The 56,367-nt window shown below is 66.9% G+C and carries 56 protein-coding genes (2 of these 56 cut by a window edge); 30 read left to right on the top strand and 26 right to left on the bottom strand.

What is annotated here, in order from left to right:
* The 5 genes in view from mftC to mftF are tightly spaced (at most 16 nt apart) and all read left to right on the top strand, a layout consistent with a single transcriptional unit that may run on beyond the window.
* Positions 1-1,172 carry the 3' portion of a mycofactocin radical SAM maturase gene (mftC, locus tag K7711_RS32335; RefSeq protein ID WP_222974052.1) on the top strand. Its footprint begins 34 nt before the window's first position, so 1,172 of the gene's 1,206 nt are visible here — the last part of the coding sequence; the start codon falls outside the window, past its left edge; it ends in the stop codon at positions 1,170-1,172.
* A 16-nt stretch (positions 1,173-1,188) separates the two neighbouring features.
* Positions 1,189-2,361, top strand: coding sequence for a pre-mycofactocin synthase MftD (gene mftD, locus K7711_RS32330; RefSeq protein ID WP_222974050.1), 1,173 nt, complete (start codon positions 1,189-1,191; stop codon positions 2,359-2,361).
* Positions 2,362-2,363: 2 nt separating this feature from the next.
* Positions 2,364-3,017 (top strand): mycofactocin biosynthesis peptidyl-dipeptidase MftE, encoded by a 654-nt coding sequence (gene mftE / locus K7711_RS32325; protein WP_222974048.1) that lies wholly within the window; start codon positions 2,364-2,366, stop codon positions 3,015-3,017.
* Positions 3,004-3,816 carry a mycofactocin-coupled SDR family oxidoreductase gene (locus K7711_RS32320; protein ID WP_222974046.1) on the top strand — a complete coding sequence of 271 codons (813 nt, stop codon included), beginning with the start codon at positions 3,004-3,006 and terminating at the stop codon, positions 3,814-3,816. The genes mftE and K7711_RS32320 overlap by 14 nt, the downstream gene beginning before the upstream one ends.
* Entirely contained in the window at positions 3,813-5,225 is a 1,413-nt protein-coding gene (gene mftF, locus K7711_RS32315) for a mycofactocin biosynthesis glycosyltransferase MftF (RefSeq protein ID WP_222974044.1), read from the top strand. Before K7711_RS32320 ends, mftF begins: the two co-directional genes overlap by 4 nt.
* Positions 5,226-5,596: 371 nt before the next feature.
* Here mftF and K7711_RS32310 read toward each other — a convergent pair whose 3' ends face one another.
* Entirely contained in the window at positions 5,597-6,562 is a 966-nt protein-coding gene (locus K7711_RS32310) for an esterase/lipase family protein (protein WP_222974043.1), read from the bottom strand.
* Positions 6,563-7,121: 559 nt separating this feature from the next.
* Between K7711_RS32310 and K7711_RS32305 the strand changes: the two genes are divergently transcribed.
* The 8 genes from K7711_RS32305 to K7711_RS32270 all read left to right on the top strand — a co-directional run bounded on the left by K7711_RS32305 (position 7,122) and on the right by K7711_RS32270 (position 14,818).
* Positions 7,122-7,847, top strand: coding sequence for a tyrosine-protein phosphatase (locus K7711_RS32305; protein ID WP_222974041.1), 726 nt, complete (start codon positions 7,122-7,124; stop codon positions 7,845-7,847).
* Between the two features lie 15 nt (positions 7,848-7,862).
* On the top strand, positions 7,863-8,702 hold the full coding sequence (locus K7711_RS32300; protein WP_222974039.1) for a metallophosphoesterase family protein: 840 nt from the start codon (positions 7,863-7,865) through the stop codon (positions 8,700-8,702).
* The gene (locus K7711_RS32295) at positions 8,702-9,820 is read left to right on the top strand and encodes an ABC transporter ATP-binding protein (RefSeq protein ID WP_222974037.1); all 1,119 of its coding nucleotides are present in this window, start codon (positions 8,702-8,704) and stop codon (positions 9,818-9,820) included. The genes K7711_RS32300 and K7711_RS32295 overlap by 1 nt, the downstream gene beginning before the upstream one ends.
* 11 nt (positions 9,821-9,831) lie before the next feature.
* The gene (locus tag K7711_RS32290) at positions 9,832-11,208 is read left to right on the top strand and encodes an ABC transporter substrate-binding protein (protein ID WP_222974035.1); all 1,377 of its coding nucleotides are present in this window, start codon (positions 9,832-9,834) and stop codon (positions 11,206-11,208) included.
* On the top strand, positions 11,205-12,191 hold the full coding sequence (locus K7711_RS32285; protein ID WP_222974033.1) for a carbohydrate ABC transporter permease: 987 nt from the start codon (positions 11,205-11,207) through the stop codon (positions 12,189-12,191). The genes K7711_RS32290 and K7711_RS32285 overlap by 4 nt, the downstream gene beginning before the upstream one ends.
* Positions 12,181-13,029 carry a carbohydrate ABC transporter permease gene (locus K7711_RS32280; protein ID WP_222974031.1) on the top strand — a complete coding sequence of 283 codons (849 nt, stop codon included), beginning with the start codon at positions 12,181-12,183 and terminating at the stop codon, positions 13,027-13,029. The genes K7711_RS32285 and K7711_RS32280 overlap by 11 nt, the downstream gene beginning before the upstream one ends.
* Positions 13,026-13,787, top strand: coding sequence for a GntR family transcriptional regulator (locus K7711_RS32275; RefSeq protein WP_222974029.1), 762 nt, complete (start codon positions 13,026-13,028; stop codon positions 13,785-13,787). Before K7711_RS32280 ends, K7711_RS32275 begins: the two co-directional genes overlap by 4 nt.
* Positions 13,788-14,098: 311 nt before the next feature.
* Positions 14,099-14,818, top strand: coding sequence for a DUF8020 domain-containing protein (locus K7711_RS32270; RefSeq protein WP_222974027.1), 720 nt, complete (start codon positions 14,099-14,101; stop codon positions 14,816-14,818).
* Positions 14,819-15,156: 338 nt separating this feature from the next.
* On the opposite strand, the gene K7711_RS32265 is transcribed toward K7711_RS32270, so the two are convergent.
* Positions 15,157-16,149 carry a small ribosomal subunit Rsm22 family protein gene (locus K7711_RS32265; protein WP_222974025.1) on the bottom strand — a complete coding sequence of 331 codons (993 nt, stop codon included), beginning with the start codon at positions 16,147-16,149 and terminating at the stop codon, positions 15,157-15,159.
* 108 nt (positions 16,150-16,257) lie between these two features.
* Complete coding sequence (locus K7711_RS32260; RefSeq protein ID WP_222974023.1) at positions 16,258-16,869, bottom strand: TetR/AcrR family transcriptional regulator; 612 nt, start codon at positions 16,867-16,869, stop codon at positions 16,258-16,260.
* 102 nt (positions 16,870-16,971) lie between these two features.
* Here K7711_RS32260 and K7711_RS32255 point away from each other — a divergent pair, with 102 nt between their 5' ends.
* Positions 16,972-18,315 (top strand): cytochrome P450, encoded by a 1,344-nt coding sequence (locus K7711_RS32255; protein ID WP_222974021.1) that lies wholly within the window; start codon positions 16,972-16,974, stop codon positions 18,313-18,315.
* Between the two features lie 93 nt (positions 18,316-18,408).
* Here K7711_RS32255 and helR read toward each other — a convergent pair whose 3' ends face one another.
* From helR to K7711_RS32240, 3 genes are all read right to left on the bottom strand, one after another.
* The gene (gene helR, locus K7711_RS32250; protein WP_222974019.1) at positions 18,409-20,601 is read right to left on the bottom strand and encodes an RNA polymerase recycling motor ATPase HelR; all 2,193 of its coding nucleotides are present in this window, start codon (positions 20,599-20,601) and stop codon (positions 18,409-18,411) included.
* A 371-nt stretch (positions 20,602-20,972) separates the two neighbouring features.
* Positions 20,973-22,361 carry a carotenoid oxygenase family protein gene (locus tag K7711_RS32245; protein WP_222974017.1) on the bottom strand — a complete coding sequence of 463 codons (1,389 nt, stop codon included), beginning with the start codon at positions 22,359-22,361 and terminating at the stop codon, positions 20,973-20,975.
* 42 nt (positions 22,362-22,403) lie between these two features.
* Positions 22,404-23,054, bottom strand: coding sequence for a hypothetical protein (locus K7711_RS32240; RefSeq protein ID WP_222974015.1), 651 nt, complete (start codon positions 23,052-23,054; stop codon positions 22,404-22,406).
* Positions 23,055-23,081: 27 nt separating this feature from the next.
* On the opposite strand from K7711_RS32240, the gene K7711_RS32235 reads away from it, so the two are divergent.
* Positions 23,082-23,642 (top strand): PadR family transcriptional regulator, encoded by a 561-nt coding sequence (locus K7711_RS32235; protein ID WP_222974013.1) that lies wholly within the window; start codon positions 23,082-23,084, stop codon positions 23,640-23,642.
* 428 nt (positions 23,643-24,070) lie between these two features.
* Positions 24,071-24,946: a class I SAM-dependent methyltransferase gene (locus tag K7711_RS32230; protein WP_222974011.1), complete on the top strand. Its 876-nt coding sequence runs from the start codon at positions 24,071-24,073 to the stop codon at positions 24,944-24,946.
* Positions 24,947-24,957: 11 nt separating this feature from the next.
* On the opposite strand, the gene K7711_RS32225 is transcribed toward K7711_RS32230, so the two are convergent.
* The 7 genes from K7711_RS32225 to K7711_RS32195 form a co-directional block, all read right to left on the bottom strand.
* Complete coding sequence (locus tag K7711_RS32225) at positions 24,958-25,845, bottom strand: phytanoyl-CoA dioxygenase family protein (protein ID WP_222974009.1); 888 nt, start codon at positions 25,843-25,845, stop codon at positions 24,958-24,960.
* A gap of 155 nt (positions 25,846-26,000) precedes the next feature.
* The gene (locus K7711_RS32220) at positions 26,001-26,699 is read right to left on the bottom strand and encodes a DUF6069 family protein (protein ID WP_235748084.1); all 699 of its coding nucleotides are present in this window, start codon (positions 26,697-26,699) and stop codon (positions 26,001-26,003) included.
* Positions 26,700-26,981: 282 nt separating this feature from the next.
* Positions 26,982-27,983 (bottom strand): methyltransferase, encoded by a 1,002-nt coding sequence (locus K7711_RS32215; protein WP_222974007.1) that lies wholly within the window; start codon positions 27,981-27,983, stop codon positions 26,982-26,984.
* A gap of 49 nt (positions 27,984-28,032) precedes the next feature.
* Entirely contained in the window at positions 28,033-28,341 is a 309-nt protein-coding gene (locus K7711_RS32210) for a cytochrome C oxidase subunit IV family protein (RefSeq protein WP_308015046.1), read from the bottom strand.
* Positions 28,342-28,344: 3 nt separating this feature from the next.
* Entirely contained in the window at positions 28,345-28,947 is a 603-nt protein-coding gene (locus K7711_RS32205; protein ID WP_222974005.1) for a cytochrome c oxidase subunit 3, read from the bottom strand.
* Positions 28,944-29,720 (bottom strand): hypothetical protein, encoded by a 777-nt coding sequence (locus K7711_RS32200; RefSeq protein WP_235748083.1) that lies wholly within the window; start codon positions 29,718-29,720, stop codon positions 28,944-28,946. Before K7711_RS32200 ends, K7711_RS32205 begins: the two co-directional genes overlap by 4 nt.
* Positions 29,717-30,451: a hypothetical protein gene (locus K7711_RS32195; RefSeq protein ID WP_222974004.1), complete on the bottom strand. Its 735-nt coding sequence runs from the start codon at positions 30,449-30,451 to the stop codon at positions 29,717-29,719. The genes K7711_RS32200 and K7711_RS32195 overlap by 4 nt, the downstream gene beginning before the upstream one ends.
* 223 nt (positions 30,452-30,674) lie before the next feature.
* On the opposite strand from K7711_RS32195, the gene K7711_RS32190 reads away from it, so the two are divergent.
* The 3 genes from K7711_RS32190 (at position 30,675) to K7711_RS32180 (ending at position 32,934) form a co-directional block, all read left to right on the top strand.
* Positions 30,675-31,226: a TetR/AcrR family transcriptional regulator gene (locus K7711_RS32190; RefSeq protein ID WP_235748082.1), complete on the top strand. Its 552-nt coding sequence runs from the start codon at positions 30,675-30,677 to the stop codon at positions 31,224-31,226.
* Between the two features lie 218 nt (positions 31,227-31,444).
* Positions 31,445-32,017: a TetR/AcrR family transcriptional regulator gene (locus K7711_RS32185; protein WP_235748081.1), complete on the top strand. Its 573-nt coding sequence runs from the start codon at positions 31,445-31,447 to the stop codon at positions 32,015-32,017.
* Positions 32,014-32,934: an MFS transporter gene (locus K7711_RS32180; protein ID WP_222974000.1), complete on the top strand. Its 921-nt coding sequence runs from the start codon at positions 32,014-32,016 to the stop codon at positions 32,932-32,934. The genes K7711_RS32185 and K7711_RS32180 overlap by 4 nt, the downstream gene beginning before the upstream one ends.
* A gap of 102 nt (positions 32,935-33,036) precedes the next feature.
* On the opposite strand, the gene K7711_RS32175 is transcribed toward K7711_RS32180, so the two are convergent.
* Both K7711_RS32175 and K7711_RS32170 read right to left on the bottom strand, forming a co-directional pair.
* The gene (locus tag K7711_RS32175) at positions 33,037-34,239 is read right to left on the bottom strand and encodes a cytochrome P450 (protein ID WP_222973998.1); all 1,203 of its coding nucleotides are present in this window, start codon (positions 34,237-34,239) and stop codon (positions 33,037-33,039) included.
* A 28-nt stretch (positions 34,240-34,267) separates the two neighbouring features.
* Positions 34,268-34,792: a nuclear transport factor 2-like protein gene (locus tag K7711_RS32170; protein ID WP_222973996.1), complete on the bottom strand. Its 525-nt coding sequence runs from the start codon at positions 34,790-34,792 to the stop codon at positions 34,268-34,270.
* Positions 34,793-34,926: 134 nt separating this feature from the next.
* Between K7711_RS32170 and K7711_RS32165 the strand changes: the two genes are divergently transcribed.
* Positions 34,927-35,571, top strand: coding sequence for a TetR/AcrR family transcriptional regulator (locus K7711_RS32165; RefSeq protein WP_040831556.1), 645 nt, complete (start codon positions 34,927-34,929; stop codon positions 35,569-35,571).
* Here K7711_RS32165 and K7711_RS32160 read toward each other — a convergent pair.
* Together K7711_RS32160 and K7711_RS32155 are read right to left on the bottom strand one after the other, a co-directional pair.
* Positions 35,538-35,966: a hypothetical protein gene (locus tag K7711_RS32160; protein ID WP_222973994.1), complete on the bottom strand. Its 429-nt coding sequence runs from the start codon at positions 35,964-35,966 to the stop codon at positions 35,538-35,540. The genes K7711_RS32165 and K7711_RS32160 overlap by 34 nt on opposite strands.
* Entirely contained in the window at positions 35,959-37,335 is a 1,377-nt protein-coding gene (locus tag K7711_RS32155) for an aromatic ring-hydroxylating oxygenase subunit alpha (RefSeq protein ID WP_222973992.1), read from the bottom strand. Before K7711_RS32155 ends, K7711_RS32160 begins: the two co-directional genes overlap by 8 nt.
* A gap of 157 nt (positions 37,336-37,492) precedes the next feature.
* On the opposite strand from K7711_RS32155, the gene K7711_RS32150 reads away from it, so the two are divergent.
* Positions 37,493-38,122, top strand: a complete 630-nt coding sequence (locus tag K7711_RS32150) for a GyrI-like domain-containing protein (RefSeq protein ID WP_222973990.1) — start codon at positions 37,493-37,495, stop codon at positions 38,120-38,122.
* A gap of 83 nt (positions 38,123-38,205) precedes the next feature.
* Here K7711_RS32150 and K7711_RS32145 read toward each other — a convergent pair whose 3' ends face one another.
* Both K7711_RS32145 and K7711_RS32140 read right to left on the bottom strand, forming a co-directional pair.
* Positions 38,206-39,429, bottom strand: coding sequence for an oxygenase MpaB family protein (locus K7711_RS32145; RefSeq protein WP_222973988.1), 1,224 nt, complete (start codon positions 39,427-39,429; stop codon positions 38,206-38,208).
* 137 nt (positions 39,430-39,566) lie between these two features.
* Positions 39,567-40,175 (bottom strand): DedA family protein, encoded by a 609-nt coding sequence (locus K7711_RS32140; RefSeq protein ID WP_222973987.1) that lies wholly within the window; start codon positions 40,173-40,175, stop codon positions 39,567-39,569.
* A 200-nt stretch (positions 40,176-40,375) separates the two neighbouring features.
* On the opposite strand from K7711_RS32140, the gene K7711_RS32135 reads away from it, so the two are divergent.
* Entirely contained in the window at positions 40,376-41,623 is a 1,248-nt protein-coding gene (locus tag K7711_RS32135; RefSeq protein ID WP_372460207.1) for a COG4705 family protein, read from the top strand.
* A gap of 127 nt (positions 41,624-41,750) precedes the next feature.
* Here K7711_RS32135 and K7711_RS32130 read toward each other — a convergent pair whose 3' ends face one another.
* From K7711_RS32130 to K7711_RS32120, 3 genes are all read right to left on the bottom strand, one after another.
* Positions 41,751-42,086 (bottom strand): histone-like nucleoid-structuring protein Lsr2, encoded by a 336-nt coding sequence (locus K7711_RS32130; protein WP_222973985.1) that lies wholly within the window; start codon positions 42,084-42,086, stop codon positions 41,751-41,753.
* 535 nt (positions 42,087-42,621) lie between these two features.
* Positions 42,622-43,479: a crotonase/enoyl-CoA hydratase family protein gene (locus K7711_RS32125; protein ID WP_222973983.1), complete on the bottom strand. Its 858-nt coding sequence runs from the start codon at positions 43,477-43,479 to the stop codon at positions 42,622-42,624.
* Between the two features lie 143 nt (positions 43,480-43,622).
* Positions 43,623-44,474, bottom strand: coding sequence for an oxidoreductase (locus K7711_RS32120; protein ID WP_222973981.1), 852 nt, complete (start codon positions 44,472-44,474; stop codon positions 43,623-43,625).
* Positions 44,475-44,570: 96 nt separating this feature from the next.
* Here K7711_RS32120 and K7711_RS32115 point away from each other — a divergent pair, with 96 nt between their 5' ends.
* From K7711_RS32115 to K7711_RS32100, 4 genes are all read left to right on the top strand, one after another.
* Positions 44,571-45,203, top strand: coding sequence for a helix-turn-helix transcriptional regulator (locus tag K7711_RS32115; RefSeq protein WP_222973979.1), 633 nt, complete (start codon positions 44,571-44,573; stop codon positions 45,201-45,203).
* A 67-nt stretch (positions 45,204-45,270) separates the two neighbouring features.
* The gene (locus K7711_RS32110) at positions 45,271-45,705 is read left to right on the top strand and encodes a MarR family winged helix-turn-helix transcriptional regulator (RefSeq protein WP_222973977.1); all 435 of its coding nucleotides are present in this window, start codon (positions 45,271-45,273) and stop codon (positions 45,703-45,705) included.
* 81 nt (positions 45,706-45,786) lie between these two features.
* Positions 45,787-47,184, top strand: a complete 1,398-nt coding sequence (locus K7711_RS32105) for an MFS transporter (protein ID WP_222973975.1) — start codon at positions 45,787-45,789, stop codon at positions 47,182-47,184.
* Between the two features lie 29 nt (positions 47,185-47,213).
* Positions 47,214-47,771 (top strand): cysteine hydrolase family protein, encoded by a 558-nt coding sequence (locus K7711_RS32100; protein ID WP_222973974.1) that lies wholly within the window; start codon positions 47,214-47,216, stop codon positions 47,769-47,771.
* A gap of 148 nt (positions 47,772-47,919) precedes the next feature.
* On the opposite strand, the gene K7711_RS32095 is transcribed toward K7711_RS32100, so the two are convergent.
* Positions 47,920-49,140: a cytochrome P450 gene (locus K7711_RS32095; RefSeq protein ID WP_222973971.1), complete on the bottom strand. Its 1,221-nt coding sequence runs from the start codon at positions 49,138-49,140 to the stop codon at positions 47,920-47,922.
* A gap of 349 nt (positions 49,141-49,489) precedes the next feature.
* On the opposite strand from K7711_RS32095, the gene K7711_RS32090 reads away from it, so the two are divergent.
* Positions 49,490-51,730, top strand: a complete 2,241-nt coding sequence (locus K7711_RS32090; RefSeq protein WP_372460211.1) for a sensor histidine kinase — start codon at positions 49,490-49,492, stop codon at positions 51,728-51,730.
* Between the two features lie 44 nt (positions 51,731-51,774).
* Here K7711_RS32090 and K7711_RS32085 read toward each other — a convergent pair whose 3' ends face one another.
* The 3 genes from K7711_RS32085 to K7711_RS32075 form a co-directional block, all read right to left on the bottom strand.
* A complete protein-coding gene (locus tag K7711_RS32085) occupies positions 51,775-52,125 on the bottom strand; it encodes a hypothetical protein (protein WP_222973968.1) in 351 nt (116 codons plus the stop codon).
* A 257-nt stretch (positions 52,126-52,382) separates the two neighbouring features.
* Complete coding sequence (locus tag K7711_RS32080; RefSeq protein WP_222973966.1) at positions 52,383-53,108, bottom strand: HAD family hydrolase; 726 nt, start codon at positions 53,106-53,108, stop codon at positions 52,383-52,385.
* A gap of 184 nt (positions 53,109-53,292) precedes the next feature.
* On the bottom strand, positions 53,293-54,054 hold the full coding sequence (locus K7711_RS32075) for an IclR family transcriptional regulator (RefSeq protein ID WP_222973964.1): 762 nt from the start codon (positions 54,052-54,054) through the stop codon (positions 53,293-53,295).
* Between the two features lie 186 nt (positions 54,055-54,240).
* Between K7711_RS32075 and K7711_RS32070 the strand changes: the two genes are divergently transcribed.
* The 3 genes in view from K7711_RS32070 to K7711_RS32060 are tightly spaced (at most 13 nt apart) and all read left to right on the top strand, a layout consistent with a single transcriptional unit that may run on beyond the window.
* The gene (locus K7711_RS32070) at positions 54,241-55,125 is read left to right on the top strand and encodes a DUF6282 family protein (protein ID WP_222973962.1); all 885 of its coding nucleotides are present in this window, start codon (positions 54,241-54,243) and stop codon (positions 55,123-55,125) included.
* 13 nt (positions 55,126-55,138) lie between these two features.
* Positions 55,139-56,047: a cupin domain-containing protein gene (locus tag K7711_RS32065; protein ID WP_222973960.1), complete on the top strand. Its 909-nt coding sequence runs from the start codon at positions 55,139-55,141 to the stop codon at positions 56,045-56,047.
* A protein-coding gene (locus K7711_RS32060; protein ID WP_222973958.1) for an HpcH/HpaI aldolase family protein crosses the window boundary here: on the top strand, positions 56,044-56,367 show its 5' portion. It continues 420 nt past the right edge of the window; 324 of the gene's 744 nt are visible here — the first part of the coding sequence; its start codon is at positions 56,044-56,046; the stop codon falls past the right edge of the window. The genes K7711_RS32065 and K7711_RS32060 overlap by 4 nt, the downstream gene beginning before the upstream one ends.

Below are 56,367 nucleotides of genomic sequence, written 5' to 3'. Positions count from 1 at the left end.
CCGCGCCCGTCCCCCGGTTGATCGAGCAGTTCGAACGCGGGCTCAACGCCCCGATCTGCCTGACCTGGGAACTGACCTACGCCTGCAACCTGGCCTGCGTGCACTGCCTGTCCTCGTCCGGACGCCGCGACACGCGCGAGCTGAGCACCGAACAGTGCAAGGCCGTCATCGACGAGTTGCAGCGCATGCAGGTGTTCTACGTCAACATCGGCGGCGGCGAGCCCACCGTCCGCAGCGACTTCTGGGAGCTGCTGGACTACGCCGTCGCGCACGATGTCGGCGTCAAGTTCTCCACCAACGGCGTGCGCCTGACCCCCGAACGCGCCGCGAAACTCGCCGCCACCGACTACGTGGACGTGCAGATCTCCCTCGACGGCGCGACCGCCGAGGTCAACGACGCGGTCCGCGGCCCCGGATCGTTCGATATGGCCACCCGCGCCCTGCAGAACCTGGCCGATGCCGGATTCCGCGACGCGAAGATCTCGGTCGTGGTGACCAGGCACAACGTCAATCAGCTGGACGAATTCCAGGCGCTGGCCAACAAATACGGCGCAACGCTGCGGCTGACCCGCCTGCGTCCGTCCGGCCGCGGCGCGGACACCTGGGACGAACTGCATCCCACCGCCGCCGATCAGCGCGTGCTCTACGACTGGCTGATGGCCAACGGCGAGTCGGTGCTCACCGGCGACTCGTTCTTCCACCTGGCCGCCTTCGGCGAGTCCCTGCCGGGGCTGAACCTGTGCGGCGCGGGGCGCGTGGTGTGCCTGATCGACCCGATCGGGGACGTCTACGCCTGCCCGTTCGCCATCCATGACACCTTCAAGGCGGGCAATCTGCTCACCGACGGCGGATTCAACCGCGTCTGGCAGGAATCCGCGCTGTTCGAGGAACTGCGTAGGCCCACCGGCGGCGGCGCGTGCGCCTCCTGCAACTTCTACGACTCCTGCCGCGGCGGCTGCATGGCCGCCAAGTTCTTCACCGGTCTGCCGCTGGACGGCCCGGATCCCGAATGTGTGCAGGGATACGGCGAGTCACTGCTGGCCGACCGCACACCCGGCGAGACGCCCAAGCCCTCGCAGGACCACTCCCACACGGGCAAGAAGAAGAAGGCGGTAGCCCTCGGCATGCCCATCAGCATGCCCAGCCGCGCCTGCTCCGAAAGCCCCGTCTAGACAAGGAATCCCACAGATGGCCAACGCCTGGTTCGAGACCGTCGCCGAAGCACAGCGCCGCGCTCGTAAACGTCTACCGAAATCCGTGTACAGCGCGCTGCTGGCCGGTTCCGAGGCGGGCGTGTCCTACGACGACAACCTCGCCGCGTTCCGCGAACTCGGCTTCGCACCGCACGTGGCGGGGTTGTCCGATACCCGCGATCTGTCCACTTCCGTTCTGGGACAGGATATTTCGATGCCGGTGCTGATCTCCCCCACGGGTGTGCAGGCCGTGCACCCCGAGGGGGAGGTCGCCGTGGCCCGCGCCGCCGCCGCCCGCGGCACCGCCATCGGGCTGAGTTCGTTTGCGAGCAAGCCGCTTTCGGATGTGCTCGAGGCGAATCCGCAGACCTTCTTCCAGTCGTACTGGATGGGCGACCGCGACACCATGTCCCGCCGCCTGGACGAGGCCCGCACGGCCGGTGCGAAGGGCCTGATCGCGACGCTGGACTGGTCGTTCTCCAACGGCCGCGACTGGGGTTCGCCCACCATCCCCGAGAAGCTCGACTTCAAGGCCATGCGGCAGAACGCGCTGAGCGTGCTGGCCCGGCCGCGCTGGGCGTACGAATTCGCCAAGGCCGGAACGATTCCCGACCTGACGACGCCGAACCTCACGCCGCCCGGCGGGAAAGCGCCGACCTTCTTCGGCGCGTACTACGAGTGGATGCAGACCCCGCTGGCCACCTGGGACGACATCGCCTGGATGCGCAAGGAATGGGACGGCCCGTTCATGCTCAAGGGGATCTGCCGCATCGATGACGCCAAGCGCGCCGTCGACGCCGGTGTCACCGCGATCTCGGTGTCCAACCACGGCGGCAACAATCTGGACAGCACCCCGGCCCCGATCCGGTGCCTGCCGGCCATCTCCGGCGCGGTCGGCGATCAGATCGAGATCGTCCTGGACGGCGGAATCCGGCGCGGCAGCGACGTGGTCAAGGCCGTCGCCCTGGGCGCGCGTGCGGTGATGATCGGTCGCGCGTACCTGTGGGGCCTGGCCGCCAACGGGCAGGCCGGTGTGGAGAACGTGCTGGACATCCTGCGGGGCGGAATCGATTCCGCGCTGCTGGGCCTGGGCAAAACCTCCATTCACGAACTCACCCCCGAGGACGTCATCGTGCAGCCGGGATTCACCCGGACGCTCGGCGGCTGAGGATGCCCGCGCTCGCCGCCGCACGCTACCCGGACCTGCCCGAGCGCCCGAGGGTGCTCGTGCCGGTCGGCGCGACCGAGCAGCACGGCCCGCATCTGCCACTGTCCACCGACACCGTCATCGCGACCGCGGTCGCGCAGCGAGTGGGCGAGCGGACCGGCAGTTGGGTGGCCCCGGCGGTCGCGTTCGGCGCGAGCGGCGAGCATCAGGGGTTTCCCGGGGTGTTCTCGGTCGGGACGACCGTCCTGACCGAGATGATCGTCGAACTCACCCGTTCGCTGGCCCTGTGGGCGGGTGAGGTCGTGTTCGTCAACGGACACGGCGGCAATGTCGGCGCGCTGCGCGCGGCCGTGGAAACCCTTGGCGCGGAAGGGCACAACGCGCGCTGGCTACCGTGCGCGGTGGCCGGTGACGCGCACGCCGGACATACCGAGACCTCGATCATGCTGTATCTCTCCCCCGGCGACGTCGCGCTGGACAAGGCCGCCGCGGGGAATGTCGAGCCGTTACCCGAGCTGATGGATCGCCTGCGGCGCAACGGGGTTCGTGCGGTGTCACCCAACGGCGTACTCGGCGATCCGGCCGGTGCGAGTGCGCGGGCGGGTGCGGAACTGGTCGATCGGATGGTGCAGAGGATTGTCGATGAGCTTGGATGAACGCCCCGAACGGGTCGCCTTCGTGACCGGCGCCGCACGCGGCGTCGGCGCGGCCACCGTGCGCGAGATGGTGCGCCGGGGTTACCACGTGACCGCGGTCGATGCCTGCGGGACCGGACCGGCTTCGTCCGGGGTGCGGTATTCGCTGGCCTCCCCGGCGGAACTGACCGCGGTGGCGGCGACGGATCCGGATCGGATTCTGCCGGTGGTGTGCGATGTGCGTGAGCCCGAACAACTTCGGGACGCGGTCGAACAGACACTGTCTCGATTCGGGCGGCTCGATGCGGCCGTCGCCGCGGCCGGGATCATCGCCGGTGGGCAACGGCAGTGGGAGGCACCCGAATCCGATGTGCGGGCGTTGCTCGAGGTGAACGCGATGGGAGTGTGGAATACCGCCGCCGCGACGGTTCCGGTCATGCTGGCCGGGCCGGATCCGGCGGGCTGCCGATTCGTCGCGGTCGCCTCGGCGGCGGGCGAGCGGGGTCTGTTCCACCTGGCCGGGTACGCGGCGAGCAAGCACGCGGTCATCGGGATCGTGCGGGGCCTGTCGGCCGATCTGGTCGGCACCGGAATGTCGGCGGTCGCGGTATCGCCCGGCGCGACCCGCACCGAAATGCTCACCGCCACCGCCGCCCTCTACGACGACATCGACGATCCGGCCGAACTCGCTGCGCACCAAGGTCTTCGGCGAGTGCTCGAACCCGAGGAGATCGCCGCGACCATCGTCTTCTGCTGTTCGGCGGAGGGTGCGGTGCTGAACGGGTCGGTGGTGCGGGCCGAGGGAGGCTTCGGCACGTGAGCGGCTCGTCCGGGCTCGCCGTGGGCACCGTCATTCGGCTCGGTTCGACCGTCCGCAGATTCGCCGACGGGCGGCTGCTGTTCGGCGGCAGCCCGACCAGGCTGTTGAAGATACGTCCCGCTGCCGCCGCAATCCTGGGCGACACCGGCGAATTCACCGTTTCCGACACGGTGACGGCGAGCCTGGCCGGTTCACTGCTCGGACTCGGGCTCGCGCAGATCGCCTCGGCCGGCCAGCCGGTGCCGCTCGATCAGCTCACCGTCGTTGTGCCGGTACATGATTCACCCCACGCCCTGCGACGGCTGCTGGCGGGCCTCACCGGCGTGCGGGTGGTGGTGGTCGACGACGCCTCACCGGATCCGCTCGCCCACGCCGAGGTCACGAAGGAGTTCGACGCCACACTCGTGCGACTGGAAGTCAACGCCGGTCCGGCCGCCGCGCGCAATCTCGGTTTGCGAACGGTGACAACACCTTTCGTAGGTTTCTGCGATGCGGACACGGTACTGTCCGCCGACGAACTGCAACGCCTGCTGACCCAGTTCGCCGACCCGCGTGTCGTGGCGGTCGCCCCGCGCATCCTCGGCCTGGAAGCTTCCGACGCGAACTGGATCACCCGCTACGAGAACACCCGTTCCTCACTCGACCTGGGCCCCACCTCCGCTGTCGTACAACCGCTTTCGCGCGTCGGCTGGGTACCCGCGGCCTGTCTGCTCGCCCGCGCGGACGCGCTCGGTTCCGGCTTCGACGAATCCATGCGCGTCGGCGAGGACGTGGATCTCATCTGGCGTCTGACTCGCAACGGCTCGCTCGTACGCTATGTCGCCGACGTGACCGTCCGGCACGAACACCGCCGCACACCCGGCCCGTGGCTCACCCGCAAATACCTCTACGGAACCAGCGCCGCTCCCCTCGCCGACCGTCACGGCGAACAGGTCGCACCGGCGGTTCTACCTCCCGCCCTCGCTCTCGCAGCGACCGGACTCCTCCTGCAAAACCGTTGGGCCACAATGCTCTCGGCCATCGCATTCCTGACCCACGCCAGGCACATCCACCACCGCCTGCGCCGCGTCGCGGCACCGCCACAGCTACATGCCGAACTCACCGCCCGCGCCGCCACCGACACCCTCGGCCAGATATCGGCACTGCTGCTGCGACACTGGTTCCCGATAACCGTTCTGGCACTGCCGTTCTCCCGCCGAGCCCGCCGCGCCACAGCCGCCGCGATCCTCGTCGACACCATCACAGAGCTGCGCTCGCATCCGCCATCCGGCAATCCCGCGACTCACCTGCCGGCCCGCAGGCTCGACGATGCCGCCTACGGGTTGGGCGTCTGGCGTGGAGCCCTCCGGCAAGGTTCTCCGAAATGCCTTCTCCCCCACATCACTCGACCCCGACGCGGGACCGCATAGGCGTCCGCGTCCGCCGCCGGGAACGTCCGGGTCCGGGCGGAAAGAACCCGGACGTTCCACCGCACCAACCGCGAGAACTGCGCTCTCGCGGATTCGACGGCACAGTACGGATCATCGACCCCGAGGGGCTGCCCTACGATCGGCCGCCACTGTCCAAGGCGTACCTCGCCGGTCCGACCGATCGCGCCGCACTCCACCTCGCGCCGACGCCGATCGACGCAGCGGCACCCCGATGACGCCGGGCATGCGTGCCCGCTACGCATTCTGAATCCATTGCGTCGCACAATAACCCGCGAGCGTAGACCGGCAATCGGCCAGCGCTGATTGCCGGTCACCGTGCAGACCGCGAGCCGGGGACGCGTGTGGGCCCGCTACTGATACCGAGCCGCATAAGCCGGCAACGGCGGCTCGGCGACAGTCCAGTTCGCGGGGTTCAGCAAACCGACCGACGCCGCTGTCAGAGTCGCCTGAAAGCCGGTCGCACCCGACCAATCCACCTGGGGTAGTGCGAGTTGTGAACACAGCGAGTGATCGATACGGGCGGCGTCGGCCGGACCATGGTGCGCCAGCGTATCCAGCACCAATCCGTAGGCGGCCGAATCGATCACAAGCAGCCCATGATCGGCGAACCGGCCGGGGCAGACATCTTGAACCATGACGGTGTGCACGCCCGGCAGGGAGGACGCAGAGGGCTGCGGATACACGACTTCGTCCTGATACGAGGCGATGGAAGTGTAAGCCGGGCCGCTCGGGAGCGGTGCGTTGCGGAACGCGTGCATCAGATGCGAATTACTCCGCAGCTGCCACGAGATCGGCGAACACCGACCTCCGGCACACAGGCCGTCGGACAGACCGGTACCACCGAGCGGCGCGGCCAATCCGATCACGGTGGACGCGGCATCGGCGACCTCGGGCCAGAACTTCGCGATCCAGAAGGCCATGATCCCGCCCTGACTGTGCCCGACGATGGCGATCGGCCGACCGGACACCCTGTGGGCATACAGAGCCGCATACGCGGCATATTCCGCCGACGTCGCAAAAGGCCCGAGCGCGCGGTCCGGCAGCGCCACGGTGCAGACTCCATAACCCGCCGCGGGAAGCGCTCGCTCGTAATTCCAGGACCACACCTCTCGCGGTGTGCCACCGGTGCTGGGGATGAGCAGCACCGTCGGCCGCCCCGATCGAGCGCCGTCATCGCACTGCACAGCGCGCGCCAACTGCTCCGCGGGCACAGTGAAACCAGGGCCCAGCCCATCGGCCAGGGCAGCCGGAGCTCCGGCCCAGCCCGCTACGACCCCCGCCGCCACAGCGGCAATCAGGAGACGAGCTATTCGCATTCGGTACTCCCTGAACATCTTCGGTCAGGTCATGACCGGCCCGACACAGCCGATCAGCGCAATCCGGGTCCCTGCGTGACGCCTCTCACCAATATGCCATGCGGGCACTCATGGCCCCGCGCGAGGTCGAAGCGAATAGTGCCCGTGGCGAAGCAGGCGACATGATCGACGCGATCTCGCGGACATTTCGCGCCCACGATTCCGCACGCGGATACGACGCATCTCGAAGATGCGATACGCAGTTCGGCGACTTGGCCGCGGGAGCGCGCCACGGGTTTTTGCGCCGTAGCTAACCGTCGTACGAGCGTGAAGCTTTGCCGACCGTGCCTTCGGTTCGAGTCGTCCAGCGAGGGCCTCGACGATCTTCAACGCCGGCATCCCGCATCGGCCGGGCGCCCCACCCTTCTCTCGGCAATACTAAATACCAGGTCAAATGCAGTTTTCGGGCACCGAGACGCCTGGATCCCACCTCATGGCCGAGTCTTTCGACATCTCGATGTCGGTGATCATTCACTTGTTCAGATCCCATCTCGACACTTTCATCTAGATGAATGAAGGCGTGACGCAATCAGCTGCGTGTCGTCGGCTACCGGTCGGCAACACATACAACCTTCGTGATATCGGTGATTACCAGGTGGCGGATGGTGCCCGGACTGGTTGGGGCCGCCTGTTCCGCTCCGACGCGACCCGGTTCACCGCGGGTGCCGACCTGGCCGATCTGGGCCTGCGGACAGTGATCGATCTGCGCGACGACGTCGAGGTGACGGCGCTGCCCACCGGTCTCGACGCGTTCGTTCCGAACGTCCTGCGCCGTGCACTGGACCCTCGGTCCTTGGTGTCCGCGCTGTCCGCGAACTCGCCGGACCCACTCGGCGATCTGTACGTGGCACTCCTGCACGAGCGGGGCGCCGAACTCACGACGATCGTCGCCGACCTGGCTCGCCCGGGAGCGCTGCCCGCTCTGGTGCACTGCGCGGCGGGTAAGGACCGCACCGGCGTGGTGATCGCACTCGTACTCTCCGCCATCGGCGTGCCGGACGATGTCGTGGCCACCGATTACGCGCTCACCGCCGACTACCTGACCGCCGAATTCTTCGCCGCGCTCCCGACCGAGTCCGGTGCCGCGGACCCCGCCGACGCGGCATTGCACGGCGCCCGGCCCGAGTCCATGACCGCGATGCTGCGCGTCCTGTCCGCCGAATACGGCGGTGCCCGTGCGTTTCTCACCGGCCACGGCCTGCCGAACGAGGCCATCGACCATCTCCACACCGCTCTCACCCACTGAATCAAGGAGTCACCCATGAAGATCGTGCAGATTTCCGACACCCACCTGACCGCGTCGGGCGGTCCCACCACCGATGCCTTCCGGCTGCTGGCGCAGCATCTCAACGAGGAGGTCCGGCCCGACCTGGTGGTGCACTCCGGCGATATTCAGGTCCTGCATCCGGACGACGCCGCCGACCGTGCCCACGCCCGGGAGCTGCTCGACCTGATCAGCGCCCCGCTACTGGTGGTCCCGGGCAATCACGACATCGGCATGCCCGGCCTGAATGCCTGGGCAGGTCTCAACGTGACCGATGACCGCGTGGCCGCGCACGAGGCCGCGTTCGGCCCCGGCCACTGGCGCCACGACACCGAGGAGGCGATCCTGCTCGGGATCAACAGCGAAGTGCTCAGCTCGGGCCTGCAGCTCGAGGCCGACCAGTGGCGCTGGTTCGAGCAGACCCTCGAGGACCTGCCCGCGGGCCGCCCGGTGCTGCTGTTCCTGCACAAGCCGCTGTGGTCGGTGACCGACGAACCGGTCGACCATCAGGTCGACGTCGGGCCCGTCGCCCGGGATCGCCTCCTCGGCCTGCTGAAGCGGATCGATCTGCGCGCGGTCGGCTGCGGACATCTGCACCGCTACCGAAATGTGCAGCGGGACAACGCGATCGAGGTGTGGGCACCCGCCACCGCGTTCCTCGCCCCCGGTGAGGACGACCTTCCGGAGGCGCGCGAGGAGCTGGGCTACGTCGAGTACACCGTCACCGACGGCGCGGTCAGCGCCGAGTTCCGGCTGGTTCCGGGGATGCCGCAGATCACCACCGACGACGTTCCCGAGATCGCCCAGGCGATCGAGGCCATGACGGCCGCGGTCTGATGGCCACCCTCGAACTCGACGGGATCGTCCGTCGTTTCGGCGACACCACCGCGGTCGCCGACGTCTCGCTGGTCACCGAGCGCAACGAGTTCCTCGTGCTGCTCGGCCCCAGCGGCTGCGGCAAAACCACCCTGCTGCGCATGATCGCCGGACTCCTGCCGCCGAGCGAGGGCCGCATCCTGGTCGACGGGCGCGACGTCACCACCTTGGCGCCGCGGGAACGCGATCTGGCGATGGTGTTCCAGAACTACGCGCTCTATCCGCACCTGACCGTCGAGCGGAACCTCGGCTTCGGGCTGAGCGTGCGGAAAACCGGCAAGCAGGAGATCCGCAGGCGCGTCGACGAAGTCGCGGAGCTGCTCGACCTAGGCCATCTGCTGCGCCGGCGCCCGAAGGAGCTGTCCGGCGGGCAGCGCCAGCGGGTGGCGCTGGGTCGCGCGATGGTGCGCGAGCCGATGGCCTTCCTGATGGACGAGCCGCTGTCCAACCTGGACGCGAAACTGCGGTCGAGCACCCGGACCCGGCTCATCTCACTGCATCGCCGGCTGGACACCACCTTCGTCTACGTCACCCACGACCAGGTCGACGCGATGACCATGGCCACCAAAGTCGCTGTGCTGAACCAGGGTCGGGTCGAACAGTTCGGCACTCCGGTGCAGATCTACGACGAACCCGCCTCGGCGTTCGTCGCCGGGTTCATGGGCTCGCCGCCGATGAATCTGCTGCCCGCAGAACTCGTTACGGGGCCCGACGACCGGCTCGTCCTGCGCGCCAACGGAATCGAGGTCGAGTTGCCGTATCGCGCCGGGGGCGACCCGGGCGTGCGCGAGGTGCTGCTGGGTGTGCGCCCCGAACACCTCGCGCCCGTACCCGCCAACCATGACGGCCCCACTCTGCGTGGGCGAGTCGATATCGTCGAGAACCTCGGCAACGAGGAGATCGCCCAGGTCGAGGTCGGGGACCTGCGGGTGAGCGTCCGCGGCGCCAGGCCGATCCATCTCGTGCCCGGACAACTCACCACCCTGGCGGTGCGTCCCGAACACATCCACCTCTTCGCACGGCAGAGCGGCCTGCGCCTCACCTGGGAGCCCGAACCGGCCCCCGCCCTCGCTTCCTGAAAGAGATCTCCATGAAGTACCTTCGCGCCCTTCCCGCACTGGCGCTCGCGCTCGCTGCCGCACTCTCCGGCTGCGCCACCGTCCCCACCTCCTCCGGCTCGGGGCCCGGCGCGGCGACCTCGATCATCCCCGAATTGGCTCCCGGACAGAAGGTTTCGATCCGCTGGGAGAGTTACAACCTGTCGAGCGCCGGCATCTTCGGCGACACCACCCGCAATCTGGTCGCCGAATTCGAGCGTCTGCACCCGAATATCCACGTCGACGCCGTGCCGCCGCAGGGCGGGACGAACGAGATCGCGCAGAGCGTGCAGCGACAGGTCGTCGCCGGTCACCCACCGGACGTCGCGCAGCTGACCTTCGCCGACCTCCGGTACGCCGCCAGTGATCTCGGCGCGCAGCCGATCGACAAGCTCGTGGGCCGCGACGAGGTCCGGAAACTGTTCACCGACGGGCCGCACCCGTACGCGCCCCGGACCGCGGTGCTCGGCGACGTCGACGGCACCACATACGCAATCCCGTATGTCTTCTCCACACCCATGCTGTTCATCAACGCCGACCTGTTCCGCAAGGCCGGTCTCGATCCGGCCAACCCGCCCAAGACCTGGGACGAGGTCGCCGCCGACTCCGCCGCCATCGCCAAGGTGCCCGGCACCAGCGGCGGGTCCTACCTGGCCTGCCTCGACGGACCCTCCGGCGGCGACTGGTGCCTGACCGGCATCGTGCGTTCCGCGGGCGGGCGGCTGCTCTCCGAGGACGGCAAGACCCTCCCCTGGACCGACCCCAAGACCGTGCAGGCGTTCGCGGGCGTGCAGAAGATCGCCCAGGCCGCACCGAACGCACTGCCGAATCTCTCCGGCAACGACGCGCAGGACGCCTTCCTTCGCGGCAACCTCGGCATGCTGCTGACCTCGGCGGCCCTGCAGAACGCGATCCTCAAATCCTCCGCAGGCAAATGGCAGGCGGCCGCCGCACCCATGCCGGGCTTCGGCGCGACACCGGCCGTGCCCACCAACTCCGGATCCGGGTTGTTCATCATGACGAAGGACCCCGCCAAGCAACGCGCCGCCTGGGAGCTGATCAAGTTCCTGACCAGCGCCGAGAGCGAGACCACGATCACCTCGAACATCGGTTACGTCCCCCTGCGCGCCTCGCTGATCGACGATCCCGCGTACCTGAAGTCCTTCGCCGACGCGCACCCCGGCTTCGTCCGGCCCAACGTCGCGCAACTCGACCGGCTGGAGCCCTGGGTGTCCTATCCGGGACCGAACTACCAGCAGATCCGCACCCTGCTGAACAAGGCCACCGAGGAGATCGTGTTCCGCGGCGCCGACCCGAACGCGACCCTGTCCGCAGCGCAGACCAGCGCTCGAGCCCTCATGCCGAAATGACCGCCCTCCTCGACCGGCCGGCCCCCGGACGCTTCGTGGAACCGGTCCCGCCGCCGCCCCGGGATGACCCGCGTCCGGTCGCCCGCAGGCCGCTGCTGCGCAGGCTCGCCAGCGGCGCGACGCCCTACCTGTACCTGATACCGGCCCTGGCCGGGCTGGTGGTGTGGGTGTACTCGCCACTCGTCCAGACCATCGAATTGTCTTTCTACGACTGGAATCTCGTGCCCACCACCCCGGCCCGCCCGGCGGGCTGGTCCAACTACGTCGAGGCATTCAACCTCCCGCAATTGGGCCGGGCGACGGTGAACACAGTGGTGTACCTACTCGCGTTGCTGCCCTTCACCATCGTGATCCCGGTGGTGGTCGTACTCCTGTCACAACGCGTGCACGGCCGGGCCCGCGCCTTCTACCGGACCGCGATCTTCGCGCCGTACCTGATCGCCCCGGTCGTCACCGCCATCGTGTGGCGCTGGCTGCTCGACCCGAACGGCGGGCTGGTCAACCAGATCCTCGGACTGTTCGGTATCGCACCGATCTCGTTCCTGCGCGACCCGAAGTGGGCCATGTGGTCGATCGTGGTGATCGTCGGCTGGCAGCTGCTCGGCTTCGCCGTACTCGTCGTCTCCGCGGGTCTGTCCGGTATCTCCGACGACTACGCGGCCGCGGCCCGCACCGACGGAGCCACCGAACGCCAGATCACTCGGCGGATCACGTTGCCGCTCCTGTCGCCGACGCTGCTGTTCATGGCCACCCTGACCGTCCTGGCCGCCGCGCAGCTGATGTTCCCGATGATCCAAACCCTCACCCAGGGCGGGCCCGGCGACTCCACCACCAACCTCTACTACCTCCTCTACGACACCGCATTCGGCTCGTTCGACGTCGGCCTCGCCTCCGCCGCCAGCGTGCTGTTCTTCCTGGGCTTCGGGCTCATCGCCTGGGGCGCGGTGTGGCTGATGGACCGCTGGAGTTTCCATGACGACTGATCCGATCACCCAGCCCGCCAACGGGTTGCGCACCCGCCGATTCGAGGCGGTCGGCGGTCACCTGGTCCTGGCCGCGATCGCGGTGTTCAGCCTCGTGCCGATCATCTGGATGTACCTGACCGCACTGCGCCCGCGCGACGACGTACTGGGCCAGTCCGTACTGCCCACCGGGATCAGTCTGGACAATCTGCGGGCCGCCGCCCATCTGCTGCCGCTGGGCAGCCTGATCGGCAACACCGCGCTCATGGCGGCCGGGGTCGCGGCCTGTCAGTTGTTCACCGCACTGCTGGCCTCATATGCGTTCGGGCGCTGGCGTTTTCGTGGCGAGCGGGTGCTGTTCCTGGTCTTCGTCGCCACCTGGCTGGTCCCATTCCAGGTCACCATGCTGCCCAACTACGTCATGTTGTCCGACCTGGGCTGGCTGAACACCCTCACCGGTGTGATCGTCCCGCAGATCACCGCGCCGTTCGCGGTACTGCTGCTGCGTCAGCACATGCGCTCCTTCCCCCGCGAGCTGCTCGACGCCGCCCGCATGGACGGCCGCTCGCACTGGAACACGCTGTGGACCGTCGTCGTGCCCTCGCTGCGCGGACCGCTTGCGGCACTGGCGATCCTGCTGTTCGTCACGGCGTGGAACGAATATTTCTGGCCGCTGCTCGTGCTGTCCAGACCGGACTCGGTCGTCCAGATCGGGCTGCGCAGTCTGATCACCGAAACCGGAACCGACTATGGTGCAATGATGGCCGCCGCCGGGGCTCTGTGCCTGCCCATCCTCGCCGTCTACATCCTGCTGCAGCGTCAGGTCGTCAACGCCTTCGTCCGGTCCGGGCTGAAATGACCGGCACGCGCAACGGCCGACAGGGCCGCACCCCGGTCTACCGCCAGGTCGAACGCGAACTGCTCCGCCGAATCCGCGACCGCGAACTCCTGCCCGGCGAACGGCTCCCCACCGAACCCGAGCTCGCCGCGGAATGGGGAATCAACCGCCTCACCATCCGACAGGCCGTCGCCGAGCTCGCGCGCGCCGGATACGTCACCGTCCGGCAAGGATCGGGCACCTACGTGGCCGAGCCGCCGATGGTGATCGACCTCGCCCTACCCTCGATGCCGTCCACGGACGCCGACGCCGGCAGTACCGCGGCGATCGCCGAGACGGTCGAGCAGAACCAGACCGAGACACTGATCGATCTCACCGATCGCGATACCGCGGGAGACGCCGCCGAAGCACTCGACGCGGACGGGCCCTTCACCCGGATCGACACCCTGATCCACAATGGCAACCAGCCGTTCATGGTGGCCAGCTACTGGATCGAGACCCGCCGGGTCCCGGGCTTCACCGCACAGATCGCCGAGCGGGTTCCGATGTTCCAGATCCTGCAGCAACGCTACGATCTGCGACTCCGGCACTCCTGGCGTTCACTCACCGCAACCCTCGCGAGCACCGAGGACGCGGCGCTACTGGAAGTACCCCCGGGTAGTCCGGTGATGCTCCGCTGCGGCGTCAACGTCGATGCCGATGGGGTGCCGACCATGTACCTGCGCCGCAGGCTCCGCGGCGACCGAATCCGATTCATGATGCATTACGACACCGACTGACCCGCGGGTCGGCTGCCTCTGCATTTTCCATATCGAAAGATGTCGGTGTTCGCAAACCCGGCCTGATACACGCTGCCCAAAAGCATCTGCGAGCAGCTCAGCCGGAAAGAAATGGCTGATCAGCACAGTCTGAGCCCGCACACCGGCGCTGCGATGCCGCGCGCACGCACAACCACGACGAAGCCAAGGAATCGATCGACAGGAAATTCTTCTGGCTCAGTTCTTCTCGCCCAAAAATGGGCGAGAAAGCAAGAAAGCACGATGAGGAACCAATGAAATCAGCATCAGCGAACCTATCTGATGGCGCGCGAATGTCCAAGTCGACCAAAGGAACCCGTTTTGCGGCGACCGCGATCCTGATATCGGCCGCGCTCGGCGTTACCGCCGCCCCCGCCGGTGCCGCGCCGGCGCCCAGCGGCACGGTCGACTACCGCGCCACGACGAACGCCCACTCCACGATCATCTCGACCGACGCCGGCTCCATGACGGCCGACAACGGCGTGTTCAAGATCAAAGCGGCGAACGGAAAAGTGTTGGCCGGCACCGACCTGTCGTTCCGGGTGGACGACTTCGTGTTCCCGATCGCCGCGCAGATCCACGACCGCACCGCCACGCTGACACCGCAGTTCGACCTGGCGCACGCGACCTACAAGCCGGTGGACCTGCCGTACCAGGACTCGGCTCCCTGGAAAACTCCGTACGACCGTGAACAAGCCGCCTGGAATCGCATGGCCTCCACGGTGGGGACGGGCGCGACGGTCGGCACCTTGGTCGGCGGGGTCGCGGGCGGTGCGGTCGGATGCCTGCTCGGCGGGATCGCCGGCGCGACCGTTGCTGCCGCGACCATCGTCGGACTGTTCGGCTCGTTCATTCCGGCGGCCGCTGTCGGGTGCCTGGGCGGAATCCTGGCCGTGGGCGCGCTGGGCACTCTCGCGGGACAGTTGCTGGTGACTGCCCCGGTGACGGTCATGGCCGCGATCCAGTACTTCACGACCATCACTGCACCGATGCCCACCTCACCAGCGAAGTAACCACACACCACCGGTCAACAGAGGCTGACGAACAACGGTCTCGCCCAGGCCGGTCGGCTGGCCCCGACAGGAGTGCGGACACACTCACCTCGGGCCACCGACCGGCCCCGGGGCAGTCGGCAACCACCCTAACCCAACTGTGCAACACGCATACCGCTGTGAACTGGAAGGACTCCGACCGAGGAGTCCCCCTTCTCGGACCGGACGCCGATACTACTGCTCGACGAGTCGGCGGTTGAACGTCTCCGGTCCGGCGGCCACGGAAACAATTGGTCATAGGTCCAACGCAAATTGGTCGATAGTTCAGTTCCGCAGAAGTAGTCGGGATCGCCAATTCGTCAGGAATCACCCGGGGAATCGGGCGGCCACGCGTCGCCCCACTGCACATCTCGTGCGCGGCGGTACGTTTCGGCCTGTCTCTTGGAGACGAGCGTCGGGACGACGCCCTCCTCGGCAGTGCAGACCTGCAGCGTGACCAATCCCTTGCGCTTGAGGGGATGCCGGAGGATACGGCCCCGAGCCTGGAGGTGCGGGGTACGGGAGGCGATGACGTAGGAGAACTTCTCGTCCTCGTGGCCCAGTTCGGCGCCTTTGAGCCTGCGGTGCAAGGAAGTTCGGTTGATGCGGGCGCTGAAGTGGCACCAGTCGGAGCCCTCGGCGAGGGGACAGGGCATCCGGTGGGGGCACGGAGCGACGATCGTGAGACCGGCGGTCATCAGGGATTCTCGGGCGGCGAGGATCCGGCGGTGGCCATCCGGGGTTCCCGGCTCGATGACGAGAACCACGTCCGCGGCCTCGGACGCCTGTACGACCACCGCCGCTTGATCCGTGTCCGAAAGTTCGCTCAGCACATAGGAAATGGCGGCCAGGTCCGCCCGTCCGGGCGTCCGCAGGTCCGTGACCATACCCCGACGCCAGACCGCCGAACGGACCACGGCCTCGGCGGCCCCCGCGGCGAGACGTCGTCCGAGTTGCAGCGCCTCGTCCACCTGATCCAGCACGACGGCCTCGGTCAACGAGGGAAATGCCGACGCCGACGCCCACAGCGCCGCGCCCGTGCCACCACCGATATCGAGGAGGGACCGCGGCTGAAAGTCCGGTACGAGCTGGTGAAACCGGCCGAGCGCGTTGCGAACCGCCGCCCAGGTCGCGGGCATGCGGTAGGCGGCGTAGGCCGTCACGTCGGCAGACGAACCGAGAATCGGCGCTGCGGCGGGGCGAGGATCGCGGTACCGCGAGATCAACCGATCGACCGATACGGCCAATTGCCGCTCGGGAACTCCCGCGCATGCCCGTTCGAGCCCCTGGACGAGTTCGACAGGCAGATCCACCCTGAACATCCCTTCATATGCGCCGGCCGGACCGCCATTCTGTCAGGCGGCACACGCAGGCCCAGCACACGACCCCACCCGGATGCTCAGCGATCCCGCCCGGTCGATTCAGCGATAGAGGCCGAACAGCGCACGGCAGGCGGCTTCGACGATCTCCTCGGGAGTCGCCTCGATCGCACCGTCCAGCCAGGCGGTGATCAGTTCGGCCATGCCGCCGATGAACAGCAGACCGGAGGTTTCGTCGGCCATCCGGCTGCGCCCCGAGTCGCCGATCCAGGAGCGCACATCGACCGCCGATTCGTGGGCCAGGTGACGCAGCAATTCGGTACGCCTGCGGCGCAATTCGGGTACCGCCACCGATTCGACGATCGCGACCCGACCCTTGCGCGGGTCCGCGACCAGCAACTCTACGAACGCGGAGATCGATGCGCGCATACGAGCTTCCGGATCAGCCCCGGCGGCGTCGGCGGCACTGCGACTGATCTCCTCGATTTCGACCGCGATCTCGTTCAGCACCGCTTCGAGCAGCGCATCGAGTCCGGTGAAACTCTCGTAGAAGTAGCGCTCGCTCAGCCCGGCCGCAGCACAGACCGCGGTCATCGTGGTCCGGCTCGACGGATCGGCCCACACCGTCAGCCCCGCCTCGAGCAGGCGCGATCGGCGCTCGGTCGCGCGCTCGGCGGCGGTGGCTCCGCGATAGACCCCTGACTGCACGGCCATGGCCTCAGCATGCCACAGCGAAAACGAACATCAAGGTTGACAGGACACCCTTCCTGAATCAGGCTATGCGTGAGCGGCATCACAGAAAGCTGAGGAATCCTGATGACAGCCGGCACCCTGGAGACCAGACCGATCCCGACCCTGCGCCGCGAGGACCGCGGCCTACCCGTGATCGGAACGCTGCTGGAGTACACCAAAGATCCACAGGCCGTATTCCAACGCGAATGGGATCACTACGGTCAGGTCGCACCGATGTATTCACTCGGGCGAACCTCGGCACTGCTGCTCGGCCCCGACGCATGCGGTGCGGCATTGACGAACAAGGACGGCGCGCTTGCCAACGGACCGGCCTGGTCGCGGCTGGTCGGCCCCTTCTTCCACGGCGGGCTCATGCTCATCGATTTCGACGAGCACAAGCGGCATCGCCGGATCCTGCAGCAGGCGTTCACCCGTCCTCGGCTGCAGGCATACACCGAGCGCTTGCACCCGGCCATCGAAAAGGGTGTGGCGCACTGGGATGCGGGCGAAGCCTTCCCGTCGTACTGGAAGCTCAAGCAGCTGACCCTCGACATCGCCGCGGATCTGTTCATGGGCGGCGCCGCCGATACCGGCCCGGCCGAGATGGAGCGCGTCAACAAGGCGTTCATCGCCTGCGTGCAGGCCGCCACCGGGATCGTGCGCGGCAACGTGCCGTTCACGCGCTGGGGCAGGGCATATCGCGGTCGCAAGGTGCTCGAGGATTTCCTGCGGCACTATCTGCCGGCCAGGCGAGCCGAGCAGTCCGACGACATCTTCTCGGTGCTGTGCCATATCGAGGACGAGGACGGCACCCGGTTCACCGACGACGACGTGGTGAACCACATGATCTTCCTGATGATGGCCGCGCACGACACCTCCACCATCACCACCTCCACGATGCTGCAGTATCTGGGCCAGCATCCGCAGTGGCAGGACCGGTGCCGCGCCGAGGCGCTGGCACTGGGCCCGGCTCCGTCGATGACCGAACTCGAGGGTCTGGAGTCCATCGATCTGGTCATGCGCGAGGCGTTGCGACTGCGCGCACCCGTCCCGGTCCTGGTCCGTCATGCGGTGAAAGACACTGCGATCCAAGGGGTTCGGATCCCGGCCGGCACCGATGTGGTGATCGGCATCCAGTTCACCCACCTGATGTCGCAGTACTGGTCCGATCCGCATACCTTCGATCCCGACCGCTTCGGCCCCGAACGCCGCGAGGACAAATCGCACCGTTTCGCATGGGAGCCCTTCGGCGGCGGCGCACACAAATGTCTCGGCATGCATTTCGGTGGGCTGGAAGTGAAGTCGATCATGCACCGCCTGCTGCGCGACTATCACTGGAGCGTCGATCCCGGCTACGTCGCGCCCATCGACTACCACTCCCTGCCGTTCCCCAGCGACGGCCTGCCCATCACCTTCAGACGCAACTGAGGATCAGCCGCTCGGCCCGACCTCGGTGCACCGGAATGCGCCCGAAGCCGACCTCCGCCGAGTTCCGCACCCGGCGAAGGTCGGCCGTCGGCGCTACATCGCCCCGCTGGTGACCGCAGCGGAACCCGCGGTGAGGCCCGCCAGAGCACGCGGCAGTGGTCCACAGTGCAGGACACCCAGCCGCTGGGTGGCGCGGGTGAGGGCGACGTAGAGTTCGGCCGCACCACGCGGGCCGTCGGCGAGGATGCGTTCGGGCTCGACGACGAGCACTGCGTCGAATTCCAGGCCCTTGGTATCCGATGCCGTCACCGCTCCGGGGACATCCGGTGGTCCGATGACGACGCCGGTGCCCTCACGACCCGCCTCCTCGCGGACGAATTCCGCTATGGCCGAGGACAATCCGTCCGCATCGACCTGCCGCGCCCAAGGCTGTACGCCGGAAGCCCGGACCGACTCCGGCGGCCGGACGCCGGGCGCGAAATCGGCGAGCAGTGCGGCGGCCACACTCATGATCTCCGCCGGGGTGCGGTAATTCACCGACAGCGACCGGTACGCCCAACGCCCCGGAACGTACGGTGCGAGCATCGCGTCCCAGGATCGCGCGCCCGCGGGCGAACGACGCTGCGCGAGATCGCCGACCACCGTGAACGATCTGCCGGGACAGCGGCGCATCAGCACCCGCCAATCCATTTCCGACAGTTCCTGCGCCTCGTCGACCACGACGTGCCGGTAGGTCCAATCCCGGTCCGCCGCAGCACGTTCGGCGAGCTCGCGGGTATCGCGTTCGAGGAACCGGTCGGCGAGATCCTCGGCGTAGAGCAGATCGGTGGCGTACAGGTGATCCTCGTCGTCCATCGAATCCTCGCGGCCCGTCATGAGATCCAGTACGCCCGAGGCGTATTCGGCCTGCGCACGGCGTTCGCGTTCGGACGAATCATCCTTCGTCTCGTGCGAGCCCAGCAGATCGACCAGCTCGTCCAGCAGCGGTACGTCCGACACGGTCCAGGCCGCACCGTCGGCTCGCCACAGCGCCTCGTCCGCGCCTGCGGCACACAACCTTTCGGATGAGCTGTACAGCGATGCCAGCAGTTCCCGCGGCGTGAGGATCGGCCAGAGTTCGTCCAGTGCGGTGAGGTATTCGCGATTCTCCGAGAGCTCGGCGAGCAGATCACCCCGCAACTGCTCCCATGCCTCGCGATCTCCACGGGTCAACCAGCCCTTGCCGATTCGGCCGATGGCGCGTTCGGTGAGCACCCATTCGACGATCTCCCGGAACACCCGGCGGGCCTCGTTGTGCGGCAGCCCGCTCTCGCGCGCCTCCTGGATCCCCCACTGCGCGGTCTCGGCGTCGATCCGCACCGTCACATCCGCCAGCTCGATCGTGATCGGATCCTGCGGCAGCCGTTGCCGGTCGGCGATCGCGGCGGCGAGCACGTCCAGGATCTTCAGCGAACCCTTGAGCTCGGCCGCGTTCGAGGTGTCCTCGGCGGTGACGTGCAGACCGGGCACGAGGTCACCGGTCGTGGTGAAAACCACATCCGATTCACCCAGCGACGGCAGCACCCGGCCGATGTGGTTCAGGAACGCCGAATTGGGCCCGACGACCAGCACACCGTGCCGCTCGATCTGCTCGCGCTGGGTGTAGAGCAGATAGGCGACCCGATGCAGCGCGACGACGGTCTTCCCGGTCCCGGGCCCGCCCTCGATCACCAGCACACCCGCATGATCGAGCCGGATGATCTCGTCCTGTTCGGCCTGGATCGTGGCCACGATGTCGCGCATCCCCTCGCCGCGCGGTGCGTTCACCGCCGCGAGCAGCGCCGCGTCCCCGCGCTCCCCCGCACCGGGCCGGCCGAACACCTCGTCGGTGAACTCGACCAGCTGCCGCCCGCGAGTGAAGAACTGCCGACGCCGGCGCATGTTCTCCGGTGTCGCCGCCGTGGCGACGTAGAACGCGCGCGACGCGGGCGCACGCCAATCGAGCAGCACCGGCTCATAGTCGTTGTCCGCGTCCAACAGCCCGATCCGCCCGATGTACGCGTGCTCGCCCGATACGGCGTCCAATCGGCCGAAACACAGTTTGTTGTCCGCCACGTCCAGTCGTTTCACCTGGGTGGCGAGTGTGCGCACCTCCACGTCGCGGTCCACCGGGGACAGTCCGTTCCCGCGCAGCGCCGCGCTGTAGCGCCGCTTGGTCTGTGCGCGCTCGGCATCCAGGCGCGCGTACAGCCCATCCACATAGTCCCGTTCGGCTCGCAATTCCTCGTCGTACCCCTGTGCCGCCACACGCCCCTCACTTTCCCTGACCCGACTACCTGCAGGTTGTCGCCTCGGCCAGCGATTGTGCAGCATGTACGGGGCCTTGCCGCAAGCCCCGGTGTGCGTTGTACAATAAAACGGGAAGGAAATGGACGGGTCTTTTCGAACTCGTATCCGTGTGCCCCGAAACACATCTGCGGCAAGAAATCCCGAAACACATCTGCGGCAAGAAATTCCGATCATCGAGAAATTCGGCATCGCTGTCGTCGTGCGCGAATGCCCTTCCCGTACAGACGGTCCGGGGTGTCTCGTCGGATGATCAACGGCCACAAGCATGTCCGGGCAACAACGATCGGCCCGCTCGCGATTGCGGCGGGCCGATCGTCCTGCGGAGTCCGTCACGCGGCGTCGCGCGGAACCTCACCGAAGACGAGCGCCGGATCATCGGGCAGCCAGTTGCCGTGGAATCCGGCGGGCACCCGCTGCGGCAGATGAATCTCCGCCACCGGTCCCGCCGCCAGATCCTCGGCATCCAGGATGACCAGATCACTGCGATCGGTCGCCGGATCGTAGACATAGGTCAGCAGCCATCCGGGACCGCCGGGCCGATCGTCGGCGGGAGCGAAGGATGCCTCGGACGGATTGCGCCCGCCGGAGAACACGTAACTGGTTGCGGCACCGGACTGCAGGTCGTAACGGTGCAGCGCCCCGAGCCCCTCGGATTCGCCCGTCCACGCCGATGAGACCGTACTGGTGACGTGCCCGAATCGCGCGGGCAGACCGGCCAGCCGGTCATCGATGCGCGGGAATTCCGCGTGGCGATCGTCGATCGGGCGCTCGGTGACCGTGCCGCGGTTCAGATCGATCGTCCAGCTCCACAGACTCCCCCGGGCGTTCATGTCGACGCCGTCACCGAGCCGGTCGTACCGGATGACCTGCAGAGTCAGCACCTGCCCGCTCGGATCCTCGTACGCGTTGAGGCCGTGGAAGACGTAGCAGGGCTCGATCTCGAACCACCGGACCGGAGCGTCGGGATTCGCCCGGTCCAGAACACCCAGGCGCGCACCGTATTCGGGCTGCCAACCGTAGGGCATGCCGGGCGCGCCCGCCCGGATCCGCGCCGAATCGAAAACCACCGGCAGATCCATGAATACGACATGTCCGGAGGTGAGATGGAAATCGTGCATCATCGTGGGGGCGCCCACGTCGATCGGCTGGGTGAAGACCAGATTCCCGTTCGCATCCGCGCGGTGATAGGTCAGGAACGGGCGTTCGGTCGCGCCGTAGCCGAAGAAGTGCAGTTCACCGGTGGTCGGGCAGATCTTCGGGTGGGCCGTCATCGCGGTGTGCAACCGGCCGCCGAAGTCGTAGGTGCCCACGGTGTCGAGTTCGTGTCCGGCGCGCATGTCGATCTCGTACGGGAGCGAGGATTCCACCAGCGCGAAGGTGCGTCCGGCATGCCGGACCACATGCGTATTGGCCTGTCCGAACGCCAGATCGCGGTGGCCGGTTCCGTTGTCCCGGTGGGGATCCGCGGCGAACATGGCGGTGCGGACCCAGCGATTGCGATACGCGACCGCACGACCGCCTTCGAGCCGCACGCCGTGCACCATGCCGTCCCCGACGAACCAGTGCGCGGAGACGCCGGTGCGCGGATTCGGGCCGTTGCGCAGATACCAGCCGGTCAGCTCTGGCGGGATGGCGCCGGATACCGGCAGCTCGGTCGCGCTGAGTTCGGTGGTGACGGGGGCGAAGCCGCCGAGTAGGTGGGGCGCCGTGGTGGTCATCGAAAGTGCTTCCTTCTCGAGTGAATCGGGACGGGTCGGGGATCAGGCGATCGAGGGATTCGCGGCCTTGGCGGCGGCCTGCGCACGTGCGGTGTAGCGCAGGGTGAACAGCGCCGGGAGCGCGAACGCGGCGACCTGCACCACGGTGCGCGGCGTGTCGGTGTGCGCCAGGATCGCCAGCAGGATGCAGCCGATGGTGAAGCTCGCGGCCCAGACACCGGTGATGATGTAGTTGACCCGGATGAATGCCGGATTCGACCACAGCTCCGGCGGGGTGGACTGCTTGGCGATCGGCAGCGTGAACGGTGTGCGGACCAGCAGGGAGACGCCCGAGACGATCATCAGCACGCCGCTCGAGATCGCCGGTGAGTACGGGTGCAGCGGGGTGTTCGGGTCGGCGAACGCCAGGATCGTCAGGGCGATGAAGAACGCCGCCGAGCCGAGGTCGATAACCATTCCGGTCACGCCGCGACCGGCCCTGACCAGTCGGAATATCTCGATCAGCGACATGCAGGCGGCGATCAGCGCGGCCCACTGCCAGTAGTGCGACGGCACGACCGCGTACACGATCCAGGGGGCGAAGGTGCGCAGGAAGGACATGATGAAGTCTCCGGATATTTCGTAGCGGACATGTTGGTTACGGATATTCCGGTACCGGAACGTGTACTCATCCTGATACTCCGGTCCCGACATGTCAAGTCCGTAATGTAGGGTGCTGTCATGAGCCTCAGACACGCCCTGCTGGGTCTGCTGGCGGATCGCCCCGCCAGCGGCTACGACCTGCTGCAACGGTTCGCCGGATCGCTCGCGAACGTATGGTCCGCATCGCAGACCCAGGTGTATACCGAGTTGACGAAGCTCGCCGGCGAGGGGTTGATCACCGCCGCGGAGGAGGGTCCGCGCCGGCGCAAGGAGTACGAACTCACCCCGGCGGGCGACGCCGAACTCAAGGAGTGGCTCCGCGCGGCCCCCACACGTCCTCCCGCACGCAACGACATGCTCCTGCGGGTGTTCTTCCTGGGCCGCCTCCCGCGCCAGGAGGCCCTGGACCATCTGTCCGCCATCGAGGAACGCGCCCACGCCCAGTACGAGGACCTGGTCAACCTGGAGAAGACGACCGAATGGAGCGGCAACGACTTCTCCGAATACGGCCGGTTCGCCCTGGAATGGGGTCAGCGCTACTGGACGATGAACCAGGAATGGGCGCAATGGGCCCGCGAGCAGATCACCGGCCGACACCGGACCCGCTCGGCGGGCAGTTCCGCACCGAAGCAGGGGTAGCACCGAAACTTCCACCGGCGGAACGGTTCCGGCACATCGACAGAGTCCGCCGCTGATACTCCCGGACACCGCGCTGCCGCGGACATCCGGACACCGCGGACAGCCCCGGCGCGAATTCCGCTGCCGCCCAGGAATACCGCGTCGGGGCATGGCAACGACCGGAATCCGGTGTGCCATGGGCAATTCGGTGGATACTTCCATCTGGACGAGAACGACCTGTCGGCCGTAAAATAGCTGACGGCGCCACCCTGATCCCACCACGACCCATCGGGACGCACTCCCCATAGCCATCATTCTCGGCGCGCAGGGCCCTCCCGCCCCCGACTATCCGAATCATCCACGGAGACAGCCGCATCGAAACTCATGCGGTTGCGCCGTGCCCAGGTGCCGATCACACGACACCGAATCACAGATCGCGGAGACTCGTCATGGCATCGGAAATCCAAGAGTATGAAGGGGCTTCGCCGGATGCGGTCCGGCAGCACTACGACGTCGGCACCGAATTCTATCGACTCTGGCTGGACGCGGGCATGACCTATTCGTGCGCGCTGTGGACCGAGGGCGACGACCTGGACCGCGCCCAGCGTCGCAAACTCGACTACCTCATCGCCCAGGCCCGGATCACCGGCGCCGAACGGGTCCTGGACATCGGCTGCGGCTGGGGCAGCCTGGCCCGTGCGATCGCCGATCGCCACCCGCAGGCCCACATCACCGGGCTCACTCTCAGCCGCGACCAATACGACTACGCCCGAACACATCCCGCGGATCGGATCGACGTCCGTCTGGAGCACTGGAACGCGCACGGCCCGGACCGGCCGTACGACGCGATCTTCTGCGTCGGCGCGCTGGAGCATTTCGTGCGATTCGGGTTGTCGCGCAAGGAACGCACCGACGCCTACCGCGCGTTCCTCATGCACTGTCACAGCATCCTGCACCCGGGTGGCGCGCTGGTGATCCAGACGATCGGCAAGGGCAACCGGGCGCTGGGCCCGGATTCACTCACCGACGTGCAGTTCCTGGCGAACGAGATATTCCCCGAATCCGAGCCGCCGCGGCTGGCCGAACTCGCCCACGCGGCAGAGAAACTCTTCGAATTCCGTTCGCTGGTCAACGATCGCCTCGATTACGCGCGAACCTGTGCGGAATGGCTGCGACGGCTCCGGGCACAACGCGTCGAGGCCGAGCGGATCGCCGGGGCCACCGTCACCGAGGCATACGAACGCTATCTGGAGGCCTCGATCCGGCAGTTCGAGGCCGAACATCTGGTGCTGTACCGCATCGCGCTTCGCAAGGTGCCAACCTGACCGGCCCGGCGTCACTCCCCTGCTGAATCCTGTTGTTCCAGAATTCTTTTGGGGTGCATGCCGTCGACCGCACCCATGAACGGCGGATGGATGCTGTACCCCAGCATCCGCCGCATATCCTCCGACACCGCCCGAACGGTGCGGCGACCGACGGCCAGTGTGTACGCCTCCTGCGGCCGGAGCCAGGGCTCGCAGTACTGCGCGGTCAGGCCCAGACGTGCAGCGGCCGAACGGTTCTCGCCGCCGCCGTGCCACAGCGTGCCCAGATAGAACGCGCACGATCCGGCGGGCATCCGCGCGACGAGCCTGGCATCGGACTGCGACGGTCGCCGTTCGCCGTCCCAGCGATGGCTGCCGGGCAGCAGCACGGTGCCGCCGTTGTCCTCGGTGAACTCGTCGATCGCCCACATGGTCGCGGCACTGAGCGCCGGACGTGGCCGGGGCACGGGATAGAAACCGTCGTCGTGATGCGGCAGCTGCGCCCGCTCACCGGGCAGGATTTCGATCGCCTGGAGCTGGGAGAGCAGATAATTCGGCAGCAACAACCGATCGAGCAGGGCCAGCACCCGGGGATGCTCGACGAGCCCGTCGCAGGCACGCGTCTTGTCGACCAGGTTGTACACCCGCCTGGTCCGCTCCCCCTCGAAGGTATTGCGGCCGGTCCGGCCGAGCAGCGGCGCGAGCGCCGCACGCAGCCGCGCGCACTCCGCAGGGGTGATGAGGTTCTCCCAGATGACGTATCCGTCCCGCTCGACGGCCGCCAGATCCGCCGCCGCGACCGCGGGATCGATGGTCCCGGCCGCGCTGACGGTCGCTCGATGCCGTCGCGCCAGATCCACCCGCAGATCGTCCAGACCGGTGATCACTTCGACGGAATTCGGCGGATGTGGGGAGGTCACGGGATACTCCTCACGCAGTGCGGACGAACCGATCGGCCCACATCATTGTGAAGTCCGCTGCCCGGTCGCGCAAGACATCCCCGACGAATCATCAACGCGTGGAAGCGGATCGGTCGAGTACGTCAGCTCGTCCGATCCGCTGCCCACGCCGGCCGTCAGCGGTAGACCACACTCCTGGCGCCCACCATGCGGATCATGCTCAGGATCGGCAGGCCGATCACCAGATGTTCGATCCCCGTGGTGATGCCGACCCATATGTCGTCGGAGAGCACCAGCGGGATGATCACCGCTGCGGCAGTGAGGATTCCGACGATCCAGGTGAAGAACAACCCGGGCGTGGGAGTGCCCATGCGCAGCAGGAACCACAGGGCTCCGGCGAGTATCGCGCAGAGGAAGCCCACCACCGCGAACCAGTACGCATCCTCGGCCATCGGGTTCCACACCCCGAATTTCCCGCTCTGCGTGACCTTGGTGGCGATGATCTGGATGACCCACGCACACAGCCAGGCAGCCAGCGCCGTCACTACCGCAGCGGCCAGCACGCCTCCGATGAACTTGCCGGGGTCCAGTTCGGGCCCCTGGCGCTGCCGCGGCCGGGGCGGCCGATCCGGGTACTGCCGCGGATCCCCGTACTCGGCGTATTCCGGGTGGCGATCCGGATACTCGGGCTGCCGATTCGGATATTCGGGCTGTTGATATCCGTACTCGGGCTGCTGATAGGCGTCGTACCCGCGATCCCGTCCGTAGCCGGGCTCACGATAATTCCCCGGCTGATAGCCGGGTTCGTACCGTGCCGTGTGCTGGTCGCGCGGATCCCTGGGATTCAACCGCCGATCACCTCCGTTGAAAAGCATGCGTGTGCGTCGAGTGTAGGGCCTGACCCTATTCCTCGCTGAGAACTTCTACCCGCTATCGAGACTTGTTACACACCACCATGAACAACAGCCGTGAACGCGACGATCAAACCGGTTACGGCATAACGAATCCGGGCGCACATTACCGCCTTCGAGAATGATTCGCGATCTACCGGCCCCTGCGGATGATTCCCGATCGTCACCGCGTCGAACAGGAGGGTTGACAGGCGCCGAATCGACCTACTCGACGATACCGTCCGGAATCTATGCGGCGACATCGTTTCACCGATCGTCGGTTGGACGGAATTCCAGGAGGCAGCGTTGATCGGTCAGATCCACGACGGTGTCCAGCGTCAGCCGATGCGGGGCCGTGAGGGTGCGGAATTCTTCGAGACGACGTTCGCGGCCGCCGTACATCACCAGCATGGCGAGGTTGAATTCGGGAGTTGCCCGGAAGTCGCCGATCGGTTCGATGATCAGCAGACGGCTCGTGGGGCGCATGGCTTCGAGGCAGCGGTCGAGGATGCGGTGAGCGTGGGCGTCGTCCCAGTCGTGCAGGATGTCGACCAGGAGGTAGGCGTCCGCGCCGGGTGGGAGTGGGTCGAAGAAGCTGCCTTCGGTGACCTGGGCTCGGTCCGCCAGGCCCTGCGCTTCGAAAGCTCGGCGCGCGTGCGTGGCAGTGGGCGCGAGGTCGAGCAGGTGGCCGTGCAGGCGCGGGTGCGCGGCCAGGATCGCCGCGAGCAGCGCGCCCCGTCCGCCGCCGACGTCCACGACACTGCCGAATCGCGACCAGTCGACCCCAGCGACCAGCTTCGGAATCTCCTCGCGCAGACGGTGATTCATCTGCCGGTCGAAGGACTCACGCAGCCGGGGATGTTCGGCGACATCGGCCCAGAAGTCCTGGCCGTAGCGACGCGGATATCCCGCGCGGCCGGTGGTGACGGTGTGCGCCAGTTCCACGAACGCCAACTCCGAGCGGCCGCCCGCGGCGTCGAGGTGCAGTAGATCGACGAGGCCGTTCCCGGCGTCCGCGCGCAGATTCGCACCGTATTCGGTTGTGCGATAGCCGGATCCGATCGGCTCGACGATGCCGAGCGTTGCCAGATGAGCGAGCAGCAGATCGAGTGCGACCGGTGCGACGCCCAACTCGTCGGCGAGCTCGTCCACCCGAACCCCCTGACCGACAAGGCGATCCGGCAGCGCCAGGGTCACCGCCACGCGCAATGCTATCGGCGTCGCCAATCCGGCCATCCGGCGGATCGACTCGACATCGTCCTGTCCCATGACAATCCACTGTGCCGCACCGGCCTCGACCGGATTCGACCGGTCGCGGTCACCGATAGAGGTTGATCGCGAGCAGCGCCGTCCAGAGTACGACCACCCAGACGTCGGTGCCGATCCGCAGCCATCGCGGTGCGGTGCGCACCTCCATGAATTGCCGGATGATCAAGCGGGACTTGATCATTCCGAGTGCGACGATGACCGTCACGAGAACGCTGTCCAGTACGGACCCGTCTCCCCGATTCTCGGGGGTGAGGCACCACGCGAGAACGGTGATCGCCACGAGCACGAGCCATACGAGCGCGATATTGCGCACATCCGGCCGCAACCTGCGCACGGGGGTGGTGGTCTGGGAGTTCACGGGTCACCTCATGAGATAGAGAATGGCGAAGATGACGACCCACAGCAGATCCACCATGTGCCAGTAGGTCGCGCCCTGCTCGACCAGCTGTGGTCGCCGCAGATCCGGATTCCGCAGTTCACGCAGGACGATTCCGAGAATCAGCAGGCCCAGGACGAGATGGGCGAGATGGATTCCGGTCAGCACGAAATAGAAGCTGAAGAATTCGTTCGAGACGGTGAATCCGTGCGTGATCTCCTGATGCCATTCGAAAGCCTTGAGCGCCACGAACAGCACGCCGCAGACGCCCGCCGCGCCGATCAGCCGTTCCGTCGTCCGGACGGCCCCGCGCCGGACTTCCTGCACCGCTATCGCCACGAACATCGAACTGGTCAGCAGAACGACCGTATTGGCAACGCCCACACCGAGATTCAGATGCCGCTGCGCCTGCGCGAACTGATCCGGCGAGCGGTCCCGGAACACCATGTAGACGATGAAATAGCAGCCGAAGAAGAACAGGTCGCCCAGCACCAGCACCCACATGTCCAGGTCACCGGGAAGCCTGCCGGTGACCGGGGCCGCCGATTCCTCCAGCGCGTCGGATGCGTCTCGATCGGATATCGTCATCGCGCGTCCTCACGGGCGTAGAGAGCAGGGGTGCCGGGCGTTTCGGCCCGGCCCGCATTCCACATGGTGGGCAGCAGACAGCCGACCCAGATCCCGAAGATCACCACCGCGATATAGAAGGTGATCATGCCGTTCCAGGCGAACGCGCCGGAATGGAACACCCACATCTGTGTGGCCAGCACCTCGGTGACGATCTGCCAGATCGAGATATAGGCGAACCACTTGGGAAATATCCGATTCCGGTCGTAGAGAATGGCGATGGCGATCACCGCGTAGGCCGCGGTGAAACAGCCCAGTGAGCCGTTGTAGGACAGCATGCCCAGGTCGTAGAGCAGATGCAGGATCCGCGGCTCGCGATCCGGCCGGAATGTCGCGGTGAGCCAGCAGACCAGCAGAACGTGGAATCCCGGAATGGCGCCCACGCCCATACTGGCGATGTAGGCGTAGGACAGCACCGATCCCGATGACATCCGTTTCATGAAATATCCGATGATGCCGTTGGAGATCGCCGCACCTCCGGCGATCACCAGCAGTATCGCGAAGCCGATTCGAATGGTCGCATGATGCTGGGCGAACCAGTGCGCCACTTGTATATCGGTGACATCCGGGCGTGGCGGCGGCGTGGCCCGGCCCATGAAGATCACCCCGGCCGAGAGCGCGCCGTAGAAGACGGCGAAAACCCAATAGCTGATGTAGACGTCCGGGCGCATTGCGCGTGCGGGCGTCGTGCTCTCGGCCGGATCGTCCGAGGCGGTGGACGTCACGGTGCTCATACCGACTCCCGGGCCTCGCGACGGTAGGACGAGCGCAGCACGAGGAACATCACCACGACGAACACCGCGAACGCGATATTGCGCAACCAGAACGACACCGCACCGTTCCACGCCAGCGGACCGTCCCGGAACACCGCCGCTCCGGCAGAAGGGGCCATGAGCACGGCTGTCACCAGCGAATAGTGCGCCACCCATCGGGGGAACACCGGATCGCGGTCGTCGTCGAAGTAGATCGCCAGCGCCAGCAGCACGAACTGGGCGACCAGCATGCCGATGGGTGCGATGAAGAAGATCCAGGCCAGATCGTTGAGCACCTGGATGAGATCGGCGGATCGGTCCGTGCGGAACGCGGCGACGGCGAAGAAGATGTCCGACAGCGCGAACAGGGTCGCCCCGGCGACCACGGCGGACAGATACGAGAACGCGAAGATGTGGCTCTGGCCCCGCATCCGCTGCATCCGGGCCAGGATCAGCACGAAGAACGGGACGATCAGGATCCCGCAGAGATTGAATCCGACCATGCTGAACCGGATCATCGCCGTGTGGTCGCGGTAGAACTCGGCCACCTGCGTGGCGGTCATATTCGGCGACATCGGCGGAAAGAAACCCGGAAACGCGGCGAACAGCACCAGCAGGACGGCCGCGACGGCGGGAGTCGACCAGAGGATCGCCTGCTGGGCTCGCAGATTCGTTGCCGCCGAGCGGTTCTCGTCTTCGAGGAGGACTTGCATACCGCATTCCTTTCCGCCGGGCACGCCAACCGCATCCGGAGTGGATGCTCCGGCCATCGCGTGTCCGTGGCGGAAGCATCCCAGCATTCCTGACGGTAGTCAATATTTGCCATGACTGTATGCTGCTGCTATGCCGACAGTTTCGCGAGACTCGAAGCCTGACCATGGTCAATCGAGAGCTGTTCCGACGCAGGCCCGCTCCCAGGCCAGCCGGAACGCGATCATGCAGGCGGCGCTGGCGCTGTGGCGTACGAAGGGTTTCGCGGACACCACCGTCACCGACATCTGCAAGGCCGCCGGCGTGTCGAAAGCGCTGTTCTACGTGTACTTCTCACGCCGCGAGGACGTTCTGCTCGCGGTGGAGGTGTTCACCGTGCACGATGCGCAACTGGCCGCCGAGACGGTCCTCGCGCGCCCGTACGAACTGGTCGAGCTGATCGCCGCGGTCATCGGGCCGCTGGAGAGCCAGATGCGCAACTATCCACCGGAACTGGTCTTCGAGACCATCCTGGAGACGTACCGGCTCGAGCGCCGCGCCCTCGCCGACGGCACCGCCCAGGATCAACTCACGGTCCTGTTCCTGATCCCCTTCCAGCAGGCGCAGCGCGACGGAAAACTCCCCGCGCGAACCGATGTCGCCTGTGCCGCGCGGATCGCCCAGACGCTGCTCACCGACTGCATCAGACGTTGGGCCGCAAGCGATTTCGGCAGCGAGTCACTCACCGAGCCCCTGGCCCGGGAGATCACCGAACTCGTCCTGGGCACGAATCATTAGAATATTCGGATTCCTGCCGCTTTTCGCGAATTATTTCTTCGTAGTCCGGATCGTGCCGCCGAGAAACCATCCGAGTCGCTCGCGCCGACACCCCGGGCCCGAGGTCAATGGACTCCGCTGCCGATGGCGGCGATCACATCCGGATCCGTGCGGCGATCTGCGGCGGGATGGATCCACATCACATTTAGTTAGTAGTTAGTAACTGCTAACTTGTCACTATGGCCGAACGGATGAGCGGAACCGAACGACGAGCCCAGGTACGGGCCATCGCAGCGAAAGAGTTCGCGGAGCACGGGTTACACGGGGCGTCGACAGAGGCGATCGCGAAGAGTGCGGGGATCACGCAGGCGTACATCTTCCGCATGTTCGGCACGAAGAAAGCCCTGTTCCTCGAGCTCGTCGAGGCGGCCTTCGAATCCGTCAGCGACGGTATGCGAGCGGCGGGCGCGGGAAAGGCCGGGCTGGAAGCACTCTCGGCGATGGGCGGCCAGTACTTCGATCAGCTGACCGATCGGACCGGGCTACTACTGCAACTTCAAGGCTTCGCCGCGTGCGGCGACCCGGAGGTGCGCGACGCGGTACGAGCGTGTTTCGCGCGGATGTGGGGCACGGCCGAGGACGGCACCGGCCTGGAACCGGTGACCGTGAAGACGTTCCTCGCCTTCGGGATGCTGCTGAACGTCGGCGCCGCAATGGATGTCGAGCAGGTCGACGCGGCGTGGGCGGACGGTGTCCGCACCCGAATCCAGTCGGGCCTGTTCGCGCACGTCACCACCGAGGCGAACCGGTGAACACCCGCCTCGACGGACTCGGATTTCTGCTTTCCGTTGCCGCGCTTGCCATCGCCTGGCGGGTTCTGCCGATCGAAGCGCCCGGGGAGCGGCCCCGGATCGACGTCGCCGGCGCGCTGCTGCTCGCTCTCGGGACACTCGGGCTGCTGCTCGTCGTCGCCGAACCTTCGTTGTGGGCGACCGCTTGGTTGGCCGGTGGCATCCTCGTCGGCTCTCTCGCAATTCTGGTCCTCTGGGTGATCGTCGAAATGCGCGCCGCCGCACCGCTGGTAAACCTGCGATTGCTCGGACAACGTCCCGTCCTGCGCGCGAATGCGGCGATGCTCATCGCCGGGATCGGGCTGTATCTGCTGTTCAGTCTGCTCACGCGCTATGTGCAGACACCCGCGGGCGCGCACTACGGATTCGCGCTGCCCGGCGTCGCCGCCGGTGCGGCATTGATTCCCTTTTCCCTGCTGGGGTTCGTCGCAGGCAAGTCGCTGCCGTATCTCGTCGCTCGCATCACCGAGCGGTGGGCGTATGCGCTGTCCACCGTGATCGCCATCGCCGCCGTCGCGCTGTTCATCGCCGCCGACCGCTCGTTGCTCGCCGTTCTCGTCTCGATCGCCCTGCTCGGTTTCGCGGTCGGCGGGGTCTTCTCGGTGATGCCCAAGCTCGTGCTGGTCGGCGTGCCTGGAGTGGAAACGGCAAGCGTGCTCTCGATCAACCAGATCGTCCGCAGCATCGGGTTCAGCACCGGCAGCGCGCTGGCCGGATTCCTGCTCGCCGCCGCCACACCGGCCGGGTCCATGCTGCCGACCTCGGACGGCTACATCACCGCGGCGCTGTGGGCGCTACCCCCGCTCGCCCTCAGCGCGCTGATCATCGCTGTGCGCCGATCCCCACGTCGACCGGCTCTACCGTCGACGGCGTCATGACTCGCGCCAACCGGGAATCCGGTGGTCACGTATCTCGAAGACGGACAGCGGGATTGCCGCGACCGGAGTCCGCATCGCCGAACCGATGCGGCGACCCCTGGCTCAGATCCGGGACGGCATGCTGTCCCATCCACGCACCGCGGAGGACGAGGAGAAGATCGCCCGGTCGAGATCGACCTCCCAGTCCGGGAAGCGATTCATGATCTCCTCCAATGCGATTCGCGCCTCGAGCCGAGCCAGTGCATTACCGAGGCAGAAGTGCGCGCCGACGCCGAAAGCCAGATTCTGGCGGGGCTCCCGGGTGATGTCGAAGACGGCGGCGTCGGGGCCGAAATGGCGCTCGTCTCGATTAGCCGCGCCGATCAGCGTCAGGATCGCGCTGCCCTCCGGCACGGTCCGCCCATGGAATTCCACATCGCGGGTGACGTAGCGCGCCGCCTGCAGCGCGGGTGGTTCGAACCGCAGGATCTCCTCGATCGCGCCGGGCAGCAGGGTGCGATCGGCCACCAATCGACGACGTTGGTCGGGATGTTCGGACAGCAGTTTGCCCGACCAGCCGATCAGCCGGGTGGTGGTTTCGGCGCCGGCCACCGCGACGACGTTCATGAACATCAGCAGTTCGTCGCGCCGCAGTCTGCGCCGCTCACCGGTCTCGTCCTCGAATTCGACGGTGAGCAGTTCGGTGGTGAGATCGTCTGCGGGATGGGCGATTCGCCAGTCCAGGAAATCGGCGAACACCTGGCCGTCGGTGATCGGGCCGTCCGGGTTGTCGGTCATCTGGCCGCCACGCTCGGTGCGCACGAACCGCTCACCGTCCTGCTGGACCCGGCGCTGATAATCCTCGGGGATACCGAACAGCATGCCCACGACCCGCAACGGCATCACCGCCCCCAGATCCTTGACGAAGTCGAGCGAATCGCCGCCCACCAACGGATCCAGGCAGCGCACAGTGAACTCGCGGATACGGGACTCGAGTGCGTGGATCTTGCGCGGAGTGAACGCCCGCGACAGCAGTTTGCGGTGGATGTCGTGGATCGGCGGATCCTCGAAGATCAGCACACCCGACGGAATCTCGATACCGGACTTCAGGATCTCCAGCACGACGCCCCGCGCGGAGCTGAAACCCCGGTGATCGATCAGCGTATGGTTGACGTCCTCGAAGCGGCTCAGCGCGTAGAAGTCGTGAATCTCGTTGTAGTACAGGGGTGATTCGTCACGTAACCGGGCGAACATCGGGTACGGATCGGCGTTCAGCTCGGTGTTCCAGGGGTCGTAGTACAGCTCGTCGGTGGTGCTCGCGGTCATCGATAGTCCTTGTCGGCGGGCCCGGCGCTCAGATCGTCAGGCCGTGCTTCTCGAAATGGCGGCTCAGCGCCTGCATGTACTCCTCGCCGTGGAACGGGCCGCGCGCGCCGATGGCCGCCTGCAGGAACGGGCCGTACTCCTCGTCGTTGACGTAGGTGGACCAGTGGGTGATCTGCGCGTCCTCGTTGGTCTCGACGAAGCTGATCGAGTAGAAGCCCATGGTGGCGCCGTCGATCGAGGAGGTGCCCTCCCAGCGGTACCGCATGACGAATCCGTTGTCGGCCGCCCAGAGCTTGTACTCCACCGGCTTCCAGTCCGGGAAGACCACCGCATACGCCTTGGCCTCGACCGTGGCGGCCAGATCGAAGGATGTGGCCACATCCTTGAGCACCAGTTCCTGCTCGGCGACGAAGTAGGGCGAGGTGTAGACCGCGTCGTCGGTGAATTCCCACTCGTCGTAGGTCTCGCCCTGCTGTACCTGCTGCAGGACGTATTTGTCGCGATAGCTCTCGGCCATCCGGCGGTGCTTGGCGATACGGTCCTCGGGCTTCATCGCGGACTCCTCCCGATCTTCCTGTGGCGGTGGATGTTTCGAAATATACACAACTGTATGTGAAATACGACTCTGTATTCGAGATTTGGGGACGTAGCCGACGCCCGTGATCGGCGACCTGGGAGGATGGGTTCGTGGCAGAACGATGGACACGACAACGACGCGTCGAGCACACCCGAACCGTGCTGCTGGACGCCGCCGAGGAGGTCTTCGCCAAGCAGGGGTTCGGCGGCACCGCTCTGGAGGACATCGCCGAGGTCGCGGGCTACACCCGCGGCGCCATCTACTCGCATTTCGGCACCAAGGAAGAACTCTTCCTGGTCGTCATCGAGCGGCATCTGCAGAACTTCCTGGACGGCTTCGCGGATGTGATCACCTCCTTCGACAACCTGCACGATCTGGACGTCGGCAAGATCGCCCAGCGGTGGCGGGAGCTGACCATCGCCGCACCGGACGCCGCCGCACTGGGCCTGGAATTCTCACTGTTCCTGCTGCGTAATCCGGACGCCCGGCACCGGTTGGCGGCCAAGCGTGAGGAGACCGCGCGATCACTCGCCGGGTACATCACCGATCATGTGGAGCGCCTGGGCGGCACGTTGCGGATGCCCGCCGACACGCTCGCGCACCTGCTCATCGCGATCAACAACGGCATCACCATCAACGGGCATATCGACGGCGCCGACCTGTTCGAACCCTTCCTGCAGATGGTGATGGCCAATGTCGTTCCCGGACAAGCCGATCCGGATCAGCCCGAGGCCGGTAACTCCATCTGCAAGTAGACCCCGATGCGCCGGATCCGGGCGTCCGCGGTGAACTCGTAGACACTCGCGGAGTTCACCACGCTGCGGAATTCACCGATCCGGCTGCGTTCCTCCAGCTCCAGGAAGACGATCCCCGAGGCTTCGGTGATTCGTCTGAACGAGCAGTCCCAGTCGGCGGAAGACGCCCAGCCGGTCAGGAATTCGGTGTACTCCGACCAGTTCTGCACCTCCTTGAAAGTGCCGACGCGCACGAAGTTCGGCACGTCCACCAGTTCGGCCAGCGGCGCCCATCCGTCCGGGCCGAAGCCGGGATCCTTTGCCGCCCTGACCAGTTCGCCGACGATCTGGCCGTACCGCAACGCGACGCGCGACAATCCGGTGTAGCCGCCGATCACGGCATCGATCTCACTCATCGCCGGCCCCTCGGCTCGCACCGGCCAGATAGCGGTCGATCACCGAGTGGTAATGCGCGATGACGACCTCCTCCTTGACCAGCGACATCGATTCCAGCCGCCGATTGCGCAGCCCGGCCTGCTGGCGCGGCATCTGCTCGTAATCCTGTTGCAGGGCAAGGAAATACTTGAAGCTGCCCGGTTCGGTGACCTCGATCGGCGCGGCCTCGAAGGCGCCGCGGTGCTCCTCGGGCAACCACATCACGCTCACGATGTGCCAGACACAGCGGTTCGGGTCGCCGTCCGGATGCGGCTCGGCCATGATGACCGTCGCCTCGCCCGCGCGAACCGTCATGAAGAAGTTCGGGAAGAGCACCCAGCCGTGGTTGTCGCTCATCTGGGCGTCGGTCAGACCGCTCAGATCCAGGCCCATACCCGAGAGCGTCTCGCGGGTGGCGCGTTGCAGGAGAGTTCGCGCGGTGACTCCCTCGGGAAAATCCAACTCTCCCTTGTCATCCCGATAGGACGCGACCAACTCCTGGAAGCGCGGCAGGGCCGCCTGCACCGATGGGAAGGTCTCCGGAAGTTCCAGAATCCCTTCGACCTGTTCCTCGGGACCGTACTTCTCGGCGTTGGCGACCTCGAACGGAGCCATCGAGACGCTGTGCTCGTCGAAGAATTTGTACCGGCTCTTCGCCGGATCGATCATGATGACGCGCAACAGCTGCGGATGGATACCCGAGATGTGATACCCCTCCTCGAAGGCGTCCATCACGACTTTCCAGTTGCAGTTCAACGCCTCTCGCACATCCAGAACGGTGACCATCTCGTCCAGATGGTAGGGCGCGAGCAGCTCGGCGACCTCCTGGCCGAGGTATTCGAGCAGAGGCGCGGCCTCGGGATCGGGATTGAGGAACAGGAATCCGCCGAAGCAGTCGACCGACACCGGCAGCAGCGACAGGCCCTCCTTGTCCGGGGAGGACACGACGTTCTCCTGCTCGCGCAGCACACCGCGAAGGCGACCGTCCAGGTCGTAGGACCACAGATGGTACGGGCACAGGAAACGTTTCATATTCCCCTGCCCGGTGCACAGCAGATTGCCGCGATGCCGGCACGCGTTGACGAAGCCGCGAATCACCCCGTCCCGGCCCCGCACGATGACATAGGACTGGTCGAGGATCCGGTACTCCTTCCAGTCGCCCGGATTCGGCAGCTCACTCACCCGCCCCGCGACCCGCCACACCCGCTGCCAGATCCGTTCGCGCTCACGCTCGGCGAACTCGGCGCAGGTGTAGCGATCCGTGGGAATGCTCATCCGGAAACGGCCGAAATCGATGTCGGCCAGCCCCGCCCCGGCATCGACCCACTCCCCCGGCTTCGTCGACTGCATCTCCGTCCTCCTCTGCGGTTGCGGCGCGCGATGGTGATCGCCACCACAACTGTACAGAGATGTATCTGAGATACAAGGCTGTATATGAGATGAAAAAGGTTGTCGGTGAGGGTCGTTAGAGTGGTCGCACCTCCGGTTCCAGGCGAGGAAGGACGGCATGACCAAGACCGATTTCCGTAAGACGCTGGACTCCTATCGAGCCAGGTCCGGGCAGCTTCGCGTGCTCGAGGTCCCGCCGCTGCGCTACGTCATGGTCGACGGCCGGGGCGATCCGAACAGCTCGCCGGAGTTCACCGCGGCGGTCGAGGCGCTGTATCCGGTGGCGTACAAACTCAAGTTCGCCAGCAAGCAGGATCTCGGCCGCGACTACGTCGTGATGCCACTGGAGGGACTGTGGTGGTCCGAGCAGATGGAGACGTTCACCTCCGCCCGAGACAAGTCCCGATGGAACTGGACGATCATGTCGATGGTTCCGGACTGGATCACCGGCGAGATGTTCGAGGCCGCGGTCAGCGCGGCCGCGGTGAAGAATCCGGCGGTACCGGACCGGGTACGACTGGAGACCCTCGACGAAGGCCGCTGCGTACAGACATTGCACATCGGCCCGTTCGACGACGAGGCCGAGACACTGGCCCGGATGCACCAGGAGTTCATCCCCGAATCCGGCCTCGCGATGACCGGCCGACATCACGAGATCTACCTGAACGACTTCCGCAGAACAGCCCCGGCCAGACTACGCACCATCCTGCGCCAGCCGGTCGAGGCGATCTCACGTTCCGAAGTCTGAACGGTGTTCCGGGAGAAGGGATTCCAGACCAGAACCCGAGGCGAACAGGGCGAACGCCTCGGGTTCGGTCCGGTGAGAACAGCTCAGGCGGCTGTGGCGATGTGCTCGGCGGAGCCGCCGATGACCGCCGACTCCGCACCGGTCAGGGTGCGAATGAATGCCAACTGCGCCTCGCGGCCGTGTGCTGCGGCGCGCTCGAATTGTCCCGGCACGGCACGGGTCCAGACGGTCCGAGCGAGGTTGAAAGGTATGCGCAGCAACGGATACCACGGCACGGCGGCCGGAGGCAGTCCCAGTTTCCGCATCGCACCGGACCCCAGGAACATGGTGGCGATCGACAGGTGCTGGGAGCGCGCGAGACGGCGGCGCGGTCCGGTGAGATAGCGGTAGTGCCAGCCCAGGGGCTCGTCGAGCATGGGCATGGCGAGCTGCGCCGAGGTCTCGTCGGGATTGGTGATCGCGGTCATCGTGTGGAACAGGATGCGCACACTGTCCCGGAAGTCGTTGGGCAGGAAGCGTTCCTGCACACCCATCACCCAGCCGACGTACCGGGTGAAGTGCGCCATGGCGTCGGCCTCACTCGGAGTCACCAGCATGCCCAGGCCGATCGCACCGACCGTGGGCGCGATCAGCGCGCCGACCATGGTGGCGGCCATATCGGTCTGGTTGATCGGCAGTCCCCACTCCTGCCCCTGCCAGTCCGGCATGGCCGCGACATGTCGGCGGACCATCGAGTGGATCATCCGCACCCGGACCGTGGAGCGATAGCCCAGCCCCCGCGGCAGCATGCCGCCCGCGGAGGAGACGTCCAGCGCCCACTGCGTCGTCTCGGCGAAGCGCTTGGCCGGCCCCTTCTCCAAAGCCCCTGTGCGCAAGAGGGTTTTGTTGAAACCCGAGGCCAGGTAGCCGCCCAGGAACGACATGTCCCGCGCGACGTAGAGCGCGTCGCGCCCACCCAGGCTCATCACCCGCTCGGCGCGCCGGATCTTGTCCCAGTCCACCCAGTCCGGCACGGCCTCGACTTGGTCGAAGAACTCCCGTAGCGGACCGGGCGCGTCCGGCACGGCCGCGATCCCCTCGCTCAGCGCCTGCTCGAACAGCGGCCGCGTGGTCGCCATCCCCTCGCGGTACATCCAGTCCACCAGCTCGTCCATCGGCTCGTCACCGATGGTCAACGCTTCTCCCAGTTCCCGGAACTGGGCGGGAGTCGGCTCGCGCAGACCGAGCACCCGCGCGAACGGGCCGAGTCCCGCCCCGGGGACGGACCGCGGCGCGGCGGGGTGCCGAGTCGGGATGGTCGAATCCATGATCTCTCCTTCGCAGCAGATGTCAGCACGTCGATCGGGGCTGCGCGCCATACCCGTCATACTTCTGGCAAGATCCTCTACCAGAATAGCAAATTTGGCAAGATCACTTTCCAGAAACCGCCGCTGATCGGCGCCGCTCACTCCACCGGAGTTGCCGCCCGGCGACGTCGCAGGACGATCAGCCCGCCGACCGCGAGAACCAGGACGACGAGTCCGGCAATGAGATAGGTGGGTCCGCGCAGCGACTGTTCGAGGCTGTGCCAGTTGGCTCCGACGGCATAGCCCGCCACGGCCAGCGCCGCGGTCCACGGCAGGCAACCGGCGAGGGTGTACGCGCCGAAGCGCAGCGGAGGCATCGCGGCGATCCCTGCGGGCAGGGAAATGAAAGTACGGATACCGGGGAGCAGGCGCGCCCAGAACACCGACATCGCGCCGCGGCGCACGAACCAGTCCTGGGCGCGGTCGATCTCCTCGGGCCGCAGCATGATGTAGCGACCCCAGCGGTGCAGTGCCGGTCGTCCGCCGTAGCGGCCGACCAGCCACGCCACATAGCTGCCGGCGACGTTACCGGCGGTACCCGCGACCACGACCGCGACCAGATTCGGATGCTGACCGCTGACCGCACCGGCCGCCAGCGCACCACCGAGCATCATGGTCACCTCGGACGGAATCGGGATGCAGGCCGACTCCGCGGCCATCAGCACGAAGATCGCGACGAGTCCATAGGACAGAATCAGTTGCTGCACAATGCCTCCCGTCCACAGGTGCGGACAAGGGACAGGTCGGCAGGCGCCGCCGGGCAGCTGGGCACAGGTCTGGTCGGTATCACACCGTCACACTCGCCGACCGCCGCTGAGAGCACGCTGAGATCGCACTGGGCTCTGGTCCGTGCCTTCACCGGATTTCTCAGCGGGGACACAGCAACGGATCATTACCGTCGCGGACCGTGACGGAGATGACTGATTCCGGTGTCGGTGCAACCCGCCGGATGCTGAGCAAGGTGCCCGAGGTCACGGTGTGGTTCTGGATCATCAAGATCCTGTGCACCACCGTCGGCGAAAGCTTCGCGGACTGGATCAATATGACGCTGGGCGTCGGATTGAACCTCACCGCAGCGCTGTTCACCGTCATTCTGGTGGCGGTGCTGAGCTGGCAACTACGGCTCACTCGCTATGTGCCGTTCGCGTACTGGCTGACCGTGGTCGTGCTCAGCGTGACCGGCACGCTCTACACCGACATCCTCACCGACGGCCTGTCGGTCCCGCTCGCGGCGAGCACCAGCGTCTTCGCCGCGATCCTGGCCGTGGTGTTCGGCATCTGGTTCGTGCGCGAACGCACGCTCTCGATCCACTCGATCCGCACCACGCCGCGCGAATTGTTCTACTGGCTGGCCGTTCTGGTCACCTTCGCACTCGGCACCGCGACGGGAGACTGGACACTCGAGCTGACCGGCTGGAGTCCCGGAATCTCGGTACTGCTGCCGGCCGCACTGATCGCCGCCATCGCGCTCGGCCGTCGACTGGGCGCGAATGCGGTGCTGTCCTTCTGGCTGGCCTACATACTCACCCGCCCGCTCGGCGCGAATCTCGGCGACTGGCTGGCCTCCCCCACCGCCGACCACGGCCTCGGCCTGGGCACCGCGGTGACCAGCGTGTTGTTCCTCGTGGCCATCCTCGCCACGGTCCTGTACCTGACCCGCACCCGCCGCGACACCATTGCCGATGAAAACTCTTCGCCCACAACGACTCCGACCACCCAACCGTCCCGGGAACGACTGATGCTCGGCTACTACGCGCTGGTCGCGGTCGCCGCGGGCGCACTGCTGGTCTGGGCGTCTGCCCAACCGCACGCCACCGCGAGTGGCACCGAGGAGGCCGCACCCGCTGCGGCTTCGACAGCCCCCGCACCGGTCCACGCCCACTTCCCGCCCGCCGAGATCGCCACGTTCCGCACCATCACCAGCGATACCCTCACCCTGATCCAGACCGGTCACCACGGTGCGGCGAAATCCCGGATCAAGGACCTGGAAACGGCCTGGGACCGTGACCAGAACACTTTGCAGCCCATGGACGGAGGGTCCTGGACGACCATCGACGGCCGGATCGACGACGCGCTGCACGCGGTCCGCGCCGACACTCCGGATCAGACGACCGAAATCCGGACCCTCACCGATCTGCTCACCACACTCGGTTGATCCACTCCGGCCCACCGCGGGATTTGTTGCCCCGGAAATTCGGCTACACCCGGAAATTCGGCCTACAACCGGCCGAGCCGCTGATTCGGCGCACGAGGAGGCGACGGATCAGCGGCTCGGCCGATTCTCAACCAGCGTTCTTGTACGCCTCCACCACTTCGGCCTGGATGCGGCCGCGAGTGGAGACCGAATAGCCGTTCTTGCGCGCCCAGTCCCGGATCGCGGCGGTCTGCTCCCGCTCGGCCGAGGAGCGGGAGACTTTCTGTCCCTTACTCTTCGGGACTCTTCCGGCTTTACGCGCATGCGGCGTCCACTGGTCGAAGATGCCGCGCAGTGCCGCAGCATTGAGCACCGACAGATCGATCTCGTATTCCACGCCGTCCAGAGAGAACAGCACGGATTCCTCTGCCGGTGACTTACCGTCGTAGTCGTCCACGAGCTCGACTATGACCTTGCGGGCCATCGAAAAAATTCCCTTCCGTCGGGGTGAATCAACCAGAGCGGCAACCTTATCCCAGCGCCGATGACGCCGGACAACGGCATATGGCGGCCGGGGCGGGCAACGACCGAGCACGCATTATTCTGATCAGATGACCGATCGAGTGCCCTCCGAAAACGATGCGCTCAGACGGTGTCGTCCCGCACGCGACCATGGCCGGAATCCGGATCCGGCAGTACTGGTTTCGACGGTCATCGCTGCCTCAGCTCGCGCTCGCGACCGAGCGGCCGACCCGGTGGATGCGATGAGCGGTATCGATCCGCGATCACCGTTGCCGAAGATCCACCCCGCCAGCCCAGCGTGGTGATCGGCAAGACGCTGAACCCGTCGACACCGCGGCCAGGCAGAAGCCCGTTGTCCAGCAAGTAATCCCGCCACGACAGGGTGGCCGGACCGTCCTGGGATTCCGCAGCCGCGCGGAAGATCGAGCCGGCGGCCGACGTCGCCGGTGCACCGCACACCTCGGACCGCAGCGGTGCGCGCGATGGGGCGGATCAGCTCACCGCGACTCGAACAGATCCGGCAGACCGTCCGAGACGCGGTCCGGGAACTCCGGGACACGTTTGGCCAGAAAGGATTCCACGCCTTCGCGAGCGTCCCCCGACGCACCGCGCAGGTAGATGGCGAGGGATTCGGCGCGATGCGCGATCTCCGGACTGTCCGCACCGAGCATGCGCCAGATCAGCTGCCGGGTCAGCGCCACCGAGACCGGCGCGGTGCCGGTGACCATCTCCCGGGCCAGTTCGAGGGCCCGTTCGAGCACCCGATCGGCGGGCACGACCTCGCGCACCAGCCCGCGTTCCAGGGCCTCGGCCGCAGGCACCATCCGGCCGCTCAGGGTCCATTCCAGTGCCGTGGACACGCCCACCACGCGCGGCAGGAACCAGGTCGAGCAAGCCTCCGGCACGATCCCTCGACGGGTGAACACGAAGCCGAATTTCGCTGTGTCCGAAGCGATTCTGATATCCGCGGGCAGGGTCATGGTCACCCCGACACCGGCCGCGGCGCCGTTGATCGCGACGATCACCGGCTTGTTCGACCGATAGATCCGCAGCGATACCCGGCCGCCGGTGTCCGCGGGCGCGCCGCCGGTGTCCGGGTCGTCGTCGAGGACGAACGTCTCCCCGCCCGCACCGAGATCGGCTCCGGCGCAGAACGCGCGGCCGGTGCCGGTGAGCACCACCGCGCGCACCGAGTCGTCCGCATCGGTCTCGTCGAATACCGCGATCAGACGTTCGCACATCGCGGCGGTGAAGGCGTTGAGCCGATCGGGGCGATGCAGCCGCACGATCGCGATCGGTCCCTCCCGTTCCAGCAGTACCTGGTCGTCGGCATTCACATCGGTGTCCGAGCTCATCGCACCCTCTCGAATCGGTCTGCCGCATCACGGCATCGACCGCGACGCGAGGTATCAGTCAGCGTACCGCCGTGTTGGCACAGTGCCAATTACCGCAGAGAAGCCCGTGGCACACGCGGCGCCACGGGCCCCGCGATCCGGATTCAGCCGATCAGCGCCAGATCCTCCTCGGTGAGCCGGATGTTCGCGGCGGCGATGTTCTGCTCGAGGTGCGCCGGATCCGTGGTGCCGGGGATCAGCAGGATCGACGGCGACCGGGCCAGCAGCCACGCCAGCGCGATCTGCTGCACGGACGCGCCGTGCCGGGTCGCCACGGTGTCCAAATGTTCGGTCAGCAGCGGCTGGAATCCGCCCACCGGGAAGAACGGCACGAACGCGATCCCGGCCTCCTCGCAGGCGTCGATCAGCGCATCCGCATCGCGCATCGCGACGTTGTAGGCGTTCTGCACGCAGACGAACGGCGCGAGATCGCGAGCCTGATCGAACTGCGCCCGAGTGATGTTCGAGATACCCAGATGGGTGATCAGGCCCTCCTCCTGCAGTTTCGCCAGGGCGGTCAGCGGCTCCTCGAGCGAGCCCTCCGCGGGTGCGACGGCTTCACCCATGCGCAGATTCACCACGTCCAGCCGGTCCACGCCGAGGGTGCGCAGATTCGCCTCGACGCTCTGCCGCAGGCCGTCGGGGGTCAGCCCCGGCGGTATCGCGCCGGCGAACTTGGTGACCAGCACCAGATCCTCCGGATACGGATGCAACGCCGCATGCAGCAGTTCGTTGGCGTTCACCCCGTCGCGGTCGTAGAACTGCGAGGTGTCGAAGTGGTTCACGCCCAGTTCCACCGCGCGCCGCAGCAACGCGATCGCGTTCTCGCGGGAAGGCTGCTTACCCTCCGGCCAGCCCGTCAGCTTCATGGTGCCGAATCCGACCCGATTCACCCGGAACGATCCCAAACGGCCTTCGCCCGCCGCGCGGGCCGATATCGTCTGTGCTTCAGTCATGGTCATCAGCCTGGCCGAGCGGCAGATGCGGTGTCCGCATTCGGCAACAAGCTGCCACGCGTTGACGACCAACGCGAACATCACGAGACTCGAATCATGGCCCAGACCCAGTCGGTCACCGTCGTGCGCGGTCACCAGGAACTCACCGAGCGCGCCGCGCACCTGTTCGAAGCCACCACCGTCAGCTTCGACTGCGCCGCCAAGGATCACGCGACCTGGCACAACGGCCGCCACCAGACGCTGCGTCCCACCGTCGCGCTGCGCAAGCTCTACTTGCCCTCGGCACTGCTGGACCCGTCGCTGTCGCAACATCTGCACACCATGGTCGAGCGCGGCGCGGGAGTGCGCATCACCGACGACGAGATCAGCGAGACGATCCTGCTGGACCGGCGAGTGGCCATCCTGGCCGGGGACACCTCCTACGGACTGCGCAGCTACAGCATCGTCACGGTGCCCGAGGTCGTGCACGGCGTGGCCTCGCTGTTCGACGCGACCTGGCGTGCGGCTACGGATTTCGCCACCTACGACCGCGACCTGGACGAATTGCGCAAGCTCGCGCCGCGCATCCTGGACCAGCTCAACACCGGTGCCACCGACGAGGCGGCCGCCCGCGTGCTCGGGCTGTCGGTGCGCACCTACCGCCGTCGCGTCGCCGAACTGATGAGCGCCCTGGGCGCGAGTTCGCGTTTCCAGGCCGGTGCGCGCGCCCAGGAGCTCGGTCTCATCTGAGTCCGGCGTACCGGTAAATTAGAAAGACAAACTTGCAAGTTTCAACTGTGCAACCTAGACTTCACTTATGCGAGGCGACGAGGAGCTGCTGACCACGGCCACCGCGGTGCGCCGGGCGATCAGCCTGCTCAAGCGGCGCACCCGGGAGACCCAGACCCGGGATCTGAGCCTGCCCGAGACCGCGGTCATGGCTCGCCTGGATCGCAATGGGCCGGACAGCATTTCGGGTCTGGCCCGCTGGGAACAGATCACCCCGCAGGCCATGGGCGCGACGGTCGGCGGCCTCGAATCCCGCGGCCTGCTGCACCGCATCCCCGACCCGGACGACAAGCGCCGAGGACTGCTGTCCCTCACCGAGGCGGGCACCGAACTGCTGCGCGCCGCGCGCGACGACCGAACGAAGCAGATCGCCCGCGCACTGGCCGACAACTTCACCCCCGCGGAGATCGCGGAAATCCGCCGAGCAGCGCCGCTGTTCGAGCGGATCGCCCAATTCCTCTGACCCCCTTACCCTTTCACCGCATCGGCAGCCGAGGCCGATGCCTGCCCGCGGCGTGCCCGCACGCCGTTGCGAGGTACCACCATGCCCGAAACCCTTTCGGCGACGACATCTCTCGCCGAACGCCCATTCACCTGGCGGTTCACCGCACCACTGTTCGTCGGATCGGCCCTGAACCCGGTCAACACCTCCCTGATCGCGACCGCGCTGGTGCCCATCGCCGCGGGTGTGCACGTCTCGATCGGGCAGACCGCGGCGCTGGTATCCGCGCTGTATGTGGCCAGCGCGATCGCACAACCCACCGCGGGCAAGGCCGCCGACGTATTCGGCCCGCGACGCGTCTTCCTCACCGGAATCCTGCTCGTACTCCTGGGCGGGCTGGTCGGCGGTTTCGCCCCGACGCTGTCGATCCTGCTGATCAGCCGAATCCTGATCGGGCTCGGCACATCCTGCGCGTATCCGACAGCCATGGTGCTCATCCGGCGTCGCGCCCAGAGCGCCGGCCTGGCCCAACCGCCAGGCGGCGTGCTGGGCGGCCTGCAGATCGCGGGGATCGCCACCGCCTCCCTCGGACTGCCCCTGGGCGGCGTACTCGTACAACTCGCCGGATGGCGGTCGGTCTTCTTCGTCAACGTGCCCGTCGCGCTGATCGCGCTGGTGAGCACGCTGCTGTGGGTGCCGAAGGACGAACGCGATCGCACGCGGCGCTCCGCACGCGAGATCGCATCGCTGCTGGACGTCACCGGAATCATCGGATTCGCGGCGGCGATGAGCGCACTGCTGCTGTTCCTGTCGCATCTGCCGACGGTGAACTGGGCTCTGCTGGCGACCACCGTGACGCTCTGGATCGCCGAGGCACTGTGGGAGTTGCGTGCGGCCGCACCGTTCCTGGACCTGCGGCTGCTGGTCCGGAACATGGCGCTGACCCGCACCTACATCAGATTCGGCATGGTGTTGTTCTCCTCCTACCTGGTGCTGTACGGCATCACGCAGTGGCTCGAGGCCGACCGTCACCTCTCCGAACTCGCCGCGGGTCTGCTGCTGTTGCCGATGACGGTGATCGCCGGAGTGGTCATCGTGCCGATCTCGCGCCGCAATCTCGTTCGCGGACCGGTGATCTGGGCCGCGGCGGCCTGTATGCTCGCCGCGGTCGGCGCACTGTTCCTGGCCTCACCGGCATGGCTGGTGCTGGTCGTCGTGATCACCGTCCTGCTGGGATTCGCCCAGGGCGCGGCCAGCAGCAATCAGCTCGCCCTCTACCTCCAGACGCCCGCCGAACTCCTGGGCACCGCATCGGGACTGATGCGCTCGTTCGGCTATCTCGGCTCCATCGCCTCCTCGGCGATCACCGGAATCGTGTTCCACGACAACGTCTCCGACTCCGGTGTCGCGACGATCGCCTGGATCATGATCGGCGCCAGCGTCTTCCTGCTCGCACTCACCGTCCTGGATCGCCGCCTGCCCCGCACCGCGACGAACTGAATCCGTCCACACCTCTTCGAAGGATCACCATGCCCATTACGACCATCGACCCGACCTCCGCACTGCTCGTCATCGACCTGCAGCACGGACTCGCCGATGCGCCCACCCTCGAACCCGTCGCCGAGATCGCCACTCGCGCAGGGGAACTCGCCGACGCGTTCCGGCGGAACGGGCAGCACGTCGTACTGGTCAACGCCGTCGGCCGCGCCCCCGGCCGCACCGAGCAGGGCGCGCGGCACGACCAGAAGTTCCCCGACGGCTGGACCGACCTACTGCCCGCACTGGGCCGGACCGAGAGCGACCACGTCGTGTCCAAGTCCCGCTGGGGCGCGTTCCAGGACACCGGCCTGCACGAACTGCTCACCGGCCTCGGCGTGACCCAGGTCGTCATCGCCGGTGTGGCAACGAGTTTCGGCGTCGAGTCGACCGCACGCGCCGCCTACGACCGCGGCTACCACGTCACCATCGCCACCGATGCGGTCACCGACCTGGACGCCCGTGCCCACGCCCATGCGCTCGGCCACATCTTCCCCCGGCTGGGCGAAACCGGAACCGTCGCCGAGATCGCCGCCACCCTCCCCCGGTAACAACGAAGCCTCGAGCCACAGATCTCCCCATCGCGAACGAGGATTGCCCCTGGCACGCCCGCCGGCGAGGCATGATCGCTCGACGCATCCACATCCCGCGACGTCCCGACCTCACTCGGCCGGAACGTCGCGGGATCCGGGCAGGTTGTCAGCTGGGGTGCCAGCTCGCAAAGGGGCGGGACGGCGCGAAAGAGATCGGCAGGGTGGCCAGGGCGCGGTGGAAAGGCCCTGGACGCCACACCAATTCGCCGGGATCGACCGAGAGTTCGATCTCGGGCAGGGCATCGAGCAGTTGGTCCACACCGTCCTGGGCGATCAGGTAGGCGGACTGACGTGCGGGGCAGGCGTGCGGGCCCGCGCCCCAGGCCAGGTGCGATCGGTTGCCGGTGTAGTCGCCGCCGCTGATGGCCGGGTCGTTGTTGCACGCCGCGATGCTGATGATCACGGGCTGGTGCGCGGGCAGCCACACCTCGTCGAGCAGCACCGGCTGGCGCGGATAGGTCATACAGAAATTCGCGATCGGCGGGTCCAGGAACAGCACCTCGTCCAGCGCGTCACGGGTGGACAGGCTGCCACCCAGCAGGCTGCCCGCGAAACGATCGTTGGTCAGGATCAACAGCAAAGTATTGACGATCAGGTTGTGCACCGGCTCGACACCCGCGCCGTACAGCGGCACGAGTTGCTCGATGACCTCCTGATCGTCGAACCCGGCCGGATGCTGGACCAGTCGAGTGGTCACATCGTCACCGGGCTCGGCGCGCTTGCCCGCGACCAACTCGCTCAACGCCTCGATCAGCATGATGTTTCCGGCCGCGGCATCGGAGCCCTCGAAGATGGTCATGACGCCGGTGGCGACCCGCCGGCCGATATCGGGTGAGCACCCCAGCATCGCGTTGACCACCTGGAAGGCCAGTGGCCGTGCGTAATCCGCGATCAGATCGGCCGAGCCGGTCTCGCAGAACTGCGCGATCAGCGGCACCGCGATCCGCTCCACCACCGCGTGCAGACCGTGCAGGTCGACCGCCGAGAGTGCCGCGACGTTCGCATCCCGGTAGCGCCGATGTTCCTCGCCCGAACTACGCATCGCATTGGGCCGCCAGGCCAGCATCGGCTTCACCGGGCACTCGTCCGGGACATCCTTCTCCCACGCCCGCGGATCGACCGGAAAATGCGCGGGATCGTGCAGGATCTGCACCGCGGTGCGATAACCGATCACCAGAGTGGCGGGAACGCCCGGCGACAGCTCGACCGGCACCAGCGACCCGTAGCGTTTGCGCATGTCCTGGTAGCAGTCGTGCGGCATGGCGGCGAATTCCGGGCTGTACAGGGCGATGCGGTCGCTGTCGGTGTACATCGGCGGATTGATCATTCAGGCTTCACCTCGACCTCGGTCCGGTCGTGCAGATCGACGGTGCGGCAGGTGGAGCCCGTCCGTCGGCGCGGATGTCTGTTCGTGCGTGCCGTGGTGCGACATATCCTCGATCAGGGTTGTAATCGGTTGAGCACGAGGGGGAACGGAGCACGATCGTATGCCACGACCTCGAATATCATTGAACCTCACCCCATTCCTGAGGCAGCAGCATAGCAGTGGTGATCAATTCCGCGACCGCACTGTCGAATCCGGCCGGGGCCGATATCGGCGGCAGGATTCCTCGTCTACCAGCGGGTAAAGTATGGGAGCAGGTCAGCGGTCGGATGAGATGGGGCGTGTGATTGCGATGGTTGGCGGCCACGTTGCGATCGCCGACCGCTTCCGGCGGCTGGCCGGTCGTATCGTCGCCGTCGGCTACCTGATGGGTCTGATACTCGTCGTACCCGATATGGGAGATCAGGCCAGGATGGCCGCGACATGGTGGACCCCGTTCGCCGTCGCTCTGGCGTTCGGTCCCGGACTCGCCATGGGCGCGTTGAGCTTTCATCCCGATTCGGTGTGGATGCGGCGGAGCGCGCTGCTCGCGGCCGTGGGTTATCCGGTGGCGACCGGGACCTGGCTGATCGCCTGGCGGCACATTCCGCTGCATGCCGATCAATGGCTCGCGGATGTCCCTGCGCTGGCCGGGCTGTCCGCGGCGATCGTCTGGCCCGCGTGGGCGAGCCTGCTGACGCTCGTCGTCGCGGCGACCACCGCCACGGTCGTCAACTACACCGGGCGCGCGCCGGAGGTCAACGTTCCGTTCGTGCCGGATCTGCTCTACGCCAGCGGATACAGCGCTCTGTTCGTGGCCGCCCTGCTGATGTTCATTCGCACCGGCCGACAACTGCAGACGATCCAGACCGAGGCGTTCCGCGGCGCCGCCTCGGCCGCGGCCATGCGCGGCCGGGCCGACGAACGCGCGCGATTTGCCGCGTTGACCCACGACTGGGTGATGTCCACACTGCTGGCCGCGGCCCGCGGCGGCGAACGGGACACCGTGCGGCGGCTGGCGTTGCGGACGCTGAACTACCTCGACGATCTCGAGCATCCGTTCGGGCGGGTGCTCGATGCGCCGGACACCGCCGCCCGGTTGCGTGCGGCGATCACGCACATCGATCCGAAGCTGCCGATCACCGTCGAGGTCGTGACCGACGCCCAGCGGTGGGCGTTCCCCGCCGCGGCGGTGAGCGTGACCGCCGCGGCCGCCGGTGAAGCGGTTCGGAACAGCCTGCGGCACGCGGGCGCCGGCGCATACCGTCATGTCTGGATTCACGTCGGCGACAATGGATTCCACGTAATCGTGACCGACGACGGCGTCGGCTTCGACACCGCCGCCGACCGCCCGGACCGACTCGGCATCACACTCAGCATCCGGGCCAGAATGCGGCAGCTGGGCGGTGGCAGCGCCGCGATAACGTCCCGTCCCGGCGCGGGAACCACGGTCCGGCTGGACTGGTCGGGACCACTGATCGATCGTCGCGCCGCCGTGAACGAATACGGCGGTCCGGTGGCGAGATCCCTTGCGCCGCTGAGTATGCGCACCCTACTCGGCATGCGCACGCCCGCTGCGCGGGTGCTCGTCGGGTGCTACCTGCTCGCCTATGCCGCCTCGATCGCCACCACCCCGGCGCTGTTGTCCGACCCGTGGCCGACCCTGGCCTGCGTGGTTCTGACCATGGCGGCGATGGCAGCGGTCCTGCTCGCGCCGGGCGCTCCGCCCTCCCTCGAAGTATCGCTGGCCATCCTCGTCGCGGGCGGTCCGGCGCAGTTCGCGATCGTCTCCGCCGTGGGCTCCCTGTGGCAGGACACGACCGCGCAGGAATGGTCGCTCGGCTCGGCCGGGGCGGTGTGCACGTTCATGTGCCTGCGCGGTCGCCTCACACTCGGCTGGCTCGCGATGATGCTTGTCTTCGCCGAATTCGCGTTCCGGGCCGGTCTGCCCGCCGGCGGCACGCGCGGGTTCACCGTCCCGTTCCTGTATCTCGCGCCGCTGGTCGCCGCGACGTTCTTCCACCGGATCATCCGCCCGGTCGCCAGCACGGTCCTGGATCTGCGTGCGGACACACTGCACCGGGTCTCCGTCGAAGCCGCCGAAGCGGCCGCGATCGCCGAGCGGGACCGGCAACTGCATCGACTCGGCGGACTCACCCGGCCCCTCCTGGAACAGCTCGCCGGAGCCGAGCCCATCGACGGCGTCCGGGACGAATGCGCCCTGCAGGAAGCTGAATTGCGCGATGCGCTGCGAGCTCCCCAACTCGCGTATTCACCGGTCGTCGCGGCGGCCCGCGCGGCTCGCGGTCGCGGTGTGGAAGTGCTGCTCTACGACGAACACGGATTCGACGACGTCACCGAGCCGGTCCGCCGGCGCCTTCGCGCGGTGGCCGTCACCGAACTCGACCGTGCCCGTGATGGTTCCGTCATCGTCCGCATCCAGCGCCCCGGCCGCCTGCCCCTGGTCACCATCGTCGCCAACGGTTCGAACGGCACGCGGCGCACCGAGCTCGATCGGGATGCCCGGCCGCTGGAGCGATCCGTGGGCGCCTGAGCGATCCGGCCGGAGTGCCGGTGCGCCCCAACGGGTTCGATGGTTCACCCGATCCGTTCGGACCGAGCGGACCCGTGCCCGGCTCCGCAGCCCACAGCCTCGCAGGACGAGCGCGCGGCGAGCATGCACGCCACGTCGACCAGCTTGAAACCGAGCCGTTCGGCATACAGATGCGCGATCTCCGGCATGAACTCGTCGGCGTCGTCGAGCTGTCCGGTGAGCACGATCTCCGCCAGCGTCATCCCGACGACGGCCTGCTCACGGGTGAGGCGCAGGCTGGTGGGCAGATACGACAGGATCCACATTCCGCGGTGGGCTTCGGGAAGGTCGACGCGAAAGGCCACCTCCAGGATCCGGTCGCTCGTGATCAGCCATTCGGCCTCGTTGATGGTCATATCCGACTCGATTCCGTAGGTCCGCCGGTATTTCTCCGGTGGTCGCCGCAAGAATCGCCCGCGCAGAATACGCACACAAGGATCCGGCGGCCCGTTCGCGGACCACGATGCGGTTCTGCACGCTACGCGCGCAGAACGACATCGGAAAACGACACGGCCCGTCTTCCGGGATAACCTGAGGGTCTCGGTGTGACCCGGGGACCGGTCGTCGGCGTGACGACCGGCCGCAGGATATCGGCCCGGCGGATACGGGCCGCTCACCCACCTGCGGATTCGGAGTTGCGCGGCGCACCAACGACATTGGTGACCAGATGAAGCCGCCGCTGTCGCGGATCGCGCAACGGCGGCACCAGCAGAGTGGGCATCCCGACCTCGACGGCGACACCGTCGCGGGACGCACGATCACCCACCATGAGCGTCTCCTCGGCACGAGTTCCGAGCAATTCCAGAGCCAACCGGAATATCGCTGGGTCAGGCTTCTGAACTCCGTGCTCATTGGACAATACGAAAGCATCGATCGAACCGAGCAGCCCCGCCTGCTCGAACATGGGCCGGATATCGAAATGAATATTGCTCAACACACCGATCCGGCAATTCTTCTCGATGAGCGAAGCGAGGGTCTCGGCGGCATCGACAGCGAAAATGTTGTACGCCGGATCGGAATCCACCGCGAACAACGCATCAGCGAGCTCGTCATCCAAACCAGCATCCGCGAACACCGCATAGTAGGTCTCCCGATGCCGCTGAGCACTGATGTTCCCCAGCGGCGACTGCAGACGATTGGGCTCCCCGGCAGCCCTGCGAATATCCCCTAACAACCCCCGCACCGCGCCATCATCATGCTCCCGACCAGCCCGCCGCAACGCCTCCCGCGCCCAACCCTCCTGCGTGAGCTCGGACACGAGCGTGCCCCGCCAGTCGAAAACAACGGCCCGCACAGGATGGGTTTTCGAATCCTCGTATATCGACACGACCGTGCACATTAGCTACCGGAAACCGGGGATCCGCCGGCCCGGCAACTCGGGGATCCGCAGGCTTCCACGGCCCCCGACCGCAGAAGGCCCGCTGTGCACCTGTATGCCCGACGAGTTCGATCAGCCTCTCGGCAGGAACCGGTTGCCGGTCGCCGAGTGCGCGGGTTCGGTTGTCGGGCAATGGAAAGCGACGTCACTCGACGCGGTGGCCCAGGGCTGCGGACAACCGCCGGGCGGTGTCGGTGAGGGCCTGGATCTTGCCCGAGTCGAGGTCGGCGGGCAGGGTGTGCACGGTGCCGATGATCGCCACGGCCGCCGCGATCGCGCCGTCGCGGTCGAAGACGGGAGCAGCGATCGCGCGGACTCCTTGGTTGACCGTGTCGCTGATGGCGATTCCGGTGCTGCGGGCGTGCTCGATCCGCTCGCGGATGCGGCTGGTGGTCGGCTCGCCGAGTTGGTCGAGCGTGTAGTCGGTGCCGTTGGAAGGCGCCCGGTAGGCCAAGAAGATCGCGGACTGGGCGGCATCCATGTTCAGGGTGCGGCCGACCCGGATGGAGATGTTCAGGACCCGATGCTCGGGCTCGTGGCTGCGCACCACGACCGGGCTGCGGCCGCCCCACACGCTCAACACGCTGGTCTCGGCTGCGGTGTCGGCCAGGTCGCGCAGGTAGGGGTCGGCGATCTCGACCACGTTGAGCCGGTTGAGGGCGAGCGTGCCCAGGTGGGCCAGGAGCGGGCCGAGCCGGTAGCCGCGGTCGCTGTCCCGTTCGAGCAGCCCGGCGCTGGTGAGCGAGCCGAGGTAGCGGTGCGCCGTGGTACGGCCGACACCCAGTTCGGCGGCCACCTCGGTGACCCGGATGGTGCGCTGGTCGTAGGAGAACATCCGCAACACCTGAGCGCAGCGGGTCACCACCTGGATGTCCGCGCCACTCGCCTCGGACGTGTCGCCGCTCATGATCACTCCCTATTTGTTCCGTATTGCGCAATAAGTACGGCACTAGTGAACCGCATTGCGGTCGAAGTGTCACGCAAGGGTGCGGATTTTCGGAAAACCGCTGGTAATTATGCCCATTATGTGGATTTTGATGTTCGCCAGGTGGTACAAACGTAGCCAGTTGTTTATGGGTGAGAGGAAGTGGCCATGCCCGCGATAGTCGATGTCCTGTGGGGTTCGGTGGACCTGCACGTGCACTCCGGTCCGAGTCCGTTCCCGCGGCGGTTCACGCACGCCGAGGCGGCCCGGGACGCGGGCGAGCGGCTGGGCATGCGGGGGATCCTGTGCAAGTCCCACCACCACAACACCGTCATGGACCTGCTGTCCATGCGCGACCAGCTCGCCGGGCTGAGCACCGCGGCCTACGGCGGGGTGGCGCTGAACAACCAGGTCGGCGGGATCAACCCGTTCGCGGTGGAGATGTCGCTGCGGATGGGCGGCAAGGCCGTGTGGATGCCCACCCTCTCCTCGGGCCGACACATCGACTGCCACCCGGAGGGCGTCGGCTTCCCCACCGCCACAGTGGATCTGAGCAATGCCAAGGTGTCCATCCGCAAAGACGACGGCAGCCTGCTCGACGAGGTCTTCCGGGTGCTGGAACTGGTCTCGGAGAGCCGCGCCCTGCTGTCGGGCGGCCATATGCACCCGGACGAGATCGAAGAGGTGTTCACGGAGGCCGTCGCCCGCGGCGTGACCCGCATGGTGGTCAGCCACCCGAACTACGTGATCGGCGCGGAGCCCGAGCAGGCCAACCGGATCGTCGCGCTGGGGTCGTATATCGAACACGAAGTATCGATGTACGACCCGAAGGGCACCAAGAAGTGGGACCCGCAGATCCTCAAGGAGTGGATCGACGCGGTCGGCCCCGAACACACCGTGCTCGCCTCGGACCTCGGCCAGGCCGGGCGGGAACTTCCCGTGGACGCCTTCATTCGCGTGGGCGAGATTCTGCTCGATCTGGGGGTGGCGGAGAAGGACCTGCAGAAGATGACCCGGGACAACCCGTCCTTCCTGCTCGGCCTGGACGACTGAGGAGGCCGAGATCATGTACACCGCAACGGATCCCCGTTCCACCCTCGCACCGGCCGCCGGTGCGCCGGCGGACGAGGACGTGGATATCGCCGCGCCCGAGTTCGCCGACTTCCGGGCCGACGCACCCGCCGAGACCACCGCACTCGGCTCCCGTACCTGGTATGTGCGGGCGCAGAACCTGGTACTCGCCTACACCTCGGCCAGGACCGGGGAAAGCCTTGTCCGGCACGGAGATCCGGCCGAATACGTGGTGCTGCTGCCGCACGCCGAGTCCGCGGTACGGGTGAGCTGGCAGGGACGGGAAGCCGAGCTGCGCGGGCAGGGCATGATCGTGGTCCCGGCCGGGGGCAGCGAAGTGACCGCCGAGTCCGACGCCGATCTGGTGCGCCTGTTCACCCCGGACACGCCCGGAATCGCCGAACTGGCGGGCAATGCCGCGTCCTACGCCCGGCCACATCCGCGGGTGGCCATCGAGGAGCCGTGGCCCGCGCCGGCCGACGGCGACGCGTTGCGCGTGTACCCGGTCGCGGACATTCCGCGCAGCAAGGACCGGTTCGGCCGGATCTTCCGCACTCGCTCGTTCATGGTGAACTTCCTGTTCCCGCACGAGGGTCCGCGCGATCCGGAAGCCCTGTCCCCGCACCACCACGACGAATTCGAGCAGATTTCCCTTGCGGTGCAAGGAGAGTTCGAGCACCACATCCGCACCCCGTGGACGCCGAAGCGCTCGCAGTGGCGCGAGGACGTGCACACCCCGCTGGGCAGCCCGTCGGTGGCGATCATCCCGCCGCCGACCGTGCACACCAGCCAGGCCGTCGGCGCGAGCACCAACCAGCTCATCGACATCTTCGCCCCGCCCCGCAAGGACTTCTCCGCGAAGCCGGGCTGGGTGCTCAACGCCGACACCTACCCCGCGCCATGACCGGCCTTCTCGACCGGCCCGCTGTGGGCACCTGGATCAAGCTGAACACACCGGCCAGCGTGGAGATCATGGCGTACGCGGGTTTCGACTTCGTCGTCGTCGACCTGGAGCACACCACGCTGAACCTGGAGACCGCGCAGACCATGATCGCGCTGGCCACCGCGTCCGGACTGACCCCGCTGGTCCGGGTGCCCGACCAGAGCCCCTCGACCATCCAGCGAATCCTGGACGGCGGGGCCGCCGGAATCCTTGTGCCGCATGTGGATTCGGCAGAGCAGGCCGAAGCCGTGGCGCGCGCCTGCCGGTTCCCGCCGCACGGC

Source organism: Nocardia coffeae, from assembly GCF_019890715.1.
In the GTDB taxonomy this organism is placed as follows: domain Bacteria; phylum Actinomycetota; class Actinomycetes; order Mycobacteriales; family Mycobacteriaceae; genus Nocardia; species Nocardia jiangxiensis.
This window is presented reverse-complemented; position numbering and strand designations above follow the sequence as displayed.

Coding starts and splice junctions, on each gene's coding strand:
- K7711_RS32110 (WP_222973977.1), top strand. CDS start 45,271: ATGCGAGGCGACGAGGAGCTGCTGACCACGGCCACCGCGGTGCGCCGG.
- K7711_RS32280 (WP_222974031.1), top strand. CDS start 12,181: ATGACGACTGATCCGATCACCCAGCCCGCCAACGGGTTGCGCACCCGC.
- K7711_RS32245 (WP_222974017.1), bottom strand. CDS start 22,361: ATGACCACCACGGCGCCCCACCTACTCGGCGGCTTCGCCCCCGTCACC.
- K7711_RS32190 (WP_235748082.1), top strand. CDS start 30,675: ATGCAGGCGGCGCTGGCGCTGTGGCGTACGAAGGGTTTCGCGGACACC.
- K7711_RS32300 (WP_222974039.1), top strand. CDS start 7,863: ATGAAGATCGTGCAGATTTCCGACACCCACCTGACCGCGTCGGGCGGT.
- K7711_RS32065 (WP_222973960.1), top strand. CDS start 55,139: ATGTACACCGCAACGGATCCCCGTTCCACCCTCGCACCGGCCGCCGGT.
- mftD (WP_222974050.1), top strand. CDS start 1,189: ATGGCCAACGCCTGGTTCGAGACCGTCGCCGAAGCACAGCGCCGCGCT.
- K7711_RS32070 (WP_222973962.1), top strand. CDS start 54,241: ATGCCCGCGATAGTCGATGTCCTGTGGGGTTCGGTGGACCTGCACGTG.
- K7711_RS32155 (WP_222973992.1), bottom strand. CDS start 37,335: ATGCAGTCGACGAAGCCGGGGGAGTGGGTCGATGCCGGGGCGGGGCTG.
- K7711_RS32105 (WP_222973975.1), top strand. CDS start 45,787: ATGCCCGAAACCCTTTCGGCGACGACATCTCTCGCCGAACGCCCATTC.
- K7711_RS32085 (WP_222973968.1), bottom strand. CDS start 52,125: ATGACCATCAACGAGGCCGAATGGCTGATCACGAGCGACCGGATCCTG.
- K7711_RS32145 (WP_222973988.1), bottom strand. CDS start 39,429: ATGGATTCGACCATCCCGACTCGGCACCCCGCCGCGCCGCGGTCCGTC.
- K7711_RS32215 (WP_222974007.1), bottom strand. CDS start 27,983: ATGGGACAGGACGATGTCGAGTCGATCCGCCGGATGGCCGGATTGGCG.
- K7711_RS32260 (WP_222974023.1), bottom strand. CDS start 16,869: ATGGCCGTGCAGTCAGGGGTCTATCGCGGAGCCACCGCCGCCGAGCGC.
- K7711_RS32090 (WP_372460211.1), top strand. CDS start 49,490: ATGGTTGGCGGCCACGTTGCGATCGCCGACCGCTTCCGGCGGCTGGCC.
- K7711_RS32115 (WP_222973979.1), top strand. CDS start 44,571: ATGGCCCAGACCCAGTCGGTCACCGTCGTGCGCGGTCACCAGGAACTC.
- K7711_RS32160 (WP_222973994.1), bottom strand. CDS start 35,966: ATGAGTGAGATCGATGCCGTGATCGGCGGCTACACCGGATTGTCGCGC.
- K7711_RS32150 (WP_222973990.1), top strand. CDS start 37,493: ATGACCAAGACCGATTTCCGTAAGACGCTGGACTCCTATCGAGCCAGG.
- K7711_RS32205 (WP_222974005.1), bottom strand. CDS start 28,947: ATGACGATATCCGATCGAGACGCATCCGACGCGCTGGAGGAATCGGCG.
- K7711_RS32130 (WP_222973985.1), bottom strand. CDS start 42,086: ATGGCCCGCAAGGTCATAGTCGAGCTCGTGGACGACTACGACGGTAAG.
- K7711_RS32270 (WP_222974027.1), top strand. CDS start 14,099: ATGTCCAAGTCGACCAAAGGAACCCGTTTTGCGGCGACCGCGATCCTG.
- K7711_RS32195 (WP_222974004.1), bottom strand. CDS start 30,451: ATGCAAGTCCTCCTCGAAGACGAGAACCGCTCGGCGGCAACGAATCTG.
- K7711_RS32230 (WP_222974011.1), top strand. CDS start 24,071: ATGGCATCGGAAATCCAAGAGTATGAAGGGGCTTCGCCGGATGCGGTC.
- K7711_RS32120 (WP_222973981.1), bottom strand. CDS start 44,474: ATGACTGAAGCACAGACGATATCGGCCCGCGCGGCGGGCGAAGGCCGT.
- K7711_RS32200 (WP_235748083.1), bottom strand. CDS start 29,720: ATGAGCACCGTGACGTCCACCGCCTCGGACGATCCGGCCGAGAGCACG.
- K7711_RS32175 (WP_222973998.1), bottom strand. CDS start 34,239: ATGACCGCGAGCACCACCGACGAGCTGTACTACGACCCCTGGAACACC.
- K7711_RS32220 (WP_235748084.1), bottom strand. CDS start 26,699: ATGCTTTTCAACGGAGGTGATCGGCGGTTGAATCCCAGGGATCCGCGC.
- K7711_RS32295 (WP_222974037.1), top strand. CDS start 8,702: ATGGCCACCCTCGAACTCGACGGGATCGTCCGTCGTTTCGGCGACACC.
- K7711_RS32075 (WP_222973964.1), bottom strand. CDS start 54,054: ATGAGCGGCGACACGTCCGAGGCGAGTGGCGCGGACATCCAGGTGGTG.
- K7711_RS32100 (WP_222973974.1), top strand. CDS start 47,214: ATGCCCATTACGACCATCGACCCGACCTCCGCACTGCTCGTCATCGAC.
- K7711_RS32185 (WP_235748081.1), top strand. CDS start 31,445: ATGGCCGAACGGATGAGCGGAACCGAACGACGAGCCCAGGTACGGGCC.
- K7711_RS32290 (WP_222974035.1), top strand. CDS start 9,832: ATGAAGTACCTTCGCGCCCTTCCCGCACTGGCGCTCGCGCTCGCTGCC.
- K7711_RS32170 (WP_222973996.1), bottom strand. CDS start 34,792: ATGAAGCCCGAGGACCGTATCGCCAAGCACCGCCGGATGGCCGAGAGC.
- K7711_RS32080 (WP_222973966.1), bottom strand. CDS start 53,108: ATGTGCACGGTCGTGTCGATATACGAGGATTCGAAAACCCATCCTGTG.
- K7711_RS32275 (WP_222974029.1), top strand. CDS start 13,026: ATGACCGGCACGCGCAACGGCCGACAGGGCCGCACCCCGGTCTACCGC.
- mftE (WP_222974048.1), top strand. CDS start 2,364: ATGCCCGCGCTCGCCGCCGCACGCTACCCGGACCTGCCCGAGCGCCCG.
- K7711_RS32320 (WP_222974046.1), top strand. CDS start 3,004: ATGAGCTTGGATGAACGCCCCGAACGGGTCGCCTTCGTGACCGGCGCC.
- K7711_RS32095 (WP_222973971.1), bottom strand. CDS start 49,140: ATGATCAATCCGCCGATGTACACCGACAGCGACCGCATCGCCCTGTAC.
- K7711_RS32310 (WP_222974043.1), bottom strand. CDS start 6,562: ATGCGAATAGCTCGTCTCCTGATTGCCGCTGTGGCGGCGGGGGTCGTA.
- K7711_RS32240 (WP_222974015.1), bottom strand. CDS start 23,054: ATGTCGGGACCGGAGTATCAGGATGAGTACACGTTCCGGTACCGGAAT.
- K7711_RS32235 (WP_222974013.1), top strand. CDS start 23,082: ATGAGCCTCAGACACGCCCTGCTGGGTCTGCTGGCGGATCGCCCCGCC.
- K7711_RS32125 (WP_222973983.1), bottom strand. CDS start 43,479: ATGAGCTCGGACACCGATGTGAATGCCGACGACCAGGTACTGCTGGAA.
- K7711_RS32255 (WP_222974021.1), top strand. CDS start 16,972: ATGACAGCCGGCACCCTGGAGACCAGACCGATCCCGACCCTGCGCCGC.
- K7711_RS32285 (WP_222974033.1), top strand. CDS start 11,205: ATGACCGCCCTCCTCGACCGGCCGGCCCCCGGACGCTTCGTGGAACCG.